Origin of the sequence: Azospirillum brasilense, from assembly GCF_022023855.1 — a bacterium.
GTDB classification, from domain to species: domain Bacteria; phylum Pseudomonadota; class Alphaproteobacteria; order Azospirillales; family Azospirillaceae; genus Azospirillum; species Azospirillum brasilense_F.
The window spans coordinates 1-57671 of the sequence record NZ_CP059452.1; the positions used below are offsets into that span (position 1 = coordinate 1).

At 69.4% G+C, this 57671-nt stretch carries 48 protein-coding genes (1 of these 48 running past the window's edge); 24 read left to right on the plus strand and 24 right to left on the minus strand.

Annotated features, from left to right (window positions below; genetic code table 11):
* Window positions 1-891, plus strand: a complete 891-nt coding sequence (locus H1Q64_RS26650; RefSeq protein ID WP_237907471.1) for a LysR family transcriptional regulator — start codon at window positions 1-3, stop codon at window positions 889-891.
* A 171-nt stretch (window positions 892-1062) separates the two neighbouring features.
* Here the strand turns inward: H1Q64_RS26650 and H1Q64_RS26655 are convergent, their stop codons facing one another.
* Window positions 1063-1782 (minus strand): GntR family transcriptional regulator, encoded by a 720-nt coding sequence (locus H1Q64_RS26655; protein ID WP_237907472.1) that lies wholly within the window; start codon window positions 1780-1782, stop codon window positions 1063-1065.
* A gap of 185 nt (window positions 1783-1967) precedes the next feature.
* Between H1Q64_RS26655 and H1Q64_RS26660 the strand changes: the two genes are divergently transcribed.
* The 3 genes from H1Q64_RS26660 (at window position 1968) to H1Q64_RS26670 (ending at window position 4964) form a co-directional block, all read left to right on the plus strand.
* Window positions 1968-2951: a C4-dicarboxylate TRAP transporter substrate-binding protein gene (locus tag H1Q64_RS26660; protein WP_174440630.1), complete on the plus strand. Its 984-nt coding sequence runs from the start codon at window positions 1968-1970 to the stop codon at window positions 2949-2951.
* A 220-nt stretch (window positions 2952-3171) separates the two neighbouring features.
* Window positions 3172-3690 carry a TRAP transporter small permease gene (locus tag H1Q64_RS26665; protein WP_237907473.1) on the plus strand — a complete coding sequence of 173 codons (519 nt, stop codon included), beginning with the start codon at window positions 3172-3174 and terminating at the stop codon, window positions 3688-3690.
* Window positions 3687-4964, plus strand: coding sequence for a TRAP transporter large permease (locus H1Q64_RS26670; RefSeq protein WP_237907474.1), 1278 nt, complete (start codon window positions 3687-3689; stop codon window positions 4962-4964). The genes H1Q64_RS26665 and H1Q64_RS26670 overlap by 4 nt, the downstream gene beginning before the upstream one ends.
* Window positions 4965-5183: 219 nt before the next feature.
* Here the strand turns inward: H1Q64_RS26670 and H1Q64_RS26675 are convergent, their stop codons facing one another.
* Both H1Q64_RS26675 and H1Q64_RS26680 read right to left on the minus strand, forming a co-directional pair.
* Entirely contained in the window at window positions 5184-6224 is a 1041-nt protein-coding gene (locus tag H1Q64_RS26675) for a DUF808 domain-containing protein (protein WP_237907475.1), read from the minus strand.
* A 78-nt stretch (window positions 6225-6302) separates the two neighbouring features.
* Window positions 6303-6911, minus strand: coding sequence for a helix-turn-helix domain-containing protein (locus H1Q64_RS26680; protein WP_237907476.1), 609 nt, complete (start codon window positions 6909-6911; stop codon window positions 6303-6305).
* A gap of 248 nt (window positions 6912-7159) precedes the next feature.
* On the opposite strand from H1Q64_RS26680, the gene H1Q64_RS26685 reads away from it, so the two are divergent.
* The gene (locus H1Q64_RS26685) at window positions 7160-7354 is read left to right on the plus strand and encodes a hypothetical protein (protein ID WP_014242058.1); all 195 of its coding nucleotides are present in this window, start codon (window positions 7160-7162) and stop codon (window positions 7352-7354) included.
* Window positions 7355-7460: 106 nt separating this feature from the next.
* Here H1Q64_RS26685 and H1Q64_RS34175 read toward each other — a convergent pair whose 3' ends face one another.
* Entirely contained in the window at window positions 7461-9383 is a 1923-nt protein-coding gene (locus H1Q64_RS34175; RefSeq protein WP_419468873.1) for a tetratricopeptide repeat protein, read from the minus strand.
* A 189-nt stretch (window positions 9384-9572) separates the two neighbouring features.
* Entirely contained in the window at window positions 9573-10256 is a 684-nt protein-coding gene (locus tag H1Q64_RS26715) for an HD domain-containing protein (RefSeq protein ID WP_237907477.1), read from the minus strand.
* Window positions 10257-10482: 226 nt separating this feature from the next.
* On the opposite strand from H1Q64_RS26715, the gene H1Q64_RS26720 reads away from it, so the two are divergent.
* Both H1Q64_RS26720 and H1Q64_RS26725 read left to right on the plus strand, forming a co-directional pair.
* Window positions 10483-11409: an ABC transporter ATP-binding protein gene (locus H1Q64_RS26720; RefSeq protein ID WP_014242062.1), complete on the plus strand. Its 927-nt coding sequence runs from the start codon at window positions 10483-10485 to the stop codon at window positions 11407-11409.
* A complete protein-coding gene (locus tag H1Q64_RS26725) occupies window positions 11406-12179 on the plus strand; it encodes an ABC transporter permease (protein ID WP_014242063.1) in 774 nt (257 codons plus the stop codon). Before H1Q64_RS26720 ends, H1Q64_RS26725 begins: the two co-directional genes overlap by 4 nt.
* A 19-nt stretch (window positions 12180-12198) precedes the next feature.
* Here the strand turns inward: H1Q64_RS26725 and H1Q64_RS26730 are convergent, their stop codons facing one another.
* The 4 genes from H1Q64_RS26730 to H1Q64_RS26745 all read right to left on the minus strand — a co-directional run bounded on the left by H1Q64_RS26730 (window position 12199) and on the right by H1Q64_RS26745 (window position 16333).
* Window positions 12199-12708, minus strand: coding sequence for a GFA family protein (locus tag H1Q64_RS26730; RefSeq protein ID WP_237907478.1), 510 nt, complete (start codon window positions 12706-12708; stop codon window positions 12199-12201).
* Between the two features lie 182 nt (window positions 12709-12890).
* Window positions 12891-14174: an amidase gene (locus H1Q64_RS26735; RefSeq protein ID WP_237907479.1), complete on the minus strand. Its 1284-nt coding sequence runs from the start codon at window positions 14172-14174 to the stop codon at window positions 12891-12893.
* 26 nt (window positions 14175-14200) lie between these two features.
* Complete coding sequence (locus H1Q64_RS26740) at window positions 14201-15601, minus strand: amidase (protein ID WP_237907480.1); 1401 nt, start codon at window positions 15599-15601, stop codon at window positions 14201-14203.
* 102 nt (window positions 15602-15703) lie between these two features.
* A complete protein-coding gene (locus tag H1Q64_RS26745; RefSeq protein ID WP_237907481.1) occupies window positions 15704-16333 on the minus strand; it encodes an isochorismatase family protein in 630 nt (209 codons plus the stop codon).
* 346 nt (window positions 16334-16679) lie between these two features.
* Here H1Q64_RS26745 and H1Q64_RS26750 point away from each other — a divergent pair, with 346 nt between their 5' ends.
* From H1Q64_RS26750 to H1Q64_RS26820, 15 genes are all read left to right on the plus strand, one after another.
* Window positions 16680-18263, plus strand: coding sequence for an ABC transporter substrate-binding protein (locus H1Q64_RS26750; RefSeq protein WP_237907482.1), 1584 nt, complete (start codon window positions 16680-16682; stop codon window positions 18261-18263).
* A 2-nt stretch (window positions 18264-18265) separates the two neighbouring features.
* On the plus strand, window positions 18266-19204 hold the full coding sequence (locus H1Q64_RS26755; protein ID WP_137117365.1) for an ABC transporter permease: 939 nt from the start codon (window positions 18266-18268) through the stop codon (window positions 19202-19204).
* 3 nt (window positions 19205-19207) lie between these two features.
* Entirely contained in the window at window positions 19208-20095 is an 888-nt protein-coding gene (locus tag H1Q64_RS26760) for an ABC transporter permease (protein ID WP_040136983.1), read from the plus strand.
* A gap of 8 nt (window positions 20096-20103) precedes the next feature.
* The gene (locus H1Q64_RS26765) at window positions 20104-21162 is read left to right on the plus strand and encodes an ABC transporter ATP-binding protein (RefSeq protein WP_237907483.1); all 1059 of its coding nucleotides are present in this window, start codon (window positions 20104-20106) and stop codon (window positions 21160-21162) included.
* On the plus strand, window positions 21159-22292 hold the full coding sequence (locus H1Q64_RS26770) for an ABC transporter ATP-binding protein (RefSeq protein WP_237907484.1): 1134 nt from the start codon (window positions 21159-21161) through the stop codon (window positions 22290-22292). Before H1Q64_RS26765 ends, H1Q64_RS26770 begins: the two co-directional genes overlap by 4 nt.
* A 10-nt stretch (window positions 22293-22302) precedes the next feature.
* The gene (locus H1Q64_RS26775) at window positions 22303-22956 is read left to right on the plus strand and encodes an isochorismatase family protein (RefSeq protein ID WP_237907485.1); all 654 of its coding nucleotides are present in this window, start codon (window positions 22303-22305) and stop codon (window positions 22954-22956) included.
* 94 nt (window positions 22957-23050) lie between these two features.
* Entirely contained in the window at window positions 23051-24097 is a 1047-nt protein-coding gene (locus H1Q64_RS26780; RefSeq protein WP_237907486.1) for an AbrB family transcriptional regulator, read from the plus strand.
* A 64-nt stretch (window positions 24098-24161) separates the two neighbouring features.
* A complete protein-coding gene (locus H1Q64_RS26785; protein ID WP_237907487.1) occupies window positions 24162-24872 on the plus strand; it encodes a GntR family transcriptional regulator in 711 nt (236 codons plus the stop codon).
* Window positions 24873-25267: 395 nt separating this feature from the next.
* The gene (locus H1Q64_RS26790) at window positions 25268-25357 is read left to right on the plus strand and encodes a K(+)-transporting ATPase subunit F (protein WP_237907488.1); all 90 of its coding nucleotides are present in this window, start codon (window positions 25268-25270) and stop codon (window positions 25355-25357) included.
* Between the two features lie 10 nt (window positions 25358-25367).
* Window positions 25368-27077 (plus strand): potassium-transporting ATPase subunit KdpA, encoded by a 1710-nt coding sequence (kdpA, locus tag H1Q64_RS26795; protein ID WP_237907489.1) that lies wholly within the window; start codon window positions 25368-25370, stop codon window positions 27075-27077.
* 13 nt (window positions 27078-27090) lie between these two features.
* On the plus strand, window positions 27091-29220 hold the full coding sequence (kdpB, locus tag H1Q64_RS26800; protein WP_237907490.1) for a potassium-transporting ATPase subunit KdpB: 2130 nt from the start codon (window positions 27091-27093) through the stop codon (window positions 29218-29220).
* 10 nt (window positions 29221-29230) lie between these two features.
* Complete coding sequence (locus H1Q64_RS26805) at window positions 29231-29839, plus strand: K(+)-transporting ATPase subunit C (protein ID WP_237907491.1); 609 nt, start codon at window positions 29231-29233, stop codon at window positions 29837-29839.
* An 87-nt stretch (window positions 29840-29926) separates the two neighbouring features.
* Window positions 29927-32668, plus strand: a complete 2742-nt coding sequence (locus H1Q64_RS26810) for a sensor histidine kinase (protein WP_237907492.1) — start codon at window positions 29927-29929, stop codon at window positions 32666-32668.
* A complete protein-coding gene (locus tag H1Q64_RS26815; RefSeq protein WP_237907493.1) occupies window positions 32665-33363 on the plus strand; it encodes a response regulator in 699 nt (232 codons plus the stop codon). Before H1Q64_RS26810 ends, H1Q64_RS26815 begins: the two co-directional genes overlap by 4 nt.
* Before the next feature lie 170 nt (window positions 33364-33533).
* On the plus strand, window positions 33534-34187 hold the full coding sequence (locus H1Q64_RS26820) for a TerC family protein (protein WP_237907494.1): 654 nt from the start codon (window positions 33534-33536) through the stop codon (window positions 34185-34187).
* A gap of 56 nt (window positions 34188-34243) precedes the next feature.
* On the opposite strand, the gene H1Q64_RS26825 is transcribed toward H1Q64_RS26820, so the two are convergent.
* Window positions 34244-35944 carry an adenylate/guanylate cyclase domain-containing protein gene (locus H1Q64_RS26825; RefSeq protein WP_237907495.1) on the minus strand — a complete coding sequence of 567 codons (1701 nt, stop codon included), beginning with the start codon at window positions 35942-35944 and terminating at the stop codon, window positions 34244-34246.
* 158 nt (window positions 35945-36102) lie between these two features.
* On the opposite strand from H1Q64_RS26825, the gene H1Q64_RS26830 reads away from it, so the two are divergent.
* On the plus strand, window positions 36103-36801 hold the full coding sequence (locus tag H1Q64_RS26830; RefSeq protein WP_237907496.1) for a Crp/Fnr family transcriptional regulator: 699 nt from the start codon (window positions 36103-36105) through the stop codon (window positions 36799-36801).
* Window positions 36802-36810: 9 nt separating this feature from the next.
* Here the strand turns inward: H1Q64_RS26830 and H1Q64_RS26835 are convergent, their stop codons facing one another.
* The 12 genes from H1Q64_RS26835 to H1Q64_RS26890 all read right to left on the minus strand — a co-directional run bounded on the left by H1Q64_RS26835 (window position 36811) and on the right by H1Q64_RS26890 (window position 54903).
* On the minus strand, window positions 36811-37389 hold the full coding sequence (locus H1Q64_RS26835; RefSeq protein ID WP_237907497.1) for a YceI family protein: 579 nt from the start codon (window positions 37387-37389) through the stop codon (window positions 36811-36813).
* A gap of 45 nt (window positions 37390-37434) precedes the next feature.
* Window positions 37435-38289: a hypothetical protein gene (locus H1Q64_RS26840; RefSeq protein ID WP_237907498.1), complete on the minus strand. Its 855-nt coding sequence runs from the start codon at window positions 38287-38289 to the stop codon at window positions 37435-37437.
* 176 nt (window positions 38290-38465) lie between these two features.
* Window positions 38466-39170, minus strand: a complete 705-nt coding sequence (locus H1Q64_RS26845) for a nitroreductase (RefSeq protein ID WP_237907499.1) — start codon at window positions 39168-39170, stop codon at window positions 38466-38468.
* 77 nt (window positions 39171-39247) lie between these two features.
* On the minus strand, window positions 39248-39622 hold the full coding sequence (locus H1Q64_RS26850; RefSeq protein ID WP_051141058.1) for a response regulator transcription factor: 375 nt from the start codon (window positions 39620-39622) through the stop codon (window positions 39248-39250).
* Between the two features lie 158 nt (window positions 39623-39780).
* Window positions 39781-40428 (minus strand): response regulator transcription factor, encoded by a 648-nt coding sequence (locus H1Q64_RS26855; RefSeq protein ID WP_237907500.1) that lies wholly within the window; start codon window positions 40426-40428, stop codon window positions 39781-39783.
* 34 nt (window positions 40429-40462) lie between these two features.
* Window positions 40463-41953, minus strand: coding sequence for a PAS domain-containing sensor histidine kinase (locus H1Q64_RS26860; protein WP_237907501.1), 1491 nt, complete (start codon window positions 41951-41953; stop codon window positions 40463-40465).
* A 177-nt stretch (window positions 41954-42130) separates the two neighbouring features.
* Window positions 42131-43804, minus strand: coding sequence for an FAD-dependent oxidoreductase (locus H1Q64_RS26865; protein ID WP_237907502.1), 1674 nt, complete (start codon window positions 43802-43804; stop codon window positions 42131-42133).
* Window positions 43805-44032: 228 nt separating this feature from the next.
* Window positions 44033-45514, minus strand: a complete 1482-nt coding sequence (locus H1Q64_RS26870) for an efflux transporter outer membrane subunit (RefSeq protein WP_237907503.1) — start codon at window positions 45512-45514, stop codon at window positions 44033-44035.
* Window positions 45515-45701: 187 nt separating this feature from the next.
* Window positions 45702-48965 carry an efflux RND transporter permease subunit gene (locus H1Q64_RS26875; protein ID WP_237907504.1) on the minus strand — a complete coding sequence of 1088 codons (3264 nt, stop codon included), beginning with the start codon at window positions 48963-48965 and terminating at the stop codon, window positions 45702-45704.
* Window positions 48962-52063 (minus strand): MdtB/MuxB family multidrug efflux RND transporter permease subunit, encoded by a 3102-nt coding sequence (locus H1Q64_RS26880; RefSeq protein ID WP_237907505.1) that lies wholly within the window; start codon window positions 52061-52063, stop codon window positions 48962-48964. The genes H1Q64_RS26875 and H1Q64_RS26880 overlap by 4 nt, the downstream gene beginning before the upstream one ends.
* A gap of 15 nt (window positions 52064-52078) precedes the next feature.
* A complete protein-coding gene (locus tag H1Q64_RS26885; RefSeq protein WP_237907506.1) occupies window positions 52079-53443 on the minus strand; it encodes an MdtA/MuxA family multidrug efflux RND transporter periplasmic adaptor subunit in 1365 nt (454 codons plus the stop codon).
* Window positions 53444-53733: 290 nt separating this feature from the next.
* Window positions 53734-54903 (minus strand): pyridoxal phosphate-dependent aminotransferase, encoded by a 1170-nt coding sequence (locus tag H1Q64_RS26890; protein WP_237907507.1) that lies wholly within the window; start codon window positions 54901-54903, stop codon window positions 53734-53736.
* A gap of 264 nt (window positions 54904-55167) precedes the next feature.
* On the opposite strand from H1Q64_RS26890, the gene H1Q64_RS26895 reads away from it, so the two are divergent.
* Window positions 55168-56661, plus strand: coding sequence for an acetyl-CoA hydrolase/transferase family protein (locus tag H1Q64_RS26895; protein WP_237907731.1), 1494 nt, complete (start codon window positions 55168-55170; stop codon window positions 56659-56661).
* Window positions 56662-56733: 72 nt separating this feature from the next.
* On the opposite strand, the gene H1Q64_RS26900 is transcribed toward H1Q64_RS26895, so the two are convergent.
* Window positions 56734-57087, minus strand: coding sequence for a hypothetical protein (locus H1Q64_RS26900; protein WP_237907508.1), 354 nt, complete (start codon window positions 57085-57087; stop codon window positions 56734-56736).
* Window positions 57088-57203: 116 nt separating this feature from the next.
* Window positions 57204-57671, minus strand: partial view of a methyl-accepting chemotaxis protein gene (locus H1Q64_RS26905; protein ID WP_237907509.1) — the 3' end only. 1236 nt of this gene lie beyond the right edge of the window; the window shows 468 of its 1704 coding nt (coding positions 1237-1704); its start codon lies beyond the right edge, outside the window; it ends in the stop codon at window positions 57204-57206.

Here is a 57671-nt window from a genome sequence, read left to right on the forward strand (position 1 = left end):
ATGGACTGGGACAAGTTGCGGGTGTTCCACGCTGTGGCCGAGGCCGGCAGCTTCACCCACGCGGGCGAGGCCCTCAACCTCAGCCAATCGGCGGTCAGCCGGCAGATCAGCGCGCTGGAGGACAGCCTCGGCGTTCCGCTGTTCCACCGGCACGCCCGCGGCCTGATCCTGACCGAGCAGGGCGAGTTGCTGAATCACGCGGCGCGCGACATCTTCGCGAAGCTGTCGATGACCCAGGCGATGCTGAGCGAGAGCAAGGACGCCGCCAAGGGGCCGCTGAAGGTGACGGCCACGGCGGCCTTCGGTTCGACATGGCTGACCCCGCGCATCGGAGAATTCCTGGCGCTCTACCCGGACATCCAGCTCACCCTGCTGATCACCGACACGGAGTTGGATCTGGGCATGCGTGAGGCCGACGTGGCGATCCGCGTCAGCCCACCGCGCCAGCCCGACCTGATCCAGCGTCATCTGATGACCTTCCGCTCTCACCTCTACGCGCACCGCCGGTACCTGGACCGGAAGGGAGAGCCGCAGACGGTGGCCGATCTCGCCTCGCACGATCTGGTGACCTATCCGCAGGAACTGCGCCCGCCCTTCGCCAACACCCACTGGCTGCGCGATCTGGTGACCGATCCGGTGGCCCGCGACCGGACGGTCCTCCAAGTCAACAACCTGTACGCGATCTTCCGCGCCGTGGAAAGCGGGCTCGGTGTCGGCTCGCTGCCCGACTATCTGGTGACCGGCCTGGACGATATCGTGCGGGTGCTACCGGATCAGTCCGGATCGAAGGTGGACGCCTTCTTCGTCTATCCGGAGGAACTGCGCCATTCCAAGCGCATCGCGGTCTTCCGCGACTTCCTGGTCAAGAAGGTTGCGGAGAGCCAATTCTAATTCCCGCTCAGCGGATTGGCCAACAAGGGGCGCGGCGCCGGACAGGGCCGTGCCCCTTTGTTCTTTCGGCCATTCGGCTTTGGCCGGCGGCGGGGCGAACCCCGTTTTCGTGTTGGGCCGATGCAAGCACCGCGCGCTTCGAAGACGAACCGCGCAATCCGCATCCGGCGTTCAAGCGGATTCGGCGATCGGTTCGGCCGGAGTGGAATCGCTGTCGAACAGGTCGGGGAAGCGCCGGGCCAGATCGGGCAGGGAGTTCAGAATCTCGCGCAGATGCACGCGCATGGCAGCCTCGGCGGCGTCGGGGCAGCGCGCCCGGATGCCCTCGACGATCTGCTCGTGCTGGGCGATCAGCCGGTCCAGCGGAGTCGCCTGGGGCAGGCTGAGGTAGCGCACGCGGTCCATCTGGGCCTTGGTTTCCTCCACCACACGCCAAGCGTATTCGCAGTCGACCCCCAGCGCGATGGTGCGGTGGAAGGCTTCGTCCAGATCCAGGAAGGCCGCCGGGTTGGTGCTCGTGGCGGCGTCGCGCTGCGCCTTCAGGTTGGCCTCCAGCTCCGCGACGGCGCGGGCCGGCAACCCCTCGCCGGCCTTGCGGGCCACGGCCAGTTCCACCGCCTCGCGGACGAAGCGGGCGTCCATCACCTGCTTGGCCGAGATCTTGACGACGAAGGTGCCGCGCTGCGGGCGGATGACCACCAGTCCGGACTCGCTCAGCTTGATGAAGGCCTCGCGCACCGGCTGGCGGCTGACGCCCAACTGCCCCGCAACCTCCTGCTCGGACAACGGCTGGCCGGGCTGAAACTGCATCGTCACGATGGCGTGGCGCAATTCCCGAAAGACGCGGCGCGCCACGGGCTCGGTCGAATCCGGCTCGATCCTCCTCAACATGTTCCCCCCAATCCCTTCTTTTTTCCGTCCGCCCCGCCGGTGCCCGCCCGGACGATCCTGTACGGCGGATTCATCCTGCACCGTTCGCAAGCCCATGGACAACACCATTCTTGTATACTACCATACCAGTCGCGTATCGAACAATCGCCTCCGTGCAAGAGGCGTTGTCCTCAAAGGGAGGAAACATGAGCATCATCACTCGTACTTGGCGCGTCGCCGCCCTCGGCTTTGCGCTGGCCACCGTCGCCGGCGGCGCGCTGGCCGCCGATTACACGCTCAGCGTCAACACGGCGCTGGCCCAGCAGGACCCGCTCTACAAGGGGCTGGAGGAGTTCAAGAAGAACGTCGAGGCGCGGTCCGGCGGCAAGATGGCCGTCCGCCTGTTCCCCGGCTCGCAGCTCGGCAAGGACGAGGACGTGCTGGAGCAGGCCCGCGCCGGGGCCGGAGTCGCGGTCGTCGTGGACGGCGGGCGTCTCGCCGTCTTCGTGAAGGAGTTCGGCGTTCTGGGCGGCCCGTACCTCGCCCAGGGGTACGACGGCATCCGCAAGGTCGTCACCTCGCCGATGTTTGACCAATGGTCGGACAAGCTGCGCAAGGCGTCGGGCCATCAGGTGCTGTCCTTCAACTGGTGGCAGGGCGAGCGGCACCTGCTGACCAACAAGTCGGTGAAGGGTCCGGAAGACCTCGCCGGCATCCGCATGCGCACGCCGGGCGCTCCGGTGTGGATGGAGACGATCCGCGCCATGGGCGCCACCCCGACCCCGATGGGCTGGTCGGAGGTCTACACCGGCCTGCAGCAGAAGGTGATCGACGGCGTCGAGGCCCAGCATCCGGCCAGCTTCGGTTCCCGTCTGTATGAAGTGACCAACCACGTCACCAAGACCGGCCACATCAACCTGATCACCGGCATCGTGACCAGCGCCGCCTGGTTCGACAAGCTGCCGCCGGAGCAGCAGACGATCCTCAAGGAAGAAGCGCTGAAGGCCGGCGACAGCGCGTCGCGCGCCACCCAGGCGTCGCTCGCCGACTTCGAGAAGCAGATGAAGGACAAGGGCATGACGATCGAGGAGATCGACGTGACCCCGTTCCGCAAGGCCACCGCGCCGGTCTACGAGAAGCTGGGCTACGCGGAACTCCACAAGGAAGTGGAAAAGCTGCTGCAGAACTGACGCAGGGTTCGGTTCGCGCTGACCTTGCTCCCTCCCTGACCCTCCCCCGCTTACGCAGGGGAGGGGACAAATTCTCCCTCCCCCGCCCAGTTCCAGCGCAAACCTTTGGTTTGCGCTGACGCGGCAGGCGGACCTTTGGTCCGCCGAGAGGGGGGAGGGCCGGGGCGGGGCAATGCTTCCTAAATCCAAAGCCGTCCGCCGCCATCAAGGGACCGCCATCATGTCGTCCTTGTTTCACAAGGGGGAAGCCTTCCTGGCGATGCTTCTCCTCGCCGCCATCGTCCTGCTCGTCTTCGCCGCCGGCGTTATGCGCTGGTTCGGCCATCCTCTGGTCTGGTCGGTGGACGTGGCGCAGCTCCTGTTCGTCTGGGTCGCCTTCCTCGGCGCCGACATGGCGCTGCGCAAGCGCGCCCACATCGGCATCGACTATCTGGTCAAGCGTCTTCCGGCCTCCAGCCGGGCCGTGCTCGATTTGGTGCTCGGTGTGCTGGTCCTCGCCTTTCTCATCACCATGACGGTGATGGGCTACCGGCTGACCATGCTGAACCTGGAGCGCCAGTTCGGCGACAGCGGCATCAGCTACGCCTTCGTGACATCGGCGGTGCCGGTGGGCTGCCTGCTGCTGGCCGTCACGCTGACCGGCCAGATCCTGGAAACGCTGCGCGAGCTGCGCAGCCACCCCAAACCGGTCTTCGCGCCGGCCCCCAAGGCCGGCGACATCGAGGAGGTCGTGCCGTGACCCTTCTTGCCGTCACCTTCTTCGCGCTGATGGCCTTCGGGCTTCCGATCGCCTTTGCCATCGGCATCGCCGGCTTCTCCTTCTTCGCCACGAACGACATCATCCCGATGTCCATCGGGGTGCAGCAGGTCGCCTCGGCCTCGCAGAGCTTCCCGCTGCTGGCCGTGCCCTTCTTCGTGCTGGCCGGTCACATGATGAACCGGACGGGCATCACCAGCCGTCTGATCAACTGTTCCAACGTGCTGGTGTCCTGGATGTCCGGCGGGCTGGCGCAGGTCTGCATCGTGCTGTCCACGCTGATGGGCGGCGTCTCCGGCTCGGCGGTTGCCGACGCCGCGATGGAGGCCCGCATCCTCGGCCCCAGTCTGATCGCCCGCGGCTATTCGAAAGGCTTCACCTCGGCCACCATCGCGGTCGGCTCGCTGATCACCGCGACGATCCCGCCCAGCCTTGGTCTGATTCTCTACGGCTTCGTCGGCAACGTGTCGATCGGCCGGCTGTTCCTGGCCGGCGTCATTCCAGGTCTGTTGATGATGGCCGGGCTGATGCTGACGGTTTGGCTGATCGCCAAGCGACGCGGCTACCGTCCGGAGATGGCGGAGCGGCCGACCCTGCGCGCCGTGTGGCGGGCGATGGCCGACGCGAAATGGGCACTGCTGTTCCCGGTGGCCTTGCTGTTCGCCATCCGCGGCGGCCTGTTCACCCCGTCGGAGGTCGGCGCCTTCGCCGTCGTCTACGCCGCCGTCGTCGGTTTCCTGCTGCACAAGGAGCTGACTTGGGCCGCGGTGGCCGAGGCGCTTCAGGAAGCGGTGGTGGACACCGGCCTGATCATGCTCATCATCCTGTTCTCGGGCATGGTCGGCTACGCCATCATCTTCGAGCAGGCGCCCCAGACCATCGCCGAGGCGATGACCCAGCTCACCACCAACCCGCTGCTGGTGGTCGCGCTGATCCTGATCTTCCTGTTCATCGCCGGACTGTTCGTCGAAAGCACGGTGCTGGTCCTGCTGCTGACGCCGATCTTCCTGCCGATCGTGACGCCGCTGGGCGTCGATCCGGTGCATTTCGGCATCCTGATGATGACCATCGTGACGCTGGGCTCGATGACGCCGCCGGTGGGCGTGGCGATGTACACGGTGTGCAGCCTGCTCGACTGCCCGGTGGAGGAGTATGTCGTCGAATCGCTGCCCTTCGTCGGCACCATCGTCCTGCTGGTCGCCGTGCTGACGCTGTGGCCGGGGCTGGTGCTGTTCCTGCCCAACATGCTGATGTAAGACCTGATGGGAGGGCAAGGAGAGCTTGTCTTGGAACGGGGCGCTGATATACTAATATATGGCGCTCCGATCTCTCGGCGGACCCACGGCCGGTCCGGGCACACCAAGCCCCGTCCATGGAGCGTCCTTGTCATTGTGGAAACGGGGCAGGGCCGCGTTTGAAGGGCAAACGCCAAGGGGCGGTCCGGGCAGGGCCGCCCCTTCGCGCTTCCAGACGCTCTATTTGCCCCTCACCATGCCCCAGAGCGGCTCGATCACCTTGTGCACCAGGGGGATCAGCAGGGCGCCCAGCAACAAGCCGAACACCCCGGCCCCGGCCGCCCCGACCAGCCATTCCACCGAGGCCTTCGCCGCCGGCACGGCCTCTCCCGCCGCTACGGCGGCGCCGTGGATCGCGTGCCCGACCGCGGTCAGGCCGAAGCCCTCCAGCCCATGGATGACGATGCCGCCGCCGACCCACAGCATGGCCGCGGTGCCGACCAGGGCGAGCAGCTTCAGGAAGACCGGCATCCCCTTGACCAGCCCACGCCCGATCGCCTGGGTGACCGGGGCGAGCGTTCGGTCGGCCCCGCCCGGAGCGCCGGGGGAGGGGGTGCGCAACCCCAGGAGGCTGGCCGCCGGGCGCCCGTTCTGCGCCAGCGACAGGCCGACGTCGTCCGCCTTCACGATCAGCGCCACCGCGCCGTAGACGAGGCCGGTGATGCCCACCCCGACGATGGCAAGGACGGCCGCCTGCATCCAGAAGGACGAGGTTTCGGCGGCGACCGTGGACAGGACGATGGCCATGATCTCCGCCGACAGGATCAGGTCGGTCTTGATGGCGCTGTTGACCTTCTCCCGCTCGAACTGTGCGGCGTCCTGCCCTATGGCGTTCGCTCCTTCGGCGTCATGATGCGCCGCGTGAGGGCGCAGCGCCTCCCACACCTTCTCCGCCCCCTCGTAGCAGAGGAAGCCGCCGCCGAGCATCAGCAGCGGCGTGATCGCCCAGGGCGCCACGAGGCTGAGCGCCAGCGCCAGGGGCAGCAGGAAAATGAGCTTGTTCTTCAGCGAGCCCAGCGCAATCTTGCCGATGATCGGCAATTCACGCTCGGCGGTGAAGCCGACCACATAGCGCGGCGTCACCGCGGCGTCGTCCACCACCACCCCGGCGGCCTTGGCCCCCGCCCGCGCCGCCTGCCCTGCGGCGTCGTCCAGCGAGGCGGCGGCGACCTTCGCCAACCCGGCCACATCGTCCAGCAGTGCGATCAGTCCCGTGCTCAAGGTTTTGGCTCCCCTCCGTACCGGCGTCCATGGAGCAGACAACGCCGCCGGGGGCAAGCCGGACCTTCGGAGGGGCGGTCAGTCGTCGATCAACTGATCGGCGGTGAGCATGTGGACATCCGGGTCCGGCGTGTCCCGGCCGTCGTCCAGGTAAAGCACCCGGTCCACCAGCACCAGGACGCGCACGCCGTCCACCGGCACGACGCTCAGCCGCCGGTTGATGACGGCGTTGCGGAAGGCCACGGCCCGGTCGTTGTAGGTGACCGACAGCACGTCGTTCGTTCCTTCCAGCATGGGCAGCGCGTAGCGCTCCATCATCTCCGCGGTCAGCCCGTCGATGCGCGGCAGCAGGGAGGAACCAACGATGTCGAAGCGGTGCCGCTCGATCCAGCGGGCCAGCGGCGGGGATACAGCCTGAGCGATCAGGCCGGGTGTGTAGAGGGTGCATTTCTCGCTCATGCTCCGCACCATCGCCTTCAGGCCGAGGAAGGTGGGATGGTGCCGGAAATGGCCGGTCAGCACGTCGCGCAACAGCGCCTGCTCCCGCGGGTCGGGCAGGGCGGCGCCGGATTCCCAGCGGGCGACGGTTTCCTCGGTGGTGGCCAGCATGACGGCGAACTGCGCGGTGGTCAGGCCGTGCAGCCTTCGCAACGCGCGCACGATCTGCGGCCACTCATGCACCGGCACAGACGGCTCTCCAGATTATCTCCAGGGGTAATGATCGGAGAATACGCGATTCCCCGGCAAACACATACGCAATCATGTGGGAGAAGTCATACCGGAGTATCCATTTTTTGGTTCGCCAAGCCGACTGTTCCGACCCTAAACGCTTGAGGCAGCTGTAATTTTTCGGTCTTGCTGCTCTGCGGGCATAGCGCTTCTGGTATCGGGTATACCACGGCACAATAGCCCCATCAGCAAAGAGGAGACACATCATGGCTTACGCTTCCGCCCATCACAGCCATCACGACGGCCTTCTGTCGAGCATCGCCAAGGGTGTTACGGAATTCGCCAGCGCTTGGTTCTCGGCCACTCCTCTGTATATCGTATACCAAGCCGTGTCGTCCGGCACCTACGCCCCGGCTGCCAGCACCTCCACGCTCGACCTGCCGACGCTGATGCGCGAATGACCGGCGCCAGGGCCTTCCGGCCCCACGACGCGGCGGCCCGCCCATCCGGGCCGGAAAAAAGGACCGACTCCTCCGGAGCGGTCCTTTTTCAGTTTTGTGCGCTGTTTTACCCGGCGACGGTGAAGGTCGTCGGCGGCTTGCCTTGGCGCTGGCGCTCCAGCATCGTCAGCAACGCCTGATCGAGAAGGCGCGTGTAGGCGTTCATGCCGAACAGCGGCCCGCCGTTGCGCTCGGCGCGCAGCCTTTTCCGAACGGCGTCGAGACCGGCCCGGTTGTTCGCCCAATGAAGAACCGCGCTTTCGTATTGCGGCAGGGATTCCGTCGCGAAGTCGGGAAGGCCCGCGGTGTGGAGCAGACTGGCGGCGATGCGCGATTGCAGCGTGCGTCCCGGGCACGTCACCAGCGGAAGTCCCACCCACAGCGCGTCGCTCGCCGTCGTGTGGGCGCCGTAATGCAGGGTGTCCAGCATCAGGTCGGCGTTCTGGAGCCGGGACAGGTGATCGTTCAAGGTCGGCGCCCAGGGCGCAAAGACGACGCGGTCCGCGGCGATGCCCGCCGATTGGGCGGCTTGAAGCAGGTTCCGCTCGGCCTCCGCCGTCGCATGGGCAAGCCAGAGCACCGCGTCGGGGATTTTGTGCAGCAACGCCATCCAGACGGCCCAGATCTCGGGCGTGATCTTGTAGGCGTTGTTGAAGCAGGCGAGCACGAAGCCGTCCGCCGGAAGACCGCAGGCCGGCCGCGGAGGCGGCGGCGGAACTCCATGACGCCGGTCCCGCGGCAAGAAGCAGCGCGGCATCCGCGCGACCGCCTCGGTGAAGCCGCTTTCCAGCTCCGGCGGCAAAGAGACGGGATCGGCGACGATGTAGTCGATCCAGGGCGCTCCCATGGTGCCGGGATAACCCAGGAACTGGACCTGCACCGGTGCCGGCCGGGCGGCGAGGATGTGCGGCCGCGGGTGGCCGGTGTAGCCCTTGAGGTCGATCAGAATGTCGACGCCATCCCGCCGCATCGTCTCGGCGGCCTCCTCCGCGGTCAGGGAGTCGATGTCGATGAAGCGGTCGACACCTTGGCGGATGCGACGGCGCTCGACGCTGTCGTCGTCCGGCCCGTAGCTGTAGGCGAGCACGCGGAAGCGCGACCGGTCGTGCAGCGCCAGCACCTCGGCCAGCAGCTGCGCGACCGGATGCTGGCGGAAATCGTTCGACAGGTAGGCGATGGTGGCGACGCCCGTCCTGCCGGGCTTCGTCTTCAGCCGCACCGGCTTCGACCGGATCGTCTGCGCGTGCGCCCGCGCCGCCGCCAGGAGCGACCGGGCGGAAACGCGGTGGGACAGCATCATGGAGGCCTGGACCGGCACGCCCTGCGACGCGATGGAGTCCAGAGCAACCGCGTCGTCGTCGAAGCTGGACCAGTCGCAGGACCGTTGTTTGGTCTGGATCAGTCCAACCGTCGCGGTCGGGTTCCCGGGCGCGATCCTCAGCGCGCGGCGGTAGGCTTCTGCGGCGGCGGCCAGCTTGTCCTGCCCCTTGAGGGCGGTCCCCAGGTTGAACCACACCGCCGGGGCGTTGGGCGCCAATGCCGCCGCCTGACGAGCCAGACGCTCCGCCTCCGCAAGGCGTCCCAGTTGGAACAGTGCCGCCGAGAGGCTGAGCAGCGTGTCCGGACTCGCCGGGTGCAGCGACCGCGCCTGTTCGAGCATCCCGGCGGCCCGGTCGTAGGCGGCCATCCTGAACAGGGTGTTGCCGATGTTGAGCAGGATTCCGGGGTGATGGGGGTCGCAAAGACGCGCCCGCTCGAACGCGCTCAAGGCGTCGTCGTAGCGCTGTCTTCCAAAAGCGGCGTTGCCGACCGCCGCATGGAGGTCCCGCCCGAACCCCGCGATCTGCGGAGTCAGGCCGGCGCCCCTGGTCGCCTGTTCGAACAACGTGACGGCGCGCCCCAGATCGCCTTTCTGGGCCAAGGCCAGTGCGTCCGACAGTTTGCGCATGTCCGGCGCGGAGGGACCGCCGGACTGCCTGTTCTTGTTCATGGTCGATACAACCCGGATTGCTTCGGTTCACGCAACACACCGAACCGGGCTGCGCCCGTCGCAGTCCGGTTCGTGCGAGCCGCACCGCCATCGCGACGCGCTCCATAAGGTTATGCTAACGCGGCGCCACCCCGGGGAGGAGAGCGTTGTCGTCGGACCTGCTTCCACACGCAGGCCGTGCCGGGACCGTCAGGCGTCCCCGGCGATCTCCGCCAGAAGCTGGACCTGGAAGGACAGCAGGAAAGCCGCCCGCTCCTGCGCCCGCTCCCGGCCGGCCGGGGTCTGCATGGTGTTGGGCAGCAGCAGCAGCTTCGCCTTGAAATGGTCCAGCGCGTATTGCAGGTCGTCCAGCGGGCGGGTCTCGGCCATCGGGTCCTCGCCGTGGAACAGCGCCCGCTTCATCAGGCCGGAGGTGGCGAAGCAGCGGGCGATGCCGATGGCCCCCAGGCTTTCCAGCCGGTCGGCGTCCTGGACCAGCTTCGCCTCGATGGTCAGCGGCGGGATGCCGGCGGAGTAGCTGTGCGCCTCGATGGCGTGGCGGGTGGCGGGGATCAGCGCGTCCGGGAAGCCCATGCCGCGCAGAACCTCCTCCGCCCGGTCCGCCGACAGGCGGGAGGCGCGGCTGCGGTCCGGATGGTCCTTCGGCACGTTCACGATGTCGTGGAGCAGGGCCGCGGCCAGCACGACGAGCATGTCAGGCGGCGGTCCGCCCTCCCGTACGGCCTCCGCCGCGGCCAGGGCCTTGGCGGTGCGCCAGACGCGAAGAAGATGGTCGATATCGTGCGCCGGGTCCTCGGCCGCGTTGGAACGCAGCCATGTGGTGATGGAGCTTTCCCAAACATCGACATCGCTGAGCACAACATCTTTTGGCATGAGCGCTCGTCCTCTTTCGTGCTTTTTACATAATATGGGGATGGGCAGGGCTGTTGTCCCGAAATCATTTGTGGACGGGCATCCCCCACCCCGAATCGGGACTCCCAAATCAGGTCCCCCTTATCCGGAATGGTTGCGTCGCGCCGAATGCCCGATGACCAAGCGCCGTCCCGCCGTTAAGGTGACGCCCGCCCGGAACGGGCCGACCGACAGGCAGAGGGGAGACATGCAGCCGATCATTCAGGTGCGTGGGCTGGAAAAGACCTACGCCACCGGCTTCCAGGCGCTGAAAGGGGTCGATCTCGACATCCGCCGCGGCGAGATCTTCGCCCTGCTGGGACCGAACGGGGCCGGCAAGACGACGCTCATCAGCACCGTCTGCGGCATCGTCAACGCCACCGCGGGCACCGTGACGGTCGACGGGCACGACATCGTGCGCGACTGGCGCGCTGCGCGCTCGCTGATCGGCCTCGTCCCGCAGGAGCTGACGACCGAGGCATTCGAGAGCGTCTGGGCCACCGTCAGCTTCAGCCGCGGGCTGTTCGGCAAGCCGCCCGACCCCGCCCACATCGAGAAGGTGCTGAAGGACCTGTCCCTCTGGAACAAGAAGGACAGCAAGGTCATGGCGCTGTCCGGCGGCATGAAGCGCCGCGTGATGATCGCCAAGGCCCTGTCGCACGAGCCGCGCATCCTCTTCCTCGACGAGCCGACCGCCGGTGTGGACGTGGAGCTTCGCCGCGGCATGTGGGAGATGATCGGGCGGCTGCGCGACAGCGGCGTGACCATCATCCTGACCACCCATTACATCGAGGAGGCGGAGGAGATGGCCGACAGCATCGGCGTCATCTCCAACGGCCGCATCGTGCTGGTCGAGGATAAGGCGGCGCTGATGCGCAAGCTGGGCAAGCGGCTGCTGACCCTGCAGCTCCAGAACCCGCTGGAGGCCATCCCGGCGGAGCTGGCCGGCTACCCCCTGACCCTGTCCGGCGACGGGCGGGAGCTGGTCTACAGCTTCGACACGCAGGACGACCAGACGGGCATCGCCCGGCTTCTCCGCAAGCTCGGCGACCACGGCATCGATTTCACGAACCTGCACACCGAGGAAAGCTCCCTCGAGGAGATCTTCGTCAGCCTTGTGAAGGAGCGGGCATGACCTCCCCCATCAACCTTCATGCGGTCAAGGCCATCTACCTGTTCGAACTGGCCCGCACCTGGCGCACGCTGTTCCAGAGCATCGCGGCGCCGGTCATCTCGACCTCGCTCTACTTCATCGTCTTCGGCGCGGCCATCGGTGGGCGCTTCACGGCGGTGGACGGGGTGAGCTACGGCGCCTTTCTGGTGCCCGGCCTCGTCATGATGTCGGTGCTGACGGAAAGCGTCTCCAACGCCTCCTTCGGCATCTACATGCCGCGCTATTCCGGGACGATCTACGAAGTGCTGTCGGCCCCGATCTCGGCCTTCGAGACGGTGCTCGGCTATGTCGGGGCGGCGGCGACCAAGTCGATGATCCTCGGCGTGCTGATCCTGCTGACGGCCCGGCTGTTCGTCGACTACTCGATCCAGCACCCGTTCTGGATGGTCGCCTTCCTGGTGCTGACCTCGGTGACCTTCAGCCTGTTCGGCTTCATCCTGGGCGTCTGGGCGGACGGCTGGGAGAAGCTGCAGATCGTGCCGATCCTGGTCATCACGCCGCTGGCCTTCCTCGGCGGCAGCTTCTACTCGATCAGCATGCTGCCGCCGCTGTGGCAGAAGATCACCCTGTTCAACCCGGTCGTCTATCTGGTCAGCGGCTTCCGCTGGAGCTTCTATGGCCAAGCCGACGTTCCGGTGGGGATCAGCCTCGCCATGACCGCGCTGTTCCTGGCGCTCTGCCTGACAGCGGTCTGGTGGATCTTCCGCACCGGCTACAAGCTGAAGAACTGACCGGTCCGGACGGCGGGGATCACGCTCCGCCGTCCGGTTTCCCGCCGCCCGACTTTCCATTGTCCAGCATCCCGTGGGCGCGGTGCCACTCCTCCAGCGATTCCGGCGGGTAGTCGTCAGTTTGCTCGTCCCCTGGTCCGGCCTCGACCGGCACCCAGTTGGCTTTCGACTCCAGCATCATGTGGACGTGGGCCGGCGCCTCCGGCAGGGGGCTGTCGATGACGCTGGCGAAGGGGTGGAGCAGCTCCGGCCAGCGCGGGTCGCTTACCCACAGGGCGGAGCCGCAGCGCGCGCAGAAGCGCCGCTCGCCGGGGCTTTCCTGCCCGTCGATGCGGGCGTGGAAGACGGAGATGTGCTCCGCCCCCGTCACCTCCAACGTGTCGGCCTTGGCCCCCAGATTGATGGCGTAGCCGCCCCCGCCCGCCGTCTTGCGGCAGATCGAGCAGTAGCAGCGCAGGTAGGGGACCGGTGCGTAGGCATCCACCGAGAATCGCACCGCGCCGCAGTGGCAGGACCCGTCGAGCTTCATCCGTCCTCTCCTCCGATCCTCGGGCGCCCGGCTGCGGCGCCGCCCCCGTCCAACCCTCCCGGTCCGGGAAAGTTTCCGGGGGACGCGGCATCGTTTCAAGTCACGGATGGCAGTAGGGCAGGCAATCGCATGCGCGCCTTATGAACCCTCTCCCCAGAGGGGAGAGGGGATTTTGCCGGCCCTCAGACGTCGACCACCGGGGCCATGGCTTCGGCCATCGCGAGCAGGGCGGCGTCCTGGAAGCGCGGCGCCACCAGCTGCACCCCCACCGGAAGCCCGCGCGGCCCGCGGCCGCAGGGCATGGCGAGGCAGGGGACGTGCAGCACGGTCCAGATCGAATTGAAGATGTGGTCGCCCGTGGTGTGCAGCCCCTCCGGCGCTTCGCCCGGCGCAGGCGGGGTCAGGATCACGTCGATGGACTCGAAGAGGGCGGCGAAGCGCGGCCGGCAGGTGTCGGCCACGTCGTAGGCCTCGGTCAGGGTGCGCGTGGTGATGCCGTGGTTGTGCTCGCAATGGTCGGCCAATTCGGGATGCAGCCGGTGGCGGTCGCTGATGTAAAGGTCGAGGAAGGAGGCCCGCCCCTCGCCGCGGCGGATCACGTCCTGAACCTCGGCCAGGGTCGAGAACGCGTCCGGCAGCTCGAAGGGCACGACCACCGCGCCGGCCTCCTCAAGCCGCCGGGCGGCGAGCAGCAGCGCCGCCTCGCCCGCCGGCTCGATGCGTGACCAGACGGGGGAGCGGCAGAGCCCGACGCGCAGGCCCGCCAGGGTGACTGGCGGCGTCTTGCCCATGCCTTCCAGTTGGAACGCCTCAGCCATCAGCGCGAGGTCGGCGACCGAACGCCCGTACCAGCCGAGCGTGTCGAGGGACACCGCGTAGTGCTTCATCCCCTCGCGGCTGACCACGCCCCAGGTTGGCTTGAAGCCGTAGATGCCGTTGAAGGCGGCGGGGCGGATGTGCGAACCGCCGGTCTGGGTGCCGAAGGCCAGCGGCACATGCCGGTCGCCGACCGCCGCCCCCGACCCGGAGGAGGAGCCGCCCGGCGTGTGGGCGGGGTTGACCGGGTTCCGCGTCGCCGCCTTGCGCCCGCCGGAGGCGAACTCCACCGTGTCGGTCTTGCCCAGCAGGATGCCGCCGGCGCTGCGCGCGATGGCCACGCAGGCGGCGTCGCGGGCGGGCCGGTGGCCCTGGAAGATCGGCGAGTTCTGGGTGGTCGGCAGGTCGGCGGTGTCGATCACGTCCTTCACGCCGAAGGGCAGGCCGTGCAGCGGGCCGGCGGCGGGGCGCTTGTCGGCTTCCCGCGCGGCGGCCAGCGCCAGGGCGGGATCGACGATGATCCAGGCGCGCACCTCCGGATCGCGGGCCTCGATCCGTTCGAGGCAGGAGCGCACCAGCGCCTCGCTGGTCAGGCGGCCGTCGCGGATGGCGCGGGCGGCCTCGCTGGCCGTGAGTTCGAACGGTTCCATGGCGGGTCCTTTCGGTGAATCAGGCATCAGGCGGGAAGGGCGGGGCGCTGGCGGTGGTGGTCGGTCGCCGCCTGGAAGGCCGCCCCGGCGCGGAAGACCAGCGGCTCGTCGAACCAGCGCCCGACGATCTGCATGCCCACCGGCATCCCGTCGCCGTCGAAGCCGCAGGGCACCGACATGGCGGGCAGGCCGAGCGCGCCGAAGCCGTAGGTGAAGCGGCTGACGGCCCGCGTCGCCTCGATCATGTCGGCGCTGTCGTAGATGCGCGGCGCCACGATGGGGGTGGTCGGGGTGAGGATCAGGTCCACCCGCTCGAACAGCGTGCGGAACCGCAGCTTCCAGGAGGCCAGCCAGCGCCGCGATTCCGCATACTGCACGCCGCTCACCGGCAGGCCGAGCTGCAGGCGGCGCAGCACCTCCGGCCCGATGGACTCTGGCGCGGTCTCCATCTTGTCGAGGTGATACTGCGCCATGTCGGCGACGAGCAGCGAGAAGGCGGTGCGGGCCTGCGCCACCTCCGCGTCCTCGATGGTGATGTCCACCAGAACGGCCCCGGCCCTCTCCAGTACCGCCGCTGCTGCGCGCACCCGCTCCGCCACCGCGGGCTGGAGGGTGTCGAAGTAGAAGTTGCGCGGCAGCCCGATGCGCGTGCCGGCGATCCCCGCCTTCAAATCCGGCAGGAAATTGCCGAGCGGGACATCCGCCGAATTGGGGTCCTCCGGGTCGTAACCGGCGATGGCGGCGAAAGCGCGCGCCACGTCGGCGACCGAGTAGGCCAGCGGGCCGACGGTGTCGAAATCGACGCTGCACGGGATCATGCCGGTGTTGGACACCCGGCCGACGCTGGGCCGCAGCCCGACCACCCCGCAGAGCGCCGCCGGGATGCGGATGGAGCCGCCGGTGTCGGTGCCGATGGAGACCCGGCACAGCCCGGCGGCAACCGACGCCGCCGAGCCGCCGCTCGACCCGCCGGGCACCCGGCCGGTGTCCCAGGGGTTCCGGCAGGGGCCGTGATGCTCGTTTTGGTTCGTCGAGCCCAGGCAGAATTCGGACAGGTTGTTGCGCCCGACCAGGATGGCCCCGGCGTCGCGCAGGCGGCGGATCAGAGGGGCGTCCCGATGCCCCAGCCGGGCGAAGCGGTCGGACGAGCCGTAGCTGGTCGTCTCCCCGGCCATTTCGAAGCAGTCCTTGACGGTGACGGTCATCCCGTCCAGCAGGCCGGGCCAGTCGCCCGCTGCCCGCGCCTCGTCCTGCGCCCGCGCCCGGCGGATCGCCCCGTCGGCGTCCACCGCCAGCAGGGCGTTGACGATCGGGTTCAGGCTCTCGATGCGGGCGAGGCGGGCGCGGGTTTCCGCCTCGCTGGTGCCGGGCATGGATGGGCTGCCGCCGCCGGACCGGGCCGGATGCGTTGTCGAAAGTTCGGACATGCGTTGCTGCTTTCCGCTCGCGTGCCGGATGGCTTCGGACGAACTGCTCCGGCGACGGCCTGTTGAAGTCGCTTCGTTGCGCTTAGGTGTGGGGCCGCCGGGTCAGGCGGCGTCCGCCAGCGCGAGATGGGCGATGACCGCGTCCAGCGGCATCACGTCGGCGTATTTCTTGCCCATGTCGAACAGGTTGGCGCGGTGCGGCTCCTCCGCCCGGTCGCCGACGCACTCCTCGACGATGATCGGGCGCAGCCCGTGGGCGGAGGCGTCGATCACGCTGGCCCGCACGCAGCCCGAAGTCGTGCAGCCGGTGACCAGCAGCGTGTCGACCGCGTTCGCCCGCAGCCAGGACGACAGGGCGGTGCCGAAGAAGGCCGAGGCGTGCTGCTTGCGCACGATGAACTCGTTGGGCAGCGGTGCGACCTCGGGAGCGAAGGCGACGTCGGGCGAGTCGGCGGTCAGGGTCAGCAGCGACGGAATTTTCTCACCGAACGGGCCGATACCGCCCGGAGCCTCCGGCGCGATGAAGCAGGCGTGGGCGATCGGCATGCCCAAGGGACGGACATGTCCGATCAACTTTCCCGTGGCGGTGATGGCGCTGTTGATGTTGAAGCCGCCGAAGGCGTCCTCGCGCGTGAAACCGATCTGGAAGTCGATGATGAGGAGGGCGCACTTGCGGCCGAAGCCGAGCGGCTTGCCGATGCCCTGGCGGTCGTAGATGGAAAGATCGCTCATTTCAGGAGGTTCCTTCTTCCGCTGCTGCGCCGCATCATGGGCGCCCAACCAGCATACAACGAGGTTTTTTTGCATTCAAAGTCCATAGTTTCACCATTTCAAACCCGCCTCTGCCCGCCTTTTGCGCAGATAAGCATATTGCTGTATTCATAAGCAATGCCGCAGAAAGCCTCTTTAAATAACTGATTTAAAAGGACTTATTGCCACTCCGCGACAGCTTGCCGCAGGGTGGCACGATTCCTGCGAATTTGGTCGGACATAAGGGGGCAGCGCAGATTGTGTGCAAAAATAGACCGGACAAATCTTGGTGCTGCCCGTAAAATCTTTGACACAGAGGAGCAGGCTTATGGACGGGATCAATCGCAAGGAACGGGCCGGCCGGATCGAGCGGAGCGGTGTCAACCGCCGCCAGTTCGGCACCCTGCTGGCCGCGGGCGCCCTGGTGGCTGGCAGCGGCTGGCCGCTGCCGGCGTCGGCGGCTCCGCCGGTCCTGCGGGTGCGCATCGGCAGCGACATCGGCAACCTCGATCCCGCCCGCATCTTCCAGATCGAGAACCAGACGGTCGCCACCCAGATCTTCAACGGGCTGGTCAAGTACGACGAGGCGACCAACGCCATCGTCCCCGACCTCGCCACCGGCTGGGAGATCTCCGGCGACGGCACCGTCTACAGCTTCGCCCTGCGCGGGGGCGTCACTTGGCACAAGGGCTTCGGCCCCTTCACCTCCGACGACGTGAAGTTCTCGTTCGAGCGCGTGCTCGACCCGCAGACCGGCAGCAGCTACAGCGGTCAGCTCGCCTCCATCAAGTCCATCGAGACGCCGTCCCCCGACCGCGTGGTCATCACGCTGAAGGAGCCGAACTCCGGCTTCCTGCACAAGGTGTCGGCCTTCAACCAGGGCTGGATCGTCAGCCGCAAGGCGCTGGGCGAGATCGGCGACAAGGCCTTCGCCCTGAACCCCATCGGCACCGGCCCCTTCGTGTTCCAGAACTGGGCGCCGGGCCGCGAGGTGAAGCTGTCCGCCAACAAGGATTATTTCGCGGGCGCCCCCAAGGTCGAGGAGGTGCAGTTCCGCGTCATCAAGGACGAGACGGCGGCGGCCATCGCCCTGGAGAACGGCGAGGTCGACATCTTCTTCGGCCTGCAGCAGCCGGAGGTCATCCAGCGCCTGAAGGGCGGCGGCTTGGTCACCGTGCTCGACCGCGACGCCAACCACACGATCAACCTCGTCCTCAACACCTCGATCAAGCCGCTGGGCGATGTGCGGGTGCGGCAGGCGATCTACCATGCCATCAACCGCAAGGCGCTGATCGACGGCTTCTTCAAGGGCACCAAGACGGAGGCGAGCGGCTTCCTCACCTCCTCCTTCCAGGAATTCACCGACCAGGTCCCGCTGTTCCCCTACGACCCGGCGAAGGCCAAGGCGCTGCTCAAGGAGGCCGGGGTGGGCTCCTTCTCGCTCGACCTCGTGGCGCCGGGCGCCAACCCCTACGACAAGATCGTCGTGCCGATCGCCAGCGACCTCGCCGCCGTGGGCATCGACGCCAAGATCAAGGTGCTGGAGCGCGGCGCCTACCTCCAGGCGCGCAACAAGGGCACGGTGCCGACCTGCGTCACCGGCGTCGTCGGCGCCCCCGACCCGGACAGCCCGATCCTGTCGCTGTTCGCCAAGTCCTCCTTCCCGCCGGGCCTCAACACCGCCCATTACGAGGGCATCGAGGACATGATCGCCGCCGCCCGGCAGGCCCAGGGCGACGCCGCCCGCAAGGAGGTCTACGGGAAGATCCAGGCTAAGGTCATGGGCGACGTGCCGGTGATCCCGCTCTACGCCGACCACCTGTTCATCGCCCACACCAAGAAGGTCTCCGGCTTCGTCCAGAACTCCCTGTTCACGATGAGCGCCTATCCGGTCTCGCTGCTGGAGGCCTGACGATGGACCGGCTTCTTCGCCAACTCTCGCAGCTCGCGATCACGGTGTTCGGCATCGTGACCGTGACCTTCTTCCTGGTCCGGATGATCCCCGGCGACCCCGCCCAGTACATGCTGGGCGACTACGCGACCGAGGAAGCGCTGGCGACGCTGCGCGCCCAGCTCGGTCTCGACCAGCCGGTCTATGTGCAGTACGGGCTCTACGTGCTGCGCGCCGTCACCGGGGACTTCGGGTCGTCGGTGGTCACCGGCCGCCCGGCGCTGGAGGAGATCCTGTTCAGCCTCCCCGACTCCGCGATCCTGGCCTTCGCCGGGCTCGCGGTGGCGGTGGTGATCGGCATCCCGCTCGGCATCCTCACGGCGGAGCGCCAGGGATCGTGGAGCGACATGCTGATCATGATCGTCGCGCTGTTCGGCATCTCCTTCCCGGTCTTCTGGCTCGGCCTCGCCTCCGTCCTGCTGTTCTCGCAGGAGCTGAAATGGTTCCCGGCGCTGGGGGCCAGCTCGGGCGGCGGTGTCCTCACCCACCTGCACCATCTGGTGCTTCCGGCGGGGGTGCTGGGCATCTCGGTCGCGGCCTACATCACCCGCCTGACCCGCTCGGCGATGCTGGAGGTGCTGGGCCAGGACTGCATCCGCGTCGCCCGCGCGATGGGGGTGCCGGAGCGCCGGGTGGTGTGGCGGCTGGCGCTGAAGAACGCGCTGGTGCCGATCCTCGCCATCGTCGGGGTGACCTTCGCCTGGTCGCTGGGCAGCGCCATCCTGATCGAGGTGGTGTTCAGCCGGCCCGGCATCGGCTCGATGATCCTGAAGGCGGTCTCGGCCCGCGATTACCAGCTCGTCCAAGCGGGCGTGCTGGTGCTGGCCGTCGCCGTCGTCCTCGTCAACAGCCTGCTCGACCTCGCCTACGGGCTGGTCGATCCGCGCCTGTCCACACGGTGATCCATGGCAGCCACAGCAACCCTCTCCGCGTCCGCTTCGGCGCGGCGGTCGTCCCTGATGCGCTATTTCCGCCATCCGGGCTTCCTGATCGGCGTGATCCTGCTGACCCTGCTGCTGATCGTGGCGGTGGCGGCCCCCTGGATCGCCCCGATGTCGCCGCTTGAGACCGACCTCGCCAACACGCTGGCCCCGCCCTCGGCCGCGCATCTCCTGGGTACCGACCAGTTCGGGCGCGACGTGCTGTCCCGCCTGATCTGGGGCACCCGCATCTCGCTCCAGGTCGCCGTCGCGGTGATGGCGCTCTCGCTGTCGCTGGGGATGGTGATCGGCGCCGTCGCCGGCTTCTTCGGCGGCTGGGTCGAGCGGGTCACCGTCTCGATCATCGACATCCTGCTGGCCTTCCCCGGCTTCCTGCTGGCGCTCGCCCTGGTGGCGGCGCGCGGCTCCTCGCTGGAGTCGGTCATCATCGCCGTGGCGCTGGCCTTCACCCCGCGGGTCGCCGCGGTGATGAGGGCGGTCGTCCTGACCATCAAGCCGCGCACCTACGTCGAGGCGTCGCGGGCCATCGGCATGGGCACGATGCGGCTGCTCTTCCTGCACGTCGTGCCGAACAGCCTGCCGCCGGTGATCGTGGTCGCCACGGTCAGCGCCGCCACCGCCATCCTGGCCGAAGCGGGCCTGAGCTTCCTCGGCCTCGGCGTCCAGCCGCCGGCCCCGACCTGGGGCAATGTCATCGCCGACGGGCAGAGCTTCCTGGCCTCCAACCCGCTGATCTCGCTGTCGGCGGGGATCTGCATCGCGGTGATGGTGGTCGCCCTGAACCTGCTGGGGGACGGCTTGCGCGACACGCTCGACCCGCAGATGCGCCGCTCTTCCGGACGCGTGCTGTGAGAACGCCTATGCCCAACCTTCATCCCGTGGCCCCGGCGGCTCCCATCGCCTCCGCCACGGCCCCCCGGCCGGTCGCGCTGGAGCTGCGCGACCTGACCACGGTCTTTCCCGGCGACGACGGACCGATCACCGTCATCGACGGCGTGTCCCTCGCCGTGCGGGCCGGCGGCACGCTGGCGGTGGTCGGCGAGTCCGGATCGGGCAAGTCGATGACCTTCCTGTCAGCGCTCGGCCTCGTCGCGGCACCGGGCCGCGTCCGCCGCGGCGAGGTCCGGATCGACGGCGCCGACATCCTGCACCAGCCGCCGGAGCGGCTGCGCCGCCTGCGCGGGGCGGTGATCTCGATGATCTTCCAGGACCCGCTGACCGCGCTGAACCCCGTCTTCACCATCGGCGAGCAGATCGTCGAGGTGCTGCGGGCGCACCAGCGCATCGGCCGCGCCGCCGCCCGCGCCCGCGCCATCGAGCTGCTGGCCCGCGTCCAGATCCCCGACCCGGCGCGGCGGGTGGACGACTACCCGCACCAGCTCAGCGGCGGGCAGCGCCAGCGCGTGCTGATCGCCATGGCCATCGCCCTGTCGCCCAAGATCCTAATCGCCGACGAGCCGACCACGGCGCTCGACGTGACGGTGCAGGCGCAGATCCTCGACCTGCTCGCGGATCTTCAGGCGGAGACCGGCATGGCGCTGGTGCTCATCACCCATGATCTGGGGCTGGTCGCCAAATACGCCGACGACGTGGCGGTGATGTACGCCGGGCGGCTGGTCGAGACCGGCTCCATGGAGGAGGTCTTCACCAAGCCCCGCCACCCCTACACCCGCGCGCTGTTCCGCAGCATTCCCCGTCTCGACGGCCCGGTGGACGAGGAGCTGCCGGCGATCGAGGGCCAGCCGCCCAACGTCGCCCGCCTGCCGCCCGGCTGCGCCTTTGAGCCGCGCTGCACGGTCGGCCGCGGGCGGGCGGACTGCTGCACCCGGCTGCCGCTGCCGCTGGCCGGCGACCGGTCCGGCCACCGCAGCGCCTGTTTCCACGAAGACCTGCCCGACCGGAAGGAGGCCATCCGATGAGCGACACCCTCTCCGCACCGCCTCCGGCCCTGGAACTCGTCGACGCCACCCGCGTCTTCACCCGCCGCGGCGGCCTGTTCAAGAAGGCTGGCAAGGCGGTGCGGGCGGTGGACGGCGTGTCGCTGACCATCCGCGCCGGCGAGACGCTGGGGCTGGTCGGGGAGAGCGGCAGCGGCAAGAGCACGCTGGGCCGCCTCGCACTGCGGCTGGTCGAGCCGACCAGCGGGCGGCTGCTGGTCGACGGGCGCGACGTGACCGGCGTGTCGAAGGCCGAGATGCAGGCGATGCGGCGCGACATCCAGATGGTCTTCCAGGACCCCTACGGATCGCTCGACCCCCGCGTCACCATCGGCCAGAGCATCGCCGAGCCGCTGAAGGTCCATGGTCTGTGGGACGGCGACGGGCCACAGAAGGTGGCCGGGGTGATGAGCCTCGTCGGGCTCGACCCCTCGCACGCCGACCGCTACCCGCACCAGTTCTCCGGCGGCCAGCGCCAGCGCATCGGCATCGCCCGTGCCCTGACGCTCGACCCCAAGATCCTGGTGCTGGACGAGCCGGTGTCGGCGCTCGACGTGTCGATCCAGGCGCAGATCATCAACCTGCTCCAGCGCATCCAGCGGGAGCGCGGGCTGTCCTATCTGTTCATCGCCCACGATCTGGCGGTGGTCCGCCACGTCAGCCACCGCATCGCCGTGATGTATCTCGGCAAGGTCGTGGAGATGGCGGAGCGCGACAACCTCTACCGCCGGCCGCTGCACCCCTACACCGTCTCGCTGCTGGCGGCGGTGCCCATCGCCGACGTGCGGATGCGCAACCGCCGCCGCACCTCGGTGACGATGGGCGAGATCGGCTCGGCCACCAACGTGCCGCCGGGCTGCCGCTTCCACCCGCGCTGCTACCGGGCGCGGCTGGTCGCCGCGGCGGGCGGCGTGCCCACCGAACGCAGCGGGGACGCCCTGCTGCCGCGCGCCTGCCTGATCGACCAGCCCGCGTTGAAGGCCTGCGGCGGCGCCGATCAAGTCGCCTGCCACTTCCCCGAAACACCGGAAACCCGGTCCGAGGTCGCCACGGCGGTCCTTCAGGACATCGGCTATCCGCCCATCCGCCCCATCCCCCTGCAATCGGCGTAAGGATCACCCCATGTTCAGCGTCACCGACGAACTCAAGGACAACTATTCCGGCGTCTTCCAGAACCGGATCGGCTTCGGCCGGAAGGCCGCCATCATCTCCATCGACTTCATCGACTTCTACACCCAGCCCGGCGCCCCCTTCTTCGGGCAGGGTGTGGTGGACGCGACGATCGCCAGCGCGCCGCTCTACGCCGCCGCCCGCCGCGCCGGCCTTCCGGTCATCTACACCAAGGTCGTCTATGACGCGGCCGGGACCGAGGGCGGCATGTTCGTCAAGAAGATCCCGGCGCTGCGCGCCTTCACCGCCGACAACCCGCTGGCCGAGTTCGACGCCCGCGTGATGCCGGAGCCGCAGGACGTCGTGCTGGTCAAGCACCATTCCTCCGCCTTCTTCGGCACGCCGCTCAGCACCATGCTGCGCGTGATGGAGTGCGACACGGTCATCCTCACCGGCTGCTCCACCAGCGGCTGCGTGCGGGCGACGGCGGTGGACGCGGTGTCCCACGGCTTCCGCGTCATCGTCCCCGCCGAATGCGTGGGCGACCGCCACCAGTCCCCGCACGACTCCGCCCTGTTCGACATGAACGCCAAGTACGGCGACGTGCTGCCGGTGGCGGAGGTGATGGCCTACGTCGAGAAGCAGGCCGAGGCTGTGGCCGCCTGATCCCGTTCCTTCGTCCCTGACCCCATCCGAACTGTATGGAGCGGTGGCGCGCCCGCGGCCGACCGGCGGGCGCGCCCCTGAGCAATCTGCCGACATGATGCCCCTTTCCCATCCCCTCCAGTGGTGCCTGCTTGTGGGGGCGACCCTCCTGTTCACCGCCCTGTTCATGGTGGCCGGCCTTCCCGGTGCGACGCTGCTCGGCCCGATGGCGGCGGCGATCCTGCTGGGGGTGCGCGGCGCCTCCATCGAGCTGCCCAAGCGCTTCTCCTGGCTGGCCCAGGCGCTGACGGGGGGCGTCGTCGCCCGGTCCATGGACGTGACCATCCTGCACGACGTAGCGCTGCACTGGTTCCCCATGCTGATGGCGCTGTCCACGATGCTGGCCGGCGCGGTGCTGGTCGGCTGGCTGCTGGAGCGGTCGGGCCGCTTTCCCGGCGGCACCGCCCTGTGGGGGACCATGCCGGGCGCCGCCCCGGCGATGATCGCCATGGCCGGCGATTTCGGCGGCGATCCGCGCTTTGTCGCCGTCATGCAGTATCTGCGGGTGATCGTGGTCGTCGTCCTGGCCTCGCTGGTCTGCCATTTCCTGCTGGGCAGCGTTCCGGTGCCAATCGCCGTTCCCGGCGCCGTTCCCGCACCGTCGGCCTCCGTCGCCTCGACGCTGGCACTGGTGGCGGTCGCGCTGGCCGGCGGCTGGGCCGGGACCGTGACGCGGCTTCCGGCGGGGGCGCTGCTGGGGCCGATCCTGCTCGGCGGCACGCTCAACATGACCGGGCTGGTGGTGCTGGATTCGCCGTCTTGGCTGATCGCCGTCGCCTTCACGATCATCGGCTGGACGACCGGCCTGCGCTTCCGGCGGGAGCTGCTGCGCGATCTGGTGGCGTCGGTGCCGCTGATGCTGCTGTCCACCTTCGGTCTGGTGGCGATGTCGCTCGGCTCCGCCTGGCTGCTGGTCACGCTGACCGGCAAGGACCCGCTGACCGCCTATCTGGCGACCAGCCCCGGCGGGCTGGATTCGGTGACGGTGGTGGCGCTGGGCAGCGCCGCCGACGTGCCCTTCATCCTCACCCTGCAGACGCTGCGGCTGTTCGGGACGATCCTGATGAGCGTTCTGCTTGTGCGATTCCTGCGCCGCCGATAGAACGCAATCCCTTGCCCCGCCATTTTCCAACCGTCGGTGCCCGAAGCCCCGGCCGGAGGACACCGTGACCCCGTTCAGCGATGAGAAGGCGACCGGGACCGTCCGGTCCGAACAGGTTGGCTCCATCATGACCGCCCTGCGCAACCGGGTGCTGGAGGGCAAGCTGCTCCCCGGCACCAAGCTGAAGGAGGCGGAACTGGCCGCCCAGTTCGGCGTGTCGCGGACCCCGATCCGCGAGGCGCTGGTGGCGGCCGAGCGGGAAGGGCTGGTCACCTACGAGACCAACCGCGGCTACACGGTGCGCCAGTTCACCCGGCGCGACCTTCTGGAAAGCTACGAGATGCGCGCCCTGCTGGAGGGGCACGGCTGCCGCATCGTGGCGGAGCGCGGCCTGCCGCTCGACGTGGAGCGGGCGCTGCGCAACGGCCTCGACCGCGCCGAGGCGCTGATCGCCGGCGACAGCCCGCTGGAGGGGGAGGCGCTGGAGCAGTGGCGCCTGCTGAACCAGCGCTTCCACACCACCCTGATGGGGCTGGTGCCGAGCGGGCTGTTCAACCGCTCCTTTCAGACCGTCTACCGGGTTCCGAAGATCTACGACGTCCTCGAGATGGAGAAGGACGGCCCCACCCTGCGCCAGTACAACGAGGAGCACCGCCGCATCCTCGACGCCATCGCCCGCCGCCAGAGCGGGCGGGTGGAGTTCCTGATGCGGGAGCATCTCCAGGGGCCGTGCGATATGCTGCTCCGCCGGATGGAGGAAACGCCGGGCGGGTGAGGGGGGTGCTGGGGTGCTGACGGTGCCCCCTCCCTAACCCTCCCCCGCTATCGCAGGGGAGGGGACTTGCTTCTCCCTCCCCTGCGATAGCGGGGGAGGGCCGGGGTGGGGGAAAGAACCTCGCCATTTCATACACTTACCGTCCTGTCATATACGCACCCTATATTTCGCGCCCCCCACCGCCCCCCTCGAATCTATACGCGCATCGGGCGCAGCCTGATCGTGCCGGACACAGCCGTGCCGGCATCCGATCCACGCTGACGCGCGCCCGGCTCTCCGGACGCGCCCCGGAGGCAACCATGCTGGACATCATCGCGCTGGCGATCACCGCGGCCTTCTTCGCTGCGTCCATCGCCTATGTGCACGCCTGCGACCGCTTGTGAGGGGGACGGGCCATGATCGTCGATTACGCGCTCGGCGGCCTCGTCGTCGCCGGGCTGCTGGGCTACCTCGTGTACGCCCTGATCCGCCCCGAACGGTTCTGAGGAGACTCCCATGACCGTCAGCGGCTGGATTCACATTCTGCTCTTCGCCGCCCTCGTGGCCGCCGTGGCGCGCCCGCTCGGCGGCTACATGACGCGGCTGTTCAACGGGGAGCGCACGCTGCTCTCGCCGCTGCTCGGCCCCCTTGAGCGCGGGCTCTACCGGCTGGCCGGGGTGGACACCAAGGCGGAACAGCATTGGGTGACCTACGCCGTCGCCATGCTGCTGTTCAACGTCGCCGGCCTGCTGCTGCTCTACGCGCTGCAGCGCCTGCAGGGCGTCCTGCCCCTGAACCCCAACGGCATGGCGGCGGTCCCCGCCGATCTCGCCTTCAACACCGCCGCCAGCTTCGTCACCAACACGAACTGGCAGAATTACGGCGGCGAAAGCACGATGAGCCACCTCGTGCAGATGGCCGGGCTGACCGTGCAGAACTTCGTCTCCGCGGCGACCGGCATCGCGCTGGCCGTGGCTCTGGTCCGCGGCTTCACCCGCGCCGGGGCGCGGACGGTCGGAAATTTCTGGACCGACCTGACCCGCGGCACGCTCTACCTTCTGCTGCCGCTCAGCCTGTTCTACGCGCTGTTCCTGGTCTGGCAGGGCGTGCCGCAGACGCTGGCCGGGACGGTGGACGCCACCACGCTGGAGGGCGTCAAGCAGACCATCGCGCTCGGCCCCGTCGCCTCGCAGGAGGCGATCAAGATGCTGGGCACCAACGGCGGCGGCTTCTTCAACGCCAACTCCGCCCATCCCTTCGAGAATCCGAACGCCCTGACCAATCTGGTTCAGATGCTGTCGATCTTCGCCATCGGCGCCGGGCTGACCAACCTGTTCGGGCGCATGGCCGGGGACGAGCGGCAGGGCTGGGCCATACTGGCCGCCATGGGCCTGCTGTTCTTCATCGGTGTCGCCGTCGTTTACTGGGCGGAGGCCCAGGGCAACCCGGCCTTTGCCGCCCTCGGGCTGGACAACGCCGCCGGCAACATGGAGGGCAAGGAGACCCGCTTCGGCATCGCCATGAGCGCCCTGTTCGCCGCGGTGACCACGGCGGCCTCCTGCGGCGCGGTCAACGCCATGCACGACAGCTTCATGCCGCTGGGCGGCATGGTGCCGATGGTCAACATGATGCTGGGCGAGATCATCGTCGGCGGCGTCGGGGCCGGCCTCTACGGCATGCTGCTGTTCGCCATCGTCACCATGTTCGTCGCCGGTCTGATGGTCGGGCGCACGCCGGAGTATCTGGGCAAGAAGCTGGAGGCGAAGGAGGTCAAGATGACCATGCTCGCCGTGCTCTGCCTGCCGCTGATGATGCTGGGCGGCACCGCCTTCGCCGTGGTGCTGGACACCGGCCTCGCCTCCCTCGCCAACGCCGGGCCGCACGGCTTCTCGGAGGCGCTCTACGCCTACGTCTCGGCGGCGGCCAACAACGGCAGCGCCTTCGGCGGGCTGTCGGGCAACACGCTCTGGTACAACCTGACGCTGGCCGCCGGGATGCTGGTGGGCCGCTTCCTGGTCATCGTGCCGATGATCGCGGTCGCCGGCTCGCTCGCCGCCAAGACGCGCAGCGCGGCCTCGGCCGGCACCTTCCCGACCCACGGCGGCCTGTTCGTCGGGCTGCTGGCCGGGGTCATCCTGATCGTCGGCGGCCTGACCTTCTTCCCGGCGCTCGCCCTCGGCCCGGTGGCCGAGCATCTGGCGATGCGCGCCGGCCTCCTCTTCTGACCGGGGACCATCCATGGACACCCATTCGAAAACCGCCACCCGGACTCCGGCCTCCACGCTGCTGGACCCGGCCATCCTCCTGCCCGCCATCGCCGGCTCCGTCCGAAAGCTCGACCCGCGGCTGATGGCCCGCAACCCGGTGATGTTCTGCGTGGAGGTGGTGGCGGCGCTGACCACGCTGCTGTTCCTGCGCGACCTGCTGACCGGCGCCGGGCTGACGGGCGCCGGGGGGATCGGCTTCTCCCTGCAGATCGTGCTGTGGCTGTGGTTCACCCTGCTCTTCGCCAACTTCGCCGAGGCGGTGGCGGAAGGACGCGGCAAGGCCCAGGCGGCCAGCCTGCGCCGCACCCGCACGGAGACCACCGCCAAGCGGCTGGCGGGCGAGGGCTGGGAAAGCGTTCCGGCCACCCTCCTGAAGCCCGGCGACCTCGTTCTGGTGGAGGCCGGCGACCTCATCCCCTCCGACGGCGAGGTGGTGGAGGGCGTGGCCAGCGTCAACGAGGCCGCGATCACCGGCGAATCCGCCCCGGTCGTCCGCGAGTCCGGCGGCGACCGCTCGGCAGTGACCGGCGGCACGCAGGTGATCTCCGACTGGATCAAGGTGCGGATCACCGCCGCCCAGGGCAACACCTTCCTCGACCGCATGATCGGGCTGGTGGAGGGCGCGCAGCGGCAGAAGACGCCCAACGAGATCGCGCTGAACATCCTGCTGGCCGGCATGACGGTCATCTTCGTCATCGCCGTGGCGACCATCCCCAGCTTCGCCGCCTATGCTGGCGGCTCGGTCGGGGTGCTGGTGCTGGCGGCGCTGTTCGTCACGCTGATCCCCACCACCATCGGCGCGCTGCTGTCGGCCATCGGCATCGCCGGCATGGACCGTCTGGTCCGCTTCAACGTGCTGGCCATGTCGGGCCGGGCGGTCGAGGCGGCGGGCGACGTGGACACGCTGCTGCTCGACAAGACCGGCACGATCACGCTGGGCAACCGGCAGGCGGCGGAGTTCCTGCCGATCCCCGGCGTGGCCGACCGCGATCTCGCCGACGCCGCCCAACTCGCCTCGCTGGCCGACGAGACGCCGGAGGGCCGCTCCATCGTCGTCCTGGCGAAGGAGAATTACGGGATCCGCGCCCGCGACATGGCCGGTCTGCACGCCCGGTTCGTGCCCTTCACCGCCCAGACGCGGCTGAGCGGCATCGACAGCGACGGCGTGACGATCCGCAAGGGTGCGGTGGACGCGGTGCTGTCCCATGTGCGGAATTATGGGCAGAGCGTCGCCAACCAAGGCAACACGGTGACCGCGCTGCGCCCCGATCCCGCCCTGGAGGCGGCGGTGCGCGAGGTCCAAGCCATCGCGGAGCGCGTCGCCAAGTCCGGTGGCACGCCGCTGGCCGTCGCTCGCGACGGCAGGCTGCTCGGCGTCATCCATCTGAAGGACATCGTCAAGGGCGGCATCCGGGAGCGCTTCGCGGCCCTGCGCCAGATGGGCATCAAGACGGTGATGATCACCGGCGACAACGCGATGACCGCCGCCGCCATCGCGGCGGAGGCCGGGGTGGACGACTTCCTGGCCCAGGCGACGCCGGAGATGAAGCTTCAGCTGATCCGCGACGAACAGGCGCGGGGCAAGCTGGTCGCCATGTGCGGCGACGGCACCAACGACGCCCCGGCGCTGGCCCAGGCCGACGTCGGCGTGGCGATGAACACCGGCACCGTCGCGGCGCGCGAAGCCGGCAACATGGTCGACCTGGACAGCGACCCGACCAAGCTGATCGAGATCGTGGAGATCGGCAAGCAACTGCTGATGACCCGCGGCGCCCTGACCACCTTCTCCATCGCCAACGACGTGGCGAAGTATTTCGCCATCATCCCCGCCATGTTCCTGGCCTTCTACCCGCAGCTTGGCGCCCTGAACGTGATGGGGCTTGCCAGCCCGGAGAGCGCCATCCTGTCGGCGATCATCTTCAACGCGCTGATCATCGTGGCGCTGATCCCGCTGGCGCTGCGCGGCGTCGCCTACCGCGCGGTGGGGGCGGCCCGGCTGCTGCGCCGGAACCTGCTGATCTACGGGCTGGGCGGCCTGATCGTGCCCTTCGCGGGGATCAAGCTGATCGACCTGCTCGTCACCGCCATCGGCCTCGTGTGAGGAACCCGCCATGATCAAGGAACTGCGCCCCGCCCTCGTCATGATCGCCGCGCTGACCGTGGTGACCGGGCTGGTCTATCCGCTGGCCGTCACCGGCATCGCCCAAGCCGTCTTCCCGCATCAGGCCAACGGCAGCCTGATCGAGCGGGACGGAACGGTCGTCGGCTCCGCCCTGATCGGCCAGAGTGTCACCGGGGAGGGCTATTTCCACGGGCGACCCTCCGCCACGCTGGGGCCGGACCCGGCCGACCCGTCGAAGAGCGTGCCGGCGCCTTACAACGCCGCGGCCTCTGGCGGCTCCAACCTCGGCCCGACGTCCCAAGCACTGGCCGACCGGGTGCGGGAGGAGACGGAGCGGCTGAAGGCCGAGAATCCCAACGCCCCGGTGCCGGTCGAGCTGGTGACCACCTCGGCCAGCGGCCTCGACCCGCACCTCTCGCCCGCCGCCGCCGACTTCCAGGTCCCCCGAATCGCCCGCGCCCGCGGCATCACGGAGGCCCAGGTCCGCGCCCTGATCACCCTGAACACCGAGCCCTCGCCGCTGGGACCGCTGGGGGAGCCGGTGGTCAACGTGCTGCGGCTCAATCTCGCCCTCGACGCCGCCTCGGCGACGCATTAGCTGAAGGTCAAAAGGCGGTCCCGTCCGTTCTCCCGCGCGGGCGGGGGAGGGGCCGGGGCCGCCGATCCGTTCCGAAAGCCGCCCCCGATGCCGAACGACCGAACCGCCGCCGCCGCCCGGCCTTCGCCCGAAGCGCTCCTGCGCGAAGCGGCGCGGGAGGGGCGCGGGCGGCTGAAGCTGTTCCTGGGCGCGGCCCCCGGCGTCGGCAAGACCTACGAGATGCTGCTGACCGCCCAGGCGAAGCGGCGCGACGGGGTGGACGTGGTGGTCGGCGTGGTCGAGACCCATGGCCGGCGCGAGACCGAGGCGCTGCTTGCCGGGCTGGAGGTCATCCCGCGCCGCAAGATCGACTACAAGGGGCGCCGGCTCGACGAGATGGACCTCGACGCCATCCTCGTCCGGCGCCCGGCCATCGTGCTGGTGGACGAGCTGGCCCACACCAACGCCCCCGGCAGCCGCCACGCCAAGCGCTACCTCGACGTGGAAGAGATCCTCGCCGCCGGGATCGACGTCTACACGACGATGAACATCCAGCATGTGGAGAGCCTGAACGACGTCGTCGCCCGGATCACCCGTGTCCGCGTGCGCGAGACGGTGCCGGACTCGATCCTCGACCGCGCCGACGACATCGAGGTCATCGACATCACGCCCGACGACCTGATCCAGCGGCTGAAGGACGGCAAGGTCTATGTCCCGCGCACCGCCGAGCGGGCCATCCGCCACTACTTCTCCCCCGGCAACCTGACGGCGCTGCGCGAACTGGCGCTGCGCCGCACCGCCCAGCGGGTGGACGAGCAGCTTCTCACCCACATGCAGGCCCACGCCATCGCCGGTCCCTGGGCGGCGGGGGAGCGGCTGCTGGTCTGTGTGAACGAGGACCCGGCCTGCGCCGCCGTCGTCCGCTACGCCCGCCGTCAGGCGGAGCGGCTGCGCGCCCATTGGACCGCGCTGCACGTCGAGACTCCGCGCAGCCTGCGCCTGAGCGAGGCCGAGCGTGACCGCATCACCGACGCGCTGCGGCTGGTCGAGAAGCTGGGCGGCGAGGCGGTGACCATCCCCGGCGGCGACGTCGCCGGAACGGTGGTCGAGTATGCGCGGACCAACAACGTCGCCCACATCGTCATCGCCAAGTCCCACCGCGGCCCTTGGGCGGAGCTGCTGCGCAGTTCCATCGCCTTCCGGCTGATCCGGCAGGCCGGCGGCATCAGCGTGCACGTCATTGCCGACGACGCCGAGGAGCCGATCCCGCCCAAGACGGTGCGCACCGCGGCCCCTCGGCGTCCGGCGCTGTCCTGGTGGCCCTACGCCGCCGCCACCGGCTATGTCGCGCTGGCGCTGGGCGTCGGGCACCTGCTGCATCTGATCTTGGATGTCGGCAACATCGGGCTGGTGTTCCTGACGGCGGTGCTGGCCAGCGCGGTGACCGGTGGGCTGGGGCCGTCGCTCTACGCCTGCGTCGCCAGCATCCTGGCCTTCAACTATTTCTTCCTGAACCCGCTCTACACCTTCTCCATCGCCGATCCGGAGAACATCGTCGCGCTGTTCTTCTTCGCGGTGGTCGCGGTGATCGCCAGCAACCTGACCGCCCGCGTGCGCGCCCAGGCCGTCACCGCCCGGCTGCGCGCCAAGACGACCGAGGACCTCTACGGCTTCAGCCGCAAGCTGGCCGGCGTGGTCACCATGGACGACCTGCTGTGGGCGACCGCCCACCAGATCGCGGCGATGCTGAAGGTGCATGTGGTCCTGCTGCTGCCCGACGGCGACACCGTGTCCGTCCGCGCCGGCTACCCGCCGGAGGACGAACTGCGCGAGGCCGACCTCGCCGCCGCCGTCTGGGCCTGGGAGAACAACCGGCCCGCCGGGCGCGGCTCGGACACGCTGCCCGGCGCCAAGTGGCTGTTCCTTCCCCTGCGCACCGGGCGCGGTCCGGTCGGGGTGGTCGGCATCGACACCGACACTGCCCGCACCGGCAAGCCCGGCGCCCTGCTGACCCCCGACCAGCGCCGCCTGCTCGACGCGCTGACCGATCAGGCCGCACTCGCCATTGAGCGCGTCACCCTGGCGGAGGACGTGGACCGCGCCCGTCTGGCCGCCGAGACGGAGCGGCTGCGCTCGGCCCTGCTCACCTCGATCTCCCACGACCTGCGGACGCCGCTGGCCTCCATCCTGGGGTCGGCGACCAGCCTGACCGCCTACGGCGCCGGGATGGACGAGGCGTCGCGCCGCGACCTCGCCGCGACCATCCAGGAGGAGGCGGAGCGGCTGAACCGCTTCATCGCCAACCTGCTGGACATGACGCGGCTGGAATCGGGGGCGATCCGCCCGCGCACCGGCCCGGTCGATCTGGCGGAGACGGTGGGCAGCGCGCTGGGGCGGGCGGGCCGCATCCTGGCCGGGCACCGGGTGGACGTCGATCTGGCCGCCGACCTGCCGATGCTGGAGGCGGACGACGTGCTGTTCGAACAGGTTCTCTTCAATCTGCTGGACAACGCGGCCAAATACGCGCCAACAGGCTCGCTGATCCAGGTCGGGGCGTCGCGGGAGGGCGGTCGGGTGCGCATCGAGGTGCGGGACGAGGGCGACGGCATCCCGGCGGCGGATGTCGAGCGCATCTTCGACAAGTTCTACCGCGTCCAGGCCCAGGACCGGCAGCGCGCCGGGACCGGGCTGGGGCTGGCGATCTGCCGCGGCTTCGTCGAGGCGATGGGCGGCACCATTGCCGCCGGCAACCGCAAGGACCGCTCCGGTGCCGTCTTCACCCTGACCATGCCCGCCGCCGCCGCGCTGCCCGGCCTTGAGGAGCCCGGCATTGAGGAGATGACGCCATGAGGTCGGATACGCTGCCGCTGCGCGTCCTGGTGGTGGACGACGAGCCGCCGATCCGCCGCTTTCTGCGCACCACCCTGTCCGCCCAGGGCTACGACATCGCCGAGGCGGAGGACGGGGCGGGCGCGCTGGAGGCGGTGCGGCGGCGCCCGCCGGACCTGCTGGTGCTCGACCTCGGCCTGCCGGGGATCGGCGGGCTGGAGGTGATCCGCCGCCTGCGCGCCGACGGGGTGGCCGCCCCGATCATCGTGCTGTCCAGCCGTGCCGACGAGGCGGGCAAGGTGGAGGCGCTGGACCTCGGCGCCGACGACTATGTGACCAAGCCCTTCGGCATGGACGAGCTTCTCGCCCGCATCCGCGCCGCCCTGCGCCACCGCCTGCAGCAGCAGGGGGAGCGCCCGCTGTTCCGCAGCGGCGACCTGGCTGTCGATCTGGTCCGGCGGATCGTGACGGTCCGCGGCGCCGAGGTGAAACTGTCGCCCCGCGAATACGACCTGCTGCGCCTGCTGGTCGCCCATGCCGGCAAGGTGCTGACCCACCGCTTCATCCTGAAGGAGGTCTGGGGTGCGGACACCGACGTGCAGTATCTGCGCATCTACATCCGTCAGCTCCGCCAGAAGATCGAAGCGGAACCGGAGCGCCCCCTGCACATCCTGACCGAGACCGGTGTCGGCTACCGTCTGCGCGCGCCGGATTGATTCCGCCCCCACATCCGATGCAACCCACCGCTGCACGCTAAACCTGCTGCGCTGTGGTTGGATTCGTGCGACAGAACCCCCAGGGCCGCTGTTTCAGGCGCAAGCCCCAAGAAAAGAGATGACCGCACACCGCTATTGAGCCCAACCGAAGCCTTCGAAGAGATTTTGATATGGAAAGCGTCGATCTCTGGTCGCAGCTCACCGCCCTTGGGCAGGTGGTCGCCATCGACCTCGTTCTCGCCGGCGACAACGCCATCGTGGTCGGCATGGCCGCCGCCGCCGTTCCCATGGAGCAGCGCCGCAAGGTGATCGTCTGGGGCATCGGCGCGGCCATCATGCTGCGCATCTTCTTCGCGCTGATCACCACGCAGCTTCTCGCCATCATCGGGCTGACGCTGGCCGGCGGCGTGCTGCTGCTGTGGGTCTGCTGGAAGATGTTCCGTGAACTGCACTCCGGAGGGGCGGACGAGGTGACGCCCGACGAGGCGCTGGCCGGGACCGGCTCCGGGGACGCCGCGGTCGGCGCGGCGGTGGCGACGACCACCTTCGGCGCGGCGGTCTGGCAGATCGTGGTGGCGGACGTGTCGATGTCGCTGGACAACGTGCTGGCGGTGGCCGGTGCGGCCAAGGATCACCCGACGGTCCTGGTCATCGGCCTTCTGCTCTCCGTCGTCCTGATGGGTGCTGCGGCCAACATGATCGCGCATGTGCTGCACAAGCATCGCTGGATCGGCTGGATCGGCCTCGCCATCATCACCTATGTGGCGCTCGACATGATCTGGCGCGGCGGCAACGAGGTTCTGGCCCAGGCCCATCTGCTCTGATGTCCCATCCGCTCTGACAATCGAAAACCCCCGCCCTCCGGCGGGGGTTCTTTTCTTCAGGCGCCAGCACTCTCCAGCAGCGCCCGCAAATCCTCCTGGCGCTGGACCGTCCGTATCCCCAGCGTGCCGTCGCGGCCCCGGATCGACACTTCCCGGCGCTCCAGATGCTCCAGCCGCCGGAGCCCCGCCAGTTCGGCGGCCGCGTCGGAGAAGATCACGGTGGCGCCCAGCGTCTTGGTCATCTCCTCCAGCCTTGCGGCGACGTTGCCGGTGTCGCCGATGAACTGCAGCGATCCGTCCTCCGAGCAGGCCACCGCCCCGACCACGGCGAGGCCGGAATGCACCCCGGCCCCGAAGGCCAGCGGTTGGTCCAGCTCCTCTGCGAGGTCGCGGCTCAGCACCTCGATGTCGCGCCACAGGTCGGCGGTGGCGCGCAGCGCGCTGGCCGCCGCCGCGGTGGGGTCCTCCTCGTTGGCGAACATGCCCATCACCCCGTCGCCGGCGATGGCGATGACGTAGCCGCCGTGCCGCCGGATCGCGTCGGTGACCACCTGGACGTAGCGGGTGACGATGAACAGGGCGTCGAAGGGCAGCCGTTCCGCCGCCAGCGAGGTCGATCCCCGCAAATCCACGAACAGCGCGGTGATCGCCAGCTCCCGCCCGCTGTCCATGGGGGCGGTGACGGCGAAGGTGCGGCCGTTGTCCCGCGCCGACAGCAGCGGCGTCACCGACAGCGGCGCCACCGGGCGGAGCTGGCAGGCGAGACGGACGGCGCGCGGCGCCTTCATCCGCTCCAGCACCGCCCGCTCGGTGGCGTTGGGCGGCGGCAGGGCGTCCACCCCCTCGGTTACCCGGATGCGGCAGGTGGAGCAGCGGCCCCGCCCGCCGCACAGCGCGGTGTGCGGGACGCCGTTGGCCCGGCTGGCCTCCAGAACGGAGGTGCCGCGCGGGACGGTCACTGTGCGTCCGCCGGGATAGGCGATGCGCACCGGGCTGGTCGCCCGCGCCCGCCAGTTGCGGTACTGCCGCATCCCCAGCGTGCCGACCAGCAGCAGGACGTAGGTGTTGAACACGCCGCCGCTGATCGCCGCCAGCGCGGCACGGTTCTCCGCCTCCGGCGTGCCGGCGGCGGGCGGGCGGAACTGCTCCAGATAGGTGGGGTCGGCGGCGGCCCGGCGCTCGGCGTCCCAGCCGGCGTTGACGATCCCGGCCAGCGCCAGCAGGGGCAGCAGCATGGCGAAGGCGCCGAGCAGCGCGGCGCGGCGCCGGTACCATGGCTTCGTCATCAGCCAGCCGCGCACCCCGATGCAGCCGTGTATCCACACAATCACCAGCAGCAGGAGCTGGCGCCACAGCAGGGTTTCCGGCGCGGTGATCCAGTAGAGGACGATCGCCCGCGGGTAGGTCAGCGGGTCGTTGTAGAGGTCGTCCGACAGCATCCCGGCCATGCCGTGGGAAATCAGCAGCAGTGGGATGCACAGGCCGAGCCCCAGCTGCCACGCCTCCCCGGCGGGCATGCGCAGGTGGCGCCGCCGGTACAGCGCCCACAGCCCCAGCCCGGCGTGGGTGACGAAGGAGCCGGCGAGCAGCGCCTGCCCCGGCAGCGTGTCCCAGGCCCACAGCAGGGTGCGCCGCGCCACCTCCATTCCCGGAAGCAGCAGCAGCCCGGCGGCGTGGGCCAGGAAATGGGTGATGACGAAGGTGAACAGCGTCAGGCCGGTGAACAGGCGCAGCGGGCGTTCGATCCGGCGTTTCATGAACGGATCCCGGTCATGAACGGTTCCGGGCGGCGATGGGACGTTCGTTCATGTTGGTCGGCGGTCTCGGGCTGTGGGTCTCGGCTTCTGCGTGGCGTCCTTCGGTATCCTATGAGATCATCCCGCGCCATGCCACAGCCCGACACCCATTCCCGTTCATGAGGCGCCGGACCGAAACGCTGGCTGGGGCGGCGCTGTTCCGCTCCCTGTCCCCCAACGAGTTGCGGGCGCTGGAGGACCGTTGCGTCTGGCGCCGGGTGGAGGCCGGGCAATGGATCATCGATTTCGAGGATGAGGGGACCGACGTCTTCGTCGTGGCCGCCGGTCTGGTCCGGGTGACAATCCGCGCGATCTCCGGGCGGACGGTGATCCTGCGCGACATTCCCGCCGGGGAGTTCTTCGGGGAGCTGGCGGCCATCGACGGGAAGGCCCGCTCCGCGGGGATCGTCGCCGTGACCAACGCCACGGTCGCCTGCATGCCCGCCGCGCTGTTCCGCGATTGCATCCACCGCCACCCCGACGTCTGCGACCAGGTGATGGTCCTGCTGGCTGGGGAGATCCGGAAGCTCGCCACGCGGGTGAACGAGTTCAACACGCTGGACGTGCGCCACCGCATCTACGCCGAGCTGCTGCGGCTGGCCCGGCCGGACGGGCGGGGGGAGCACAGCGCCACCATCTCCCCGCCGCCGCCCCACGCCGACCTCGCCGCCCGTGTCAGCACCCGGCGCGAGGCGGTCTCGCGGGAGCTGAGCGCGCTGAAGCGCGACGGGCTGCTGGAGAAGCGGCGGGGGGCGCTGGTCCTGTTGGACACCCGCCGCCTGCGGGAGCGGGTCCGGCAGGCGGCGGAGGAGGATTGACGGCGCGCCTTACGCCTTCACCGCCTCGGACTCGATGATGATCTGGATGTCGTCGCCGATGTTCGGCACGCCGTACTTCATGCCGAAGTCGGAGCGCTTGATCGTGCCGCGGGCGGAGAAGCCGACCGTCTCCTGCTTGCTGGCCGGGCTGACGCCGTCCTTGTTGAAGGTCACGTCGAGGACCACCGGCTTGGTGACGCCAAGCAGGGTGAGGTCGCCGTGCAGCTTGCCGGTCTTGTCACCGGTCTTCTCGATCTTCGTGCTCTTGAAGGTCAGCTTCGGGAACTCCTTCACGTTGAAGAAGTCCGGCGACTTCAGGTGTTCGTCGCGCTTGGCGTGGTTGGTGTCGATGCTGGTGGTGTCGATGGTCACCGACAGGCTGCTCTTGTCCGCGGCGTCCTTGTCGAAGGACAGCTCGCCGGCCACCGTGTTGAAGCTGCCCACCGCCTTAGAGAAGCCAAGATGGTCGACGATGAAGACCACCGCGGTGTGGGCCGGGTCGAGCTTGTAGGCGACCGGGGCGGCCTGGACGGTCATCGGCAGGGCGACGAGGGCGGACAGGGCGGCGGCGGAGAGAAGACGCTTCATGATTCGGAAGTCCTTTGTCGGATGGAACGGGATGAATGGGGTGGGTCAGTAGCCGGACACGTCGGAACCGGCGGAGAGAAGGAAGGCGACGCCCACGGCGGCGACGGCCGGCACCAGGGCGATGGCGGTCAGCGCCACGGTGCCCATGGCCCGCCCCGCGGCGGTGCGCGGCAGGGGCAGGCGGTCGCGCAGCCGGTCGGCGAAGAAGGCCGGCAGGACGAGCAGCAGGGCTTCGGCGTGGGCGGAGGAGAAGAAGGTCAGGGTGGCGGCCAGCAGGACCAGGATGCCCAGCGCCGCCTGACCGGCGTTGCCCCAGGCGTGGCGCTCCACCGGCCAGTTCCACAGCAGCAGGCCGCCGGTGGCCGCGGCCAGCGCGAAGGCGAGCTGGGCGACGGAGGCCGAGGCGCCGACCAGCGCCACCCCGCCCACCGCTACCGCGGCGGCCAGCAGGGCGACGCCGGGCGTCGCCGCTCCCTCGCCCTCGCCGGCGGTCCGCGTCAGGGCGATCCAGCCGCCGGCCAGCAGAAGGACCGCGGCGGTGATGGTGTCCAGGCTGCCCGGCAGCACCGGCAGGGCGATCCACAGCAGCGCCGCCGTCACCCAGGCGCCGAGCAGCCAAGTGCCGCGGCGGCGGTCGAGCCCGGCGAGGTCGGCGCCGACGCCGATGACCAGACCGGCCACCGCGCTCCAGAACAGGCGGCCCATGCTGGAGGGCGGGGGCAGGGCGGGCAGGCCGACGATCAGCGCGTAGGCCGCCAGGAAGGCGGCGGCAACACCCGCCGCCGCCAACCGGGGACCCCGCGTGCGCCCGCCGGCGAGACGGACCACACCGACGGCGGCGACGCCGACCACCAGCGGAAACAGGGCGGTCTGCACCACAAGATCATCGAGCAGAGCCATCGTCGGAACACTCCAAGCCGCAGGAAACAGGACGCGGGGCGGAGCCTGCCGGGATGGAACGGTCAGGCCAGCGCTTCGCGGCGCAGCTGGAGAGTGCCGCCACGGCCCGCCGACGCCTGTGCGAAAACGCACATCGCGAACAGGGGCCGACAACAGGGGCCGACAAGGCGGGGATATCAGAAGCCGTGAAAACGGGTGAAGTCGGCGACCGGTGCGCGCTCGGTCTCCAGGCGGTTTTCCGGCGCGTCGGGGTCGGCGTGGCCCAGCGCCATGCCGCTCAGCAGGATGTCGGTGTCCGGGATGTCGAGATGGCGGCGGACGATGCGGTGGTACGTGATGAAGGCGGCCTGCGGGCAGGTGTCCAGCCCGAAGCCCCGCGCCGCCACCATCACATTCTCCATGAACATGCCGACGTCGAGCCAGCTTCCCTGCTCCATCCGCCGGTCCATGGTAAAGAACAGCCCGACCGGGGCGCCGAAGAAATCGTAGTTGCGGGCGTGCTGGTGAGCCATCGCCTCCCGGTCGCCCTTGGCGATGCCGAGCAGGCCGTAGAGGTCCCAGCCGATCTTTCGGCGCCGCGCCAGATAGGGCTCGAACCACTGCGTCGGGTAATAGGTGTATTCAGCGCCTGCCTGGTCATCCGCCGGGTCGAAATGGGCGGCGCGCAGCTCCGCCGACAGCGCCTCGCGCGCAGCACCGGCCACCGCGTGGACTTTCCAAGGCTGGATGTTCGACCCGCTGGGCGCCCGGCTGGCGGCGTCGAGGATCTCTTCCACCACGGCGCGCGGCACCGGCTTGGCGGTGAAGGCGCGGACGCTGCGGCGGCTGCGCACGGCCTCCAGGGCAGACAGGGGGCGGGAAAAGGATTCTTCGGACGCCATGGGCGCGCTCCGCTGCGGACGGTGTCTCACGAACCCTGTCCGGGGAACGGCGGCCCTCTCAGGACCGAGAAGGACGGTCAGGCTGGCAGCAGGCGCTGCACCGCGTCAAGGAGCTGGTCCTCTTCGAACGGCTTTTCCAAGAAGGCGGTCACGCCGGCTTCCCGCGCGCGGGCGAAGGTCGCGGGATCGCCGCGCCCCGACACCATGATGACGGGCAGGCCGTGCAGGTTCGCGCCGAAGCGCTCGATGAACTCCAGCCCGCTCATCACCGGCAGATGCAGGTCGAGAACGAGGCAGCCCGACGGCTTGCCGTTGTACTGATCCATGAAACTCTGGCACGACGCATAGTCGCGCACTTCGAAGGCACAGGCTTCGAGCAGCGCCTTCATCGAGTCCCGCACCGGCTCGTCGTCGTCGACGATGTAGACGATGCTATCGCCCGGTTCGGCCAAGACTGCCTCCAGCATCGGAAATCACGCGGAATGACGCCCGTCGTGGGGCGTTACAGGGAAGATAGAAGCCGACCGGCGGTGCCGGAATACGGAGTTCCCCTTATCGGGCGCGGTTTTGATGTGGATCAGTCGCCGCCAGCGTCGCCCGGCGACCCGAATTACTCCCCTTTGGGGGCGATCCCGGCGGCCAGGGCCATGCGGACCAGCGAGGGCAGGCTGTCGGCGCGCATCTTCTCCATCACGCGGGCGCGGTGGATCTCGACGGTGCGCGGGCTGATGGACAGCTCGAAGGCGATGACCTTGTTCGACTTGCCTTCGACCAGCCATTGCAGCACGTCGCGCTCCCGCGGCGTCAGGCAGGACAGCCGCTCCAGCACCTCCGGAGACGCGGCGGGGGCGGCTGGGGACGGGGCGGGCGCTTGGGCGGCCTGCGGCGCAGGCGTTGGAACGGCGCGGGCCAGGGCGGTCTTCACGCTGCCGATCAGGGCCTGCTCGTCGAAGGGCTTCTCCACGAAGTCGACGGCGCCGGCCTTCATGGCCCGCACCGCCAGCGGCACGTCGGCGTGGCCGGTCATCACGATCACCGGCAGGCCGCGCCCCTCCTGCACCAAGCGCTCCTGCACGTCGAGCCCGCTCATCTGCGGCATCCGCACATCGACCAGCAGGCAGCCGGGACGCGACGGCGCGTCCGATTCCAAGAAGGCGATGGGGGACGCGAAACCCTCGACCCGGAAGCCCTCGCATTCCAGCAGGATCACGACGGAGTCGCGCACCGCTTCGTCGTCGTCCAGGACGAAGACCGTCATGTCCGACGGGGATAATTCGGGCGGCAATGGGGGCTCAGGGCGCATCATCCTCTCCGGCAACCGGCACGGTGAAGGCAAAGGTGGCCCCTCGGTCCCCCGGTTCCAACCACAGGCGGCCGCCATGGGCCTCGATGATCGACCGGCAGATCGACAGGCCGAGTCCCATCCCCTTCTCCTTGGTGGTGACGAAGGGCTGGAAAAGCTGGGCCAGCACGGTCTCGTTCAGACCGGGGCCGGTGTCGCGGACGGTGACGCGCATCAGCGCCGCCGATTCCGGATCGGGGCCGGTGGTGACCGTCAGTTCCCGAATCTCCGACTCGGCCATGGCCTCGATGGCGTTGCGGACGAGGTTGAGGACGACCTGTTGGATCTGGATCTTGTCGATCAGCACGGGGCGCTCGTCGCCACTCATCTCCAGCCGGACATGGACGCCGCGCTCCTTGGCGCCGACCAGGGCGAGGGCGCTGGCCTCCTCCACCACCTTGCCGATGCTCTCCACCGTGTGCTCGGTCTGGCCCTTCTCGATGAAGTTGCGCAGGCGGCGGATGATCTGGCCGGCGCGGGCCGCCTGGGCGGTGGCCTTGTCCATCGTCTCCCGCGCCTTGTCCGCCCCATCCGGACGGTCGAGCAGGCGCTTCACCGCCTTGGCGTAGTTGATGACGGCGGTCAGCGGCTGGTTCAGCTCGTGGGCCAGGGTGGAGGCCATCTGACCCATGGCGCTGACCCGGCTGACGTGCAGAAGCTCCGCCTGAAGCTCCTGAAGGCGCTTTTCGGTGGCCTGCCGCTCGGTCAGGTCGCGGATGAAGCCGGTGAAGCAGCGATGCCCGGCCAGCTGAACCTCGCCCACCGCCAGCTCCATCGGGAAGACCGAGCCGTCGCGGCGCAGGCCGGAGACCACCCGCCCGATGCCGATGATCCGGCGCTCCCCGGTGGTCAGATAATGGTCCATGTAGCGGTCGTGCTGCTCCCGGTAGGGGGAGGGCATCAGCAGGCTGACGTTCCGCCCCGTCACCTCGGCGGCGCTGTAGCCGAACAGCCGCTCCGCCGCCGGGCTGAAGGACTCGATCAGTCCCCGCTCGCTGATGACGATGATCGCCTCGGGCACGGTCTCCAGGATGGAGGTGAGGCGGGCCTCGCGCTCCCGCAGGGCGGTTTCGGCCCGCTTGCGCTCGCTGATGTCGCGGATGATGCCGATGTAGACCCCGCCGCCACCCGCCTCCCGGCAGGCCTCGCCGACCGACAGTTCCATCGGGAAGGTGGTGCCGTCGCGGCGTAGGCCGGTGACCTCTCGCCCGATGCCGATGATCCGGCGTTCCCCGGTCCGGTGGTAGCGCTCCAGATAGCCGTCATGCTCCTCCCGGTAGGGCGGCGGCATCAGCATCTTGACGTTGTGGCCGATGACCTCGGCGGTGGTCCAGCCGAACAGCCGTTCGCAGGCCGGGTTGAAGGTCTGGATGCGCCCTTCGGCATCAATGATGACGATCCCGTCCGGCACCGTGTCCAGCATGGCCTGAAAACGCAGCATGAGGTCCGGATTTCCCGTCCCGATATCGTCCGCCATCCCCGTCCCCAACGTCCCTTGTCCCTTGGACCCTTCTTGCTCCAAGAGTAGTTGAGTTGATTTCTCGGTCAACCGGGATTGGGGCCAGGATTGGAGGTTGCGGGCGGGAAGATCGCTCCCCGCCCGTGCCGGACCGGCGAATCACGCCGCCTGCTGGCCCTCCAGAGTGACCGCGCGGTCGTGCTGAAGCTGGGCCGACACCTCCTCGGCGAGGCGGAAGGCCAGCGCCACGAGGTTGATGGTCGGGTGGTCGCACCCCATGCTGGGGAAGACCGAGCTGCCGCCGATGTACAGGTTGTGCATCCCGTGCACCTTGCAGCGCGCGTCGACCACACCCTGCTTCGGGTCGTCGTGCATGCGGGTGGTGCCCATATGGTGCCAGCACCAGGAGATGCGCTCCGCCCAGGCGCGCTCGGCGGCCTCCTGCGGGTCGGCCTCGGTCACCGTGATCAGGCCGTTGCGGGTCAGTTCCGTCCGCACCAGCGCGTTGGTGCGCAGGAAGTTGTCGCGGTCCTGCTCGGTCAGGCGCCACACCGTGTCGGCCCGGTTGAGGCCAAGCGCGTCGCGCTCCGTCGCCAGGGTTACGCGGCTGTCGGGGTTGGGCACCGGCTCGACGATGGTTTCCAGTAGGAAGCTGCGCGTCACCCAGGCCGGGTTGACCACATTGTCGAACAGCGCGTAGGCGAGGTTCGGCAGATTCAGCGCGATCTGCGGCACCGCCTCGCGCAGCAGGGCGCGCAGGTCGCCCTCGGCGTGGCCGAACTTGCGGCGGTCGGACATCAGCATGCGCAGGTCGTGCAGCGCGCGCACCCCGGCGGTCGCCTCACCGTGATACTGCGCCACCAGATAGCTGCGCGAGTTCATCAGCCCCAGCCGGCGCTGCGTCTCCACCGTCGGCGACAGGGAGGCTGAGACGGGAAGGTGCTTGGCGTTCAGCCGGCGGCGCGACAGCGTCAGCGTCATGTCGTAGAGGCGGCGGTGCCGCGCCTGATCGGTCAGCCGGACCGAGCTGGCCTTGATGCGCGGGTGGTCGGTGAAGTAGCGGCCGACCAGATCGTGGCCGTTGCCCAGCCCGGCGCTTTGCACCCGGTTGGACAGCAGCAGCAGGCGGGCGTTCTCGATGCCGCCGCAGCACAGGACGAACTGCCGCGCCGTGACGGTGAAGCGGGCGCCGCTAAGGGCGGCGCAACGCACCCGCTCGACCACCGTGGCGGTGTCGTTGGTCTCGAACTCGGTGACATTGGCGTTCAGGTAGCAGGCGATGTTCGCGGCCTGGACGATCTCGTCGACGGAGGTCACGCCGACGCGCGGCTGGTCGCTGATCTGGGCGATCCGGTTCTCCAGCGCGCCGCCCTCGACCGGCAGGAACTCGATCCCGTCTGGCGCCAGGGTCTTCTCCCAATGGCCGTTGTCGTAGATGCGAGACGGCAGATTCAGGTGGCTGTGGGCGCGGGCGTAGTAGGGGGCCAGCATCTCCGGCCCGAAGGGCCAGCCGCTGTTCGGCACCCAGGGCCGCGCCTCCATGTCGATCGGCTCGAAGGGCCGGCAGAAGCCGCCCCAGCAGTTGGTGCTGCCGCCGAAATAGCGGCTGCGCGCGGTGGACAGGCGCTCGTAGGGCAGGCCGAGATTCTCGCCGGCGTAGAGCGACTGGGTGTGGCCGTCGGGGTCGAGCCCGCCGCTCTCCAGAAGGACGATCTTCCAGCGCGAACCGGCCAGCGCACGGGCTATGGCGAGCCCGGCGGCACCGGCGCCGACGATGCAGAGGTCCGCGTCAAGGTTGGTGCCCGAGGACACCGAGCGAGCATCGAGAATCATGCTGCGCCTGCTTTTCTTTGGGGTTGAACGCACGGGACTCAGATAAATCTCAAGTTCCCCATGCCGTTACTGAAATTGCGGGCTAGCCCGTCCAGCGGATTGACCCCGGCACCGCCCCCGCAGCCAGCAACTGCGCGGGTTTTATCCATTTTTTCAAAGGACTGACCGTCCCATCCCCGCACCACTTTCGATGCGGAGTCCGAAGGGGTAGCCCGGCCTTCCCCCGGATTAAAAATTCGGCGGAGTGCCCCCCAGCGCCTGGAGGAGGGACACGGCGGCCAGCAGGCGGCTCTGCCGCACCGACAAAGCGCTCTCCTCGTCCGACAGGGCGGCGGTCTGGGCGGTCAGGACGCTGCTGTAGGGCAGGGTGCCAGCCCGGTACTGGTTCAGGGTCAGCCGCTCCGCCTCGCGTGCCAGCCGCACGGCGTCGTCCTGCACGGCGGCCTGCCGGGCCAGGATGCGCTGGGCGGCGAGCTGGTCCTCGACCTCCTGGAAGGCGGTCAGCACGGTCTGGCGGTACTGCGCCACGCTCTGGTCGAAGACGGCGCGGCGCAGCTCCACCTCGGCCGTCCGCGCGCCTCCGTCGAACAGGGTCTGGGCGACCTGCGCCCCGACCGCCCAGATCGCCGTCGGCGCCTGGAGAAGCTTGGGCAGGATCGTCGCGCTGTTGGTGATGGAGCCGGACAGCACCACGTCCGGGTACCAGGCCGACTCCGCGATGCCGATCTGGGCGTTGGCCTGGGCCATCTGCCGTTCCGCCGCCGCGATGTCCGGCCGGCGCTCCAGCAGGGCGGAGGGCACGCCGGGCGGGATCGCCGGGACCGCGGCAGTCAGCGGCGCCGGGGCCAGCGCGAAGGCGGCGGGCGCCTGCCCGACCAGAACCGCCATGGCGTGCTCGAACTGGGCGCGCTGCACCCCCAGTGCCACGAGCTGCGACTCGGTGGAGCGGACCTGGGTCTCGGCGGTGAAGACGTCGGCCAGGGTCGCCGTGCCCACGGCGTGGCGGTTGCGGGCGATCTCCAGCGACTGGCGGTAGGCCGCGATGGCCCGCTCCAGCAGCGCCTTGCGCTCGTCCGCCACGCGGAACTGCACGTAGGCGGTGGCCAACTGCGCCTGCGCCGACAGGCGCGCGGCGGCGAGGTCGGCGGCGCTGGCCTGGAGGTTGGCGTCGTTGCTTTCCACCGACCGGCGGATGCGGCCCCAGAGGTCCGGCGCCCAGCTCGCCCCCAGCCCGGCGTCGTAAGTGGTCACCGGGGTTCCGCCGCGGCTGATGCCGGTGCCGGAAACGCTGCGGTTGCCCGACCCGACGGTTCCCGCCCGGTCGGCCCCGCCGCTGACCGACAGGATGGGGAAGAAGGCGGAGCGGGCCTGATCCGACAGCGCCTCGGCCTGCCGGTAGGCGGCTTCCGCCGCCTTCAGGCTCTGGTTGTCGACCTCCACCCGGCGCATCAGCCCGTCCAGCACCGGATCGTTGAAGACGGTCCACCAAGGACCGGCCTCCGCCTGTCCGGGGGTGGCGGGGCGCCAGCCGTCGTCGCGCGGGACGGGGGGAGCGAAGGCCACGGGGGTGATACCGCCCTCCTTGTAGGCCGGCGGCACGGCGGCAGAGGGCCGCTCGTAGTCCGGTCCCACCGCGCAGGCCGACAGCAGGGTGAGGGTGCCGAGCGCCGTACCCAGCAGACGGGCGCGCCGCCCGATGATCGTCGTCATATCAGGTTCATCCACGGTCAATCCCCTCTCCCGCCCCGGGAGAGGGAAGGGGCCCGCGCCGCAGGCGTGGGAAGGGTGAGGGTGCCGCCGAGAATCAGCGCCATGATCCTCGCGGGACCCTCACCCGCCCGCTGTCGCGGGCACCCTCTCCCGGGGCGGGAGAGGGACTTGTCGGCAGTGGCCGCCATCATGCCGCGACACCCGCCTCGGGGCGCCGCCAGCGCCGCCGGCACCACAGCCGGAAGCGGTCGAGGTACAGGTAGGTGACCGGCGTCGTGTAGAGGGTCAGCATCTGGCTGACGACCAGACCGCCGACGATGGCGATGCCCAGCGGCTGGCGCAGCTCCGCTCCGTCGCCGGAACCGAGCGCCAGCGGCAGGGCGCCCAGCAGGGCGGCGACCGTGGTCATCATGATCGGGCGGAAGCGCAGCAGGCAGGCGCGATGGATCGCGGTGCGCGGGTCCAGCCCCTCGCTCCGTTCCGCCTCCAGCGCCACGTCGATCATCATGATCGCGTTCTTCTTGACGATGCCGATCAACAGGATGACGCCGATCAGCGCGATGATGCTCAGTTCCTTGTCCAGCGCCATCAGCGCGACCAGCGCTCCCACCCCGGCGGAGGGCAGGGTGGAGAGGATCGTCAGCGGGTGGATGTAGCTTTCGTAGAGCACGCCCAGCACGATGTAGACGGCCAGCAGCGCCGCCAGGATCAGCACCGGCTGGTCGCCGATGGACTGCTGGAACACCCGCGCGGTGCCCTGGAAGCTGCCCTGGATGGTCGTCGGCATGCCGATCCGGTCCATGGTGTGGCGGATCAGGGTCAGCCCCTCGCCCAGCGAGATTCCGGGGGCGAGGTTGAAGGAGATGGTGGTGGCGACGAACGGCCCCTGGTGGTTCACCGACAGCGGCGTGTTCTCCAGCGAGACGCGGGCGATGGCCGAGAGCGGAACCATCGTCTCCACCCCTGTGCTGAGCGCCGATCCGGTGGAGGCGGCGTTGCGGCCGGTGGTGGCGATCTGGTTGATGCGCTGGTTGCGCGCGGCCTCGGTGTCGGCCGTGGCCGCCCCGGCGATGGCGCTGGTCGCCTGCGTCCCGCTGACCGCCCCGCCGGATTTGCTGATGAGGATGTCCTTCATCATCTCCGGGTCCTCGCGGTACTGGGGGGCGACCTCCATGATCACACGGTACTGGTTCAGCGGGTTGTAGATGGTCGAGGCGGAGCGTTGGCCGAAGGCGTCGTAGAGCGTGTTGTTGATCTGGTTGAAGGACAGGCCCAGCCGCGCCGCGGCGTCGCGGTCCACCGTCACCTCCAGCGCCAGCCCGCGCTGCTGCTGGTCGGAGTTCACCTCGGTCAGTTCCGGCACCTGCTGGAGCGCCTGGGTCAGGCGGGGCGCCCAGGTCTGCAGCTCGTCCAGCGTGTCGCCCTGCAGCGTGAACTGGTAGTTGGCGTTGGCCTGCCGTGCCCCCGCCCGCAAATCCTGCATGACCGACAGGTAGAGGTTGGCGCCGGGCACCTGGGTGAGCTGGCCGCGCAGCCGGGCGATCACCGCGTCGGCCGTGACGTCGCGCTGCGCCAGCGGCTTCAGCGTGACGGCCATGTAGCCGCTGTTGGTCCGGCTGCCGCCGGTGTACCCCACCACCGTCTCCACCGCCGGGTCGGCCTGCACCAGCGCCACGAAGCGCTCCATCTTCTCCTTCATCAGCGTGAAGGAGGTGCTCTGGTCCGCCACGACGAATCCGTTCAGCCGGCCCGTGTCCTGCTGCGGGAAGAAGCCCTTGGGGATGATCGTGAAGAGATGGATGCTGAGCGCCACCGTCGCCGCGAAGACCACCATGGTCAGCAGGCTGTTGTCGAGCGCCGCCGTCAGCGTCCGGTCGTAGAGGCGCAGCGTCCCCCCGCCGATCCACGCGCCGACCCGGCGCAGGGCGGCCACGGCGCGGCCCGGCTCCTTGGCCTTGCGCGGCTCCCGCAGCAGGACCGCGCACATCATCGGCGTGGTGGTCAGGCTGATGACCATCGAGACCAGGATGGCGATGGACAGGGTCAGGGCGAATTCGCGGAACAACCGCCCGACGATGCCGCCCATCAGCAGGATCGGGATGAAGACGGCGACCAGCGACACGCTCATCGACAGGACGGTGAAGCCGACCTCCCGCGCGCCGCGCAGCGCGGCCTGGGTGCGGGACATGCCGTTCTCGATGTGGCGGGCGATGCTCTCCAGAACGACGATGGCGTCGTCAACCACGAAGCCGGTGGCGACGGTCAGCGCCATCAGCGACAGGTTGTTCAGGCTGTAGCCGAGCAGATACATGGCGCCGAAGGTGGCGACCAGCGACACCGGCACCACCACGCTGGGGATCAGCGCCGCCCGCGCGTTGCGCAGGAACAGGAACACCACCATCACCACAAGCCCAACGGCAATGATCAGCGTGTGCTCCACCTCGGCCAGCGAGGCGCGGATGGTCGTGGTGCGGTCGCTGGAGACCGACAGGTCGATGTCGGCGGGGATGGAGGCGCGAAGCTCCGGCAGCATGGCCTTCACCCGGTCCACCGTCTCGATGATGTTGGCCGCCGGCTGGCGGTTCAGCATCAGCAGGACCGACGGCTTGCCGTTGGTGATTCCGGCGTTGCGCAGATCCTCCACGCTGTCCGACACCTCGGCCACGTCGGACAGGCGGACGGAGGCCCCGTTGCGGTAGGCGATGACCAGCGACCGGTATTCCTCCGCCTTGCGGGCCTGATCGTTGGTGTAGATCTGGAAGCGCAGCTCCCCGTCCTCGACGGCGCCCTTGGGGGCGTTGGCGTTGGCCGACGCGATGGCGGCGCGCACGTCCTCCAGCCCGATGCCGTATTGGAACAGGGCGCGCGGGTTCAGCTCCACCCGCACGGCGGGGAGCGAGCTGCCGCCGATGCTGACCTGCCCGACGCCCTCCACCTGCGACAGCTTCTGCTGGAGCACGGTCGCCGCGGAATCGTAGAGCTGCCCCTGGCTGAGCGTCGCCGAGGTCATGGTCAGGATCATGATCGGGGCGTCGGCGGGGTTGACCTTGCGGTAGGTCGGGTTGCTGCGCAGGCTGGACGGCAGGTCGGCGCGGGCGGCGTTGATGGCGGCCTGCACTTCGCGGCCCGCGCCGTCGATGTCGCGGTTCAGCCCGAACTGCAGCGTGATGCGCGTCGATCCGGCGGAACTGGAGGAGGTCATCTCCGTCACGTCGGCGATCTGCGCCAGATGCCGTTCCAGCGGTGTCGCGACGCTGGCCGCCATCGTTTCCGGGCTGGCGCCGGGCATCGAGGCGGTGACCGAGATGGTCGGGAAATCCACCTGCGGCAGCGGCGACACCGGCAGCCCGACGAAGCCCAGCGCCCCGGCCAGCGCCATCCCGAGCGTCAGCAGGGTCGTCGCCACCGGCCGCCGGATGAAGGGCGCCGACAGGTTGGCGGCCCAGCTCATCGCGCGGCCCCTTCCGTCTGCCCGTCAGGGCGCCCGCGCAGGCGCGCGGCCAGCCGGTCGAAGGCCAGATAGATCACCGGCGTGGTGTAGAGGGTGAGAAGCTGGCTGAGGATCAGTCCGCCGACGATGGACACGCCCATCGGCTGGCGAAGCTCCGACCCCGTGCCGGTGCCGAGCATCAGCGGCAGGGCGCCGAGCAGCGCCGCCATCGTCGTCATCAGGATCGGCCGGAAGCGCAGCAGGCAGGCCTGATAGATCGCCTCGCGCGGGGGCTTGCCCTCCTCACGCTCGGCGTCGAGCGCGAAGTCGATCATCATGATCGCGTTCTTCTTCACGATGCCGATCAGCAGGATGATGCCGATGATGGCGATGATGTCCAGGTCGTGCCCGGCCAGCATCAGCGCGATCAGCGCCCCCACCCCCGCCGAGGGCAGGGTGGAGAGGATCGTGATCGGATGGATGTAGCTCTCGTAGAGGACGCCCAGCACGATGTACATCGTGACGATGGCCGCCAGGATCAGCAGGAGCTGGTTGCCCAGCGACGCCTGGAAGGCCAGCGCGGCGCCCTGGAAGCGGGTCAGTACGCTGGCCGGCAGGCCGAGTTCCTGCTCCGCCGCCTCGATGGCCTTGACCGCTGCCCCCAGCGACACCCCCGGCGCTAGGTTGAAGGAGACGGTGACCGCCGGGAATTGCCCGAAATGGTTGATCTGGAGCGGCGCGTTGCGCACCTCCATCCGCGCGAAGGCGGCCAGCGGCACCTGCCCGCCGCCCGCCGAGGGCAGATGGATGGAGGTGAGAAGCTGGTCCACCGTCATGCGGTCGGGGTCGGCCTCCAGGATCACGCGGAACTGGTTGGCCTGGGTGAAGATGGTGGAGACGATGCGCTGGCCGAAGGAGTCGTACAGCGCGTTGTCGATGGCCGCCGTGGTGACGCCGTAGCGCGCGGCGGTGTCGCGGTCGATGGTGATGGCGGCCGACAGCCCCTTCTCCTGAAGGTTGCTGGTGACGTCGGTGATCTCCGGCACCGCGGCCAGCCGGTCGATCAGCCTCGGCGCCCAGACGCGCAGTTCCTCGGGGTTCGCGTCCTCAAGCACGAACTGGTACTGGGTGCGGCTGACCGTGGCGTCGATGGTCAGGTCCTGCACCGGCTGCATGAACAGCTCGATTCCGGGGACGGCGGCGGTGTTGTGGCGGATGCGGCGGATGATGTCGGCCACATGGTCCGTCCGCTGCTCCTTCGGCTTCAGGTTGATGAGGAGGCGCCCGCTGTTCATGGTGGTGTTGGTGCCGTCCACCCCGATGAAGGAGGACAGGCTGACCACGTCGGGGTCCTTCAGCACCTCCACCGCCAGCGCCCGCTGCCGCTCCGCCATGGCGGCGTAGGAGACGGACTGGGTGGCCTCCGTCACGCCCTGGATCAGGCCGGTGTCCTGCGCCGGGAAGAAGCCCTTGGGGATGGCGGTGTAGAGCACGACCGTCAGCGCCAGCGTCCCCACGGCGACCAGCAGCGTCGCCCCCTGGCGGTCGAGCACCCAGCGCAGCGTGCGGGCGTAGCCGGCGACCACCGCGTCGAACCACGCCTCGATGCGCCGCGCGATGGCGGACATCTCGCGCGGCTCGCGGTGACGCAGCAGCTTGGCGCAGAGCATCGGCACCAGCGTCAGGGAGACGACAGCGGAGATCAGGATGGTGACGGCCAGCGTGATGGCGAACTCGCGGAACAGCCGGCCGACCACGTCGCCCATGAACAGCAGCGGGATCAGCACCGCGATCAGCGAGACGGTCAGCGACACGATGGTGAAGCCGATCTGCTTCGACCCCTTTAGCGCGGCCTGGAGCGGGGATTCACCGCGCTCCACATGGCGGGCGATGTTCTCGATCATCACGATGGCGTCGTCGACGACGAAGCCCGTCGCGACGGTCAGCGCCATCAGCGACAGGTTGTTCAGGCTGAAGCCGGCCAGATACATCACCGCGAAGGTGCCGACCAGCGACAGCGGCACCGACAGGCTGGGGATGATCGTCGCCGGGATGTTGCGCAGGAACAGGAAGATCACCAGGACCACCAGCCCCATGGCCACCATCATCTCCATCTGCACATCCTCGACGGAGGCGCGGATGGTCACGGTGCGGTCGGTCAGCACGGCGACGTCGACCGAGCCGGGCAGGGCGGCTGTCAGGTTGGGCAGCATCTCCTTCACCCGGTCCACCACCTCGATCACGTTGGCGCCGGGCTGGCGCTGGATGTTCAGGAGGATGGCCGGCGTGTCGTTCATCCAGGCGCCCAGCCGGGTGTTCTCGGCGCTGTCCAGCACCTCGGCCACGTCGGACAGGCGGACCGGGGCGCCGCTGCGGTAGGCGACGACGAGGTCCTTGTACTCGTCGGCCCGGCGGAGCTGGTCGTTGGCGTTGATGGTGTAGTTGCGGGTCGGCCCGTCGATGGTGCCCTTGGGCGAGTTGACGTTGGCCGTGTTGATGGTGCTGCGCAGGTCGTCGATGTTCAGCCCGTAGGCGGCCAGCGCCTGGACGTTGGCGCGGATGCGCACCGCCGGCCGGTGCCCGCCGCTGAGGCTGACCAGACCGACGCCGGGGAGCTGCGACAGCTTCTGCGCGAAGCGGCTGTCGGCCAAGTCCTGCACCTGGGTCAGCGGCAGCGTCTTGGAGGTCAGGGCCAGCGTCAGGATCGGCGCGTCCGCCGGGTTGACCTTGGCGTAGATCGGTGGGGCGGGCAGGTCGGAGGGCAGCAGGTTGCCGGCGGCGTTGATGGCCGCCTGCACCTCCTGCTCCGCGATGTCGATGCTGAGTTCCAGCCCGAACTGGAGCGTGATGACCGACGCCCCGGCGGCGCTGACCGAGGACATCTGCACCAGCCCCGGCATCTGGCCGAGCTGGCGTTCCAGCGGGGCGGTGACCGACGAGGTCATCACCTCCGGGCTGGCGCCGGGGAAGAAGGTCTGGACCTGGATCGTCGGGTATTCCACCGCCGGCAGCGCCGACAGCGGCAGGAAGCGGTAGGACACCGCCCCCACCAGCAGGATCGCCAGCATCAGCAGCGAGGTGGCGACCGGGCGGACGACGAAGGGGTGGGAGATGTTCATGGCGGTAGGCGGGCGTTACGACGCGTTGCGCTGGGGGCGGCGCTGCGGGCGCGGGCCCTCGCTGGCCGGGGCGGAAGATGTGGCGGGGGCGGCCGGCTGGGCCGAGCCGTCGGTCGCCGCGACCTTGGCGCCCTCGCGCAGCCGGTCGGCGCCTTGGATCACCACCGTCTCGCCGTGCTGCAGGCCCTGGGTGATGACGGTCTTTGCCCCGTCGCTGGCGCCGAGCGTCACCGGACGGACCGAGGCCGTGCTGTCCTCGCCGTTCACCACATAGACATAGGTGCCGGGTGCCCCACGCTGCACCGCCGCCACCGGAACCATCGGCACACCGGCCAGCGTGTCCACCAGAAGCTGGACGTTGACGAACTGGTTGGGGAACAGCGACTGGTCGGCGTTGTCGAACTGGGCGCGCAGCTTGACCGTGCCGGTGGTCACGTCGATCTGGTTGTCCACCGTGGTCAGCGTGCCGGTCGCCAGCACGCGGTCGCGCGTCCGGTCGTAGGCGGTGACCGGCAGGTGTGCCCCGTCGCGCAGCCGCGCCAGGATCGCCTGAATGTTGTCCTCCGGCAGGGTGAACAGGACGGAGATCGGCTGCACCTGGGTGATGACGACGATGCCGCCGGCCTCGCCCGCGGTGACGTAGTTGCCGGGATCGACCAGCCGCAGCCCGGCGCGGCCGGAGACGGGGGCGGTGATGCGGGTGTAGGACAGGTTCAGCTTGGCGTTCTCCACCGCCACCTGATCGGCCTTCACCGTGCCCTCATACTGCTGAACCAGCGATTCCTGCGTGTCGCGCTGCTGCTTGGCGATGGAGTCCTGCTTGACCAGCAGCCGGTAGCGCTCCAGGTCCAGCCGGGCGTTCTTCAGCAGCGCCTGATCGCGCAGAAGCTGGGCCTCGGCCTGCTCGACGGCGAGCTGAAAGGGGCGCGGGTCCACCTCCGCCAGGAAGTCGCCCTTCTGCACGGCCTGCCCCTCGTTGAAGGCGACCTGGGTGAGCTGGCCGCCGACCTGCGGGCGCACCGTGACGGTGGCGAGCGACGAGACGGTGCCCAGCCCGTTCAGCCGGATCGGCATGTCGCCCTTCTCGACCTTGGCGGTCACCACCGGCGCCGCGGTCGGCATGCCGGGCCGGAACCCGCCGGGGCCGCCGCGCCCCGCCATCTCCGGCGCCGGGCGGAAGGCGAACCACCAGACCCCGCCGCCGATCAGCGCCAGCACCACCAGCCAGGCCAGCACCCGGCCCAGGATCGAGCGGCGCTCGGGCGCGTCGGTCCGCTGGGCGTCGGGAGCCGAGTGGTCCCGGCGGGCCTCCGGCACTGCCGTGGCGTGGCTGTCCGGCCCCTGCGCGGGTGGCGGTTTGAGAGGCGTGTCCAAATCCATCGGGTCCTTCATCGCCTGCGGGCGTCGTCCGGAAAGTCGCGTCGGGAGGGCGGCCGGCGGCCCAGCCCCGATCCCGGCGGGACGCTATCACGGCGTCGCGCGCAGAATATGTCCAGAAGGGATTAGATTTGTAACGCTCGGTAACAGCGTCGAGGGGCGTCAGGAATCCCCTCTCCCCTCAGGGGAGAGGGTTAGGGTGAGGGGGTTGCGCTTTTGCCGGACGTTCCGCGATGCGCAACCCCCCCACCGGCCCTCCGGGCCACCCTCTCCCCAGAGGGGAGAGGGTTATGTTACGCCAACCCCGTCACGAAGGCGGCGATGCGGCGGCAGGCCTCCGCAAGCTCCGCCTCGCCGACCGCGAAGGACAGGCGGACGCAGCCCGCCGCCGCCGGACCGAAGGCGCCGGCGTCGAGGACCGACACGCCGGTTTCGCGGAACAGCCGCCACGCGAACTCCATGGTCGGCAGGCCGGTGCCGCGCACGTCCACCAGCATGAACATGCCGGCCTCCGGCTTCAGGCAGCGCAGGCCGGGAACGGAGCCGAGCGCCTCCAGCGCGATGTCGCGGCGGCGGCGGTAGCCCTCGCGCATCGCCGCCACCGCCTCGTCGCCCTGCTCGACGGCGACCAGCGCCGCCTGCTGGACGAAGCCCGGCAGGCCGTAGAGCATGCACAGCGCCAGCGTGCCCATATGGGCGACCAGCGGCGCCGGGGCGACCACCCAGCCGGCGCGCCAGCCGGTCATGGCGTGCGACTTGGACAGGCTGTTGATGGTCACCGTGCGCTCCGCCATGCCGGGCAGGGTGGCGATGCCGATGTGCGGCCGGTCGAAGGTCAGGCTGGCGTAGACCTCGTCGGCGACCACCCACAAATCGTGGCGGCGGGCGAGGTCGGCCACGGCCTCCAGCTCCTCCATCGACATCACGATGCCGGTCGGGTTGGCGGGGGTCGCCAGGAAGATGGCGCGGGTGCGCGGGGTGACCGCGGCGGCCAGCGCCGCCGGGTCCAGCCGCAGCGTGGCGGCGTCCGGGGCCACCGGGACCAGCGTGGCGCCCGACGCGCGGACGCAGGCCTCGTAGGTCAGGTACATCGGCTCCGGCACCAGCACCTCGTCCCCCGCCTCGACGAGGCAGAGGGTGGCGTTGAACAGGCCGTTCTGCGCCCCGGCGCAGACGATGACGTTCTCCGGCTCCACCGGCAGGCCGGTGCGGCGGGCCACGTCGCGGGCCAGCGCGGCGCGCAGCTCCGGGCGGCCGGGAATCGGGGTGTAGTGGGTGTCGCCGGCGTGCAGAGCGGCGATGGCGGCGTCGCGCACCGGGGCGGGCGTGTCGAAATCCGGGTCGCCGACGCTCAGCACGATCACGTCCTCGCCGCGCCCCTTGGCGGTCCAGGCGGCGAAATGGATGTCCCAGGCTGCGACGCGGTCGCCGCGGATGCGGTCGGTGAGGGAAGAGAAACGCATCGGCGGAGGCTCCCTGGCAGGCTTTCGCATTGGCCGGAAAGGTTCCCGGCGGACGACCCATCCATATGCCCCAGGGCTGTGCCGGGGCACAACCGGGCGTTTGAGGGGCGACGGCGCAAGGCGGCCATTCATGCCCATTAGGACACCCTGATATGACCGACCGGCAATTGCAGCGCTGCGAAAGCGGGGCCTATGACGGACCTCAACGATAAAAGCGAATCAATCGCCGGCCAACAAACGCCCGAGAACGTGCAAAGGATGACCATGTACCACGACCGTATTCGCCTGAAGTCCCTGTGGGGAAAGGTGGTGACGCCGGAGGAGGCCGCCCTGCTTATCCGCGACGGCATGACCATTGGCATGAGCGGCTTCACCCGCGCCGGCGACGCCAAGGCGGTGCCGCTGGCGCTGGCCGAACGCGCCGCGACGGAGCGGCTGAAGGTCACGCTGATGACCGGCGCCTCGCTCGGCAACGACGTGGACCGCATCCTCACGGAGGCCGGGGTGCTGGCCCGCCGCCTGCCGTTCCAGGCCGACCCGGTGCTGCGCAAGGCGATCAACCGCGGCGAGGTGATGTTCGTCGACCAGCACCTCTCGGAGACGGTGGAGCTTCTGCGCTCCCGCCAGATGGGGCCGGTGGACGTGGCGGTGATCGAGGCCTGCGCGATCACCGAGACGGGTGGGATCGTTCCCACCACCTCCATCGGCAACTCCGCGACCTTCGCCATCCTGGCGGAGAAGATCATCGTTGAGCTGAACCTGACCCAGCCGCTCGACCTGGAGGGGATGCACGACGTCTACATCCCGACGCGCCGCCCCTTCCGCGAGCCGATCCCGGTGGTGACGGCGGAGAGCCGCGCCGGCCTGCCCTACATCCCCATCGACCCGTCGAAGATCGCGGCCATCGTGGTGACCCGCAAGCAGGACAGCAGCGCCACCATCCTGCCGCCGGACGGCGAGACCAGGGACATCGCCGGCCATCTGATCGAATTCCTCGACCGCGAGGTGCGGCAGGGCCGGCTGGGCCGCTCGCTGAACCCGCTCCAGGCCGGGATCGGGACCATCGCCAACGCCGTGCTGCACGGCATGATCGACAGTCCCTTCCACGACCTGACCATGTACAGCGAGGTCCTGCAGGACAGCACCTTCGACCTGTTCGACGCTGGGAAGCTGACCTTCGCGTCGGGCTCCTCCATCACACTGAGCGCCGAGAAATACGCGGAGGTTCTGCCGAAGATCGGCAGCTACAAAGGACGGCTGCTGCTGCGCCCGCAGGAAATCTCCAACCACCCGGAGGTCATCCGCCGGCTGGGCGTGATCGGCATCAACACGGCGCTGGAGTGCGACATCTACGGCAACGTGAACTCCACCCACGTCAACGGCACGCAGATGATGAACGGCATCGGCGGCTCCGGCGACTTCGCGCGCAACGCCCATCTCGCCATCTTCGTCACCAAGTCGCTGGCGAAGGACGGCAGGATTTCCAGCGTCGTGCCGATGGTCACCCACACCGACCAAAACGAGCATGACGTGGACGTCCTGGTGACGGAAACCGGTCTGGCCGACCTCCGCGGCCTCGCCCCGCGCGAGCGGGCGGAGACGATCATCCGCAATTGCGTCCATCCCAGCTACTGCGAGCTGGCGTTGGATTATCACCGCCGGGCGCTGCAGCGCGGCGGCCACACGCCGCATCTGCTGGAGGAGGCCTTCTCCTGGCACCTGCGCTACCAGCAGACGGGGAGCATGCAGCCGGCCTGAGGTCCCGATGCCCTCCCCTGCGCAGCGGGGGAGGGTTGGGTGGGGGCCGCCGCGAGGGCCTGTTGCCTCGGTTCAGGGGCAGACGGCCTCGACGATCCGGCACACGTCCCCGGCGGTGCGCGGGGTGAAGCGGGCGAGCAGCCCGCCGCGCAGCTCGGGCACGATCAGCGACACCGGCTGCTCGGCAGGAACCGTCAGGTCGTGGTCGAGGTCGCAGACGCTCACATAGTCCAGCCCGGCCAGGGCGACCAGGAGCGACTGCCGCCCCCGCTCGTCGACGGCGTGGGCGATGGCCCGCCCGTTGGCGGCGGCATAAGCGGCGGCATGGTCCCAGGTGTAGCGGGACACCGGCAGAACCCGCAGCGACGGGTGGCTGCGCAGGACCGTGGCGATGAGGGCGTTGAGGCCGCTGGACAGGCTCGGCATGGTTTCCAAAGGCTTCCGACTGTGGAGCGCCATGCTACCACGAATTCGGCCGTTGGGGACGCCACCCCCGCGTGATGTGAAAATGGTCACGCGGGGGTCACGCTCGTGCAAAGGTGTCAGCCGGCGCGGACCCGGGCGATGAAGCCGTGGATCTCGTCGCGCAGCAGGTCGGAGTCGCGGGACAGGCTGTTCGCGGCGTCCAGCACCTCTGCGGCGGCCTCGCGCACGTCGGTGGCCGACTGGCTGACGCCGCCGATGTTGCCCGAGACCAGCCGGGTGCCCTGGGCGGCCTGCTGGATGTTGCGGCCGATCTCGTGCGTGGCGGCGGTCTGCTCCTCCACGGCGGCGGCGATGGCCCCGGCGATGGCGTCCACGTCGGCGATGGTTCGGGCGATGTTGCGGATGGCCGTCACGGTGCCTTCGGTGATCGCCTGGATCTCGGTGATCTGGCTGGCGATCTCCTCGGTCGCCTGGGAGGTCTGGGTGGCCAGCGCCTTGACCTCGCCTGCCACGACGGCGAAGCCCTTGCCGGCCTCGCCGGCGCGCGCCGCCTCGATGGTCGCGTTCAGCGCCAGCAGGTTGGT

Bases quoted from the DNA above. Each gene is read 5' to 3' on its own strand.
- H1Q64_RS26650 (WP_237907471.1), top strand. From the start codon at position 1: ATGGACTGGGACAAGTTGCGGGTGTTCCACGCTGTGGCCGAGGCCGGC.
- H1Q64_RS26655 (WP_237907472.1), bottom strand. From the start codon at position 1,782: ATGTTGAGGAGGATCGAGCCGGATTCGACCGAGCCCGTGGCGCGCCGC.
- H1Q64_RS26660 (WP_174440630.1), top strand. From the start codon at position 1,968: ATGAGCATCATCACTCGTACTTGGCGCGTCGCCGCCCTCGGCTTTGCG.
- H1Q64_RS26665 (WP_237907473.1), top strand. From the start codon at position 3,172: ATGTCGTCCTTGTTTCACAAGGGGGAAGCCTTCCTGGCGATGCTTCTC.
- H1Q64_RS26685 (WP_014242058.1), top strand. From the start codon at position 7,160: ATGGCTTACGCTTCCGCCCATCACAGCCATCACGACGGCCTTCTGTCG.
- H1Q64_RS34175 (WP_419468873.1), bottom strand. From the start codon at position 9,383: ATGAACAAGAACAGGCAGTCCGGCGGTCCCTCCGCGCCGGACATGCGC.
- H1Q64_RS26715 (WP_237907477.1), bottom strand. From the start codon at position 10,256: ATGCCAAAAGATGTTGTGCTCAGCGATGTCGATGTTTGGGAAAGCTCC.
- H1Q64_RS26720 (WP_014242062.1), top strand. From the start codon at position 10,483: ATGCAGCCGATCATTCAGGTGCGTGGGCTGGAAAAGACCTACGCCACC.
- H1Q64_RS26725 (WP_014242063.1), top strand. From the start codon at position 11,406: ATGACCTCCCCCATCAACCTTCATGCGGTCAAGGCCATCTACCTGTTC.
- H1Q64_RS26730 (WP_237907478.1), bottom strand. From the start codon at position 12,708: ATGAAGCTCGACGGGTCCTGCCACTGCGGCGCGGTGCGATTCTCGGTG.
- H1Q64_RS26735 (WP_237907479.1), bottom strand. From the start codon at position 14,174: ATGGAACCGTTCGAACTCACGGCCAGCGAGGCCGCCCGCGCCATCCGC.
- H1Q64_RS26740 (WP_237907480.1), bottom strand. From the start codon at position 15,601: ATGTCCGAACTTTCGACAACGCATCCGGCCCGGTCCGGCGGCGGCAGC.
- H1Q64_RS26745 (WP_237907481.1), bottom strand. From the start codon at position 16,333: ATGAGCGATCTTTCCATCTACGACCGCCAGGGCATCGGCAAGCCGCTC.
- H1Q64_RS26750 (WP_237907482.1), top strand. From the start codon at position 16,680: ATGGACGGGATCAATCGCAAGGAACGGGCCGGCCGGATCGAGCGGAGC.
- H1Q64_RS26755 (WP_137117365.1), top strand. From the start codon at position 18,266: ATGGACCGGCTTCTTCGCCAACTCTCGCAGCTCGCGATCACGGTGTTC.
- H1Q64_RS26760 (WP_040136983.1), top strand. From the start codon at position 19,208: ATGGCAGCCACAGCAACCCTCTCCGCGTCCGCTTCGGCGCGGCGGTCG.
- H1Q64_RS26765 (WP_237907483.1), top strand. From the start codon at position 20,104: ATGCCCAACCTTCATCCCGTGGCCCCGGCGGCTCCCATCGCCTCCGCC.
- H1Q64_RS26770 (WP_237907484.1), top strand. From the start codon at position 21,159: ATGAGCGACACCCTCTCCGCACCGCCTCCGGCCCTGGAACTCGTCGAC.
- H1Q64_RS26775 (WP_237907485.1), top strand. From the start codon at position 22,303: ATGTTCAGCGTCACCGACGAACTCAAGGACAACTATTCCGGCGTCTTC.
- H1Q64_RS26780 (WP_237907486.1), top strand. From the start codon at position 23,051: ATGATGCCCCTTTCCCATCCCCTCCAGTGGTGCCTGCTTGTGGGGGCG.
- H1Q64_RS26790 (WP_237907488.1), top strand. From the start codon at position 25,268: ATGATCGTCGATTACGCGCTCGGCGGCCTCGTCGTCGCCGGGCTGCTG.
- kdpA (WP_237907489.1), top strand. From the start codon at position 25,368: ATGACCGTCAGCGGCTGGATTCACATTCTGCTCTTCGCCGCCCTCGTG.
- kdpB (WP_237907490.1), top strand. From the start codon at position 27,091: ATGGACACCCATTCGAAAACCGCCACCCGGACTCCGGCCTCCACGCTG.
- H1Q64_RS26805 (WP_237907491.1), top strand. From the start codon at position 29,231: ATGATCAAGGAACTGCGCCCCGCCCTCGTCATGATCGCCGCGCTGACC.
- H1Q64_RS26810 (WP_237907492.1), top strand. From the start codon at position 29,927: ATGCCGAACGACCGAACCGCCGCCGCCGCCCGGCCTTCGCCCGAAGCG.
- H1Q64_RS26815 (WP_237907493.1), top strand. From the start codon at position 32,665: ATGAGGTCGGATACGCTGCCGCTGCGCGTCCTGGTGGTGGACGACGAG.
- H1Q64_RS26820 (WP_237907494.1), top strand. From the start codon at position 33,534: ATGGAAAGCGTCGATCTCTGGTCGCAGCTCACCGCCCTTGGGCAGGTG.
- H1Q64_RS26825 (WP_237907495.1), bottom strand. From the start codon at position 35,944: ATGAAACGCCGGATCGAACGCCCGCTGCGCCTGTTCACCGGCCTGACG.
- H1Q64_RS26830 (WP_237907496.1), top strand. From the start codon at position 36,103: ATGAGGCGCCGGACCGAAACGCTGGCTGGGGCGGCGCTGTTCCGCTCC.
- H1Q64_RS26835 (WP_237907497.1), bottom strand. From the start codon at position 37,389: ATGAAGCGTCTTCTCTCCGCCGCCGCCCTGTCCGCCCTCGTCGCCCTG.
- H1Q64_RS26840 (WP_237907498.1), bottom strand. From the start codon at position 38,289: ATGGCTCTGCTCGATGATCTTGTGGTGCAGACCGCCCTGTTTCCGCTG.
- H1Q64_RS26845 (WP_237907499.1), bottom strand. From the start codon at position 39,170: ATGGCGTCCGAAGAATCCTTTTCCCGCCCCCTGTCTGCCCTGGAGGCC.
- H1Q64_RS26855 (WP_237907500.1), bottom strand. From the start codon at position 40,428: ATGACGGTCTTCGTCCTGGACGACGACGAAGCGGTGCGCGACTCCGTC.
- H1Q64_RS26860 (WP_237907501.1), bottom strand. From the start codon at position 41,953: ATGCTGCGTTTTCAGGCCATGCTGGACACGGTGCCGGACGGGATCGTC.
- H1Q64_RS26865 (WP_237907502.1), bottom strand. From the start codon at position 43,804: ATGATTCTCGATGCTCGCTCGGTGTCCTCGGGCACCAACCTTGACGCG.
- H1Q64_RS26870 (WP_237907503.1), bottom strand. From the start codon at position 45,514: ATGACGACGATCATCGGGCGGCGCGCCCGTCTGCTGGGTACGGCGCTC.
- H1Q64_RS26875 (WP_237907504.1), bottom strand. From the start codon at position 48,965: ATGAGCTGGGCCGCCAACCTGTCGGCGCCCTTCATCCGGCGGCCGGTG.
- H1Q64_RS26880 (WP_237907505.1), bottom strand. From the start codon at position 52,063: ATGAACATCTCCCACCCCTTCGTCGTCCGCCCGGTCGCCACCTCGCTG.
- H1Q64_RS26885 (WP_237907506.1), bottom strand. From the start codon at position 53,443: ATGGATTTGGACACGCCTCTCAAACCGCCACCCGCGCAGGGGCCGGAC.
- H1Q64_RS26890 (WP_237907507.1), bottom strand. From the start codon at position 54,903: ATGCGTTTCTCTTCCCTCACCGACCGCATCCGCGGCGACCGCGTCGCA.
- H1Q64_RS26895 (WP_237907731.1), top strand. From the start codon at position 55,168: ATGTACCACGACCGTATTCGCCTGAAGTCCCTGTGGGGAAAGGTGGTG.
- H1Q64_RS26900 (WP_237907508.1), bottom strand. From the start codon at position 57,087: ATGCCGAGCCTGTCCAGCGGCCTCAACGCCCTCATCGCCACGGTCCTG.